The organism is Paracoccus sp. MC1854, assembly GCF_014164635.1.
Lineage (GTDB): Bacteria > Pseudomonadota > Alphaproteobacteria > Rhodobacterales > Rhodobacteraceae > Paracoccus.
In genome coordinates this window covers 224,752-278,876 of the sequence record NZ_JACJFU010000001.1, presented here as the reverse complement: position 1 = coordinate 278,876, position 54,125 = coordinate 224,752, and the positions used below count along the sequence as shown (strand labels likewise).

Here is a 54,125-nt window from a genome sequence, read left to right as displayed (position 1 = left end):
CCACGCCAGCCTGTCCACCCTGCTGCAGACCGGCAGCGACGATTTCGATTTCTGGACCCGGTCGGACAGCGGCGAGCGGCTGCGCCACATCGGTCGCGACGACCTGACCGGCACGGTCGAGATCGACGGCGAGACGCTGGACACCACGCGGTTCAACCTGCGGACATTCGCCGAGTCGGGAGAGCTTCTGATCGAGCGCAACGGCTCGCAATTCGTCAGCCGCGAGTTGGGGCGGTTCTTCGGCGGGGCCGAGACCTCGACCGACTGGACCGGAGAGGCGCAGGAGACGAACGATTCGCCCGTCCGCTTCATCCGGCGGGGCGAGGCGGGCTTCGGGGGAACGACCCCCGACTATGACTGCAACATGCAGATGGTCGGGATGCCCGCGGGGGGCGGGGCATGATCGAGGGGCGGTGCCTGTGTGGGGCGGTGAGGATCACCGCCGCCCGCTTCAACGGCGAGGTCAGCGTCTGCCACTGCGCCATGTGCCGCCGCTGGGGCGGGGGGATCATGGCCGGGTTCGTGGCGCCTGCCGATGCGGTGACGGTGAGCGGAGAGGTGGGGCGTTACGCCTCGTCGGATTTCTCGGAACGCGCCTTCTGCCCGCGCTGCGGATCGAGCCTGTGGATGCGCGACCATGGCGGTGACTACGAACTGTCGCCGGGGCTTTTCGAGGGGGCCGCCGATTTCCCGCTGGTGCGCGAGGTTTATGCGGATCAGGCGCATCGCTTTGCCGGTTTCTCGGGCGACCATCCGCGGATCACGCGGGTCGAATATGAACAAACACATCCCCATGTGGAGGGAGACGCATGACCGACGCTTGGCAAGCCAAGGAAGAAGCCCGCCGCGCGTGGATGGCGGAAAACTCGCTGTATCGGGCCGAGGATGAACATTCCTCCTGCGGGGTCGGGCTGGTGGTTTCCATCGACGGCACCCCTTCGCGCCGCGTGGTGGAACATGGCATCGACGCGCTGAAGGCGGTCTGGCACCGGGGGGCGGTCGATGCCGACGGCAAGACCGGCGACGGCGCGGGCATCCATGTCCAGATCCCGGTCCCCTTCTTCCACGACCAGGTCCGCAGCACCGGGCACGAGCCGGATGCGTCGAAGATGATCGCCGTGGGGCAGGTGTTCCTGCCGCGCACGGATTTCGGGGCGCAGGAACGCTGCCGGACCATCGTGGAAACCGAAGTGTTGCGGATGGGGCATTACATCTACGGCTGGCGGCACGTGCCGGTGAACACGGCGGTGCTGGGGGAAAAGGCCAACGCGACGCGCCCCGAGATCGAGCAGATCCTGATCCGCTGCGAGAAGGACATCGACGAGGAAGCCTTCGAGCGCGAGCTTTACATCATCCGCCGCCGGATCGAGCGCGCGGCGGTCGCCGCCCAGATCGCGGGGATGTATATCTGCACGCTGTCCTGCCGGTCGATCATCTACAAGGGGATGATGCTGGCCGAGCAGGTCGCCGTCTTCTACCCCGACCTGCAGGACGAGCGGTTCGAGAGCGCCTTCGCCATCTATCACCAGCGCTATTCCACCAACACCTTCCCGCAGTGGTGGCTGGCGCAGCCGTTCAGGATGCTCGCGCATAACGGCGAGATCAACACGCTGAAGGGCAACCTCAACTGGCTGAAAAGCCATGAGATCAGGATGGCGTCGAGCACCTTCGGGGACATGGCCGAGGACATCAAGCCGATCGTGCCGGGCGGCTCCAGCGACTCGGCGGCGCTGGATGCGGTGTTCGAGGTGATGGTGCGGTCGGGGCGCAACGCGCCGATGGTCAAGACGATCATGGTGCCCGAGGCCTGGTCGAAGGCCACGACCGACCTGCCGAAGCCCTGGGCGGACATGTATGCCTATTGCAATTCCATCATGGAGCCTTGGGACGGGCCTGCGGCGCTGGCCATGACGGACGGGCGCTGGGTCTGCGGAGGTCTGGACCGCAACGGGCTGCGGCCGATGCGCTATGTGGTGACGGGCGACAACCTGCTGATCGCGGGGTCCGAGGTCGGCATGGTGCCGGTGGACGAGGCATCGGTGCGCGAAAAGGGCGCGCTGGGGCCGGGGCAGATGATCGCCGTCGATATTCAGGAAGGCCGACTTTATCACGATGTCGAGCTGAAGGATAAGCTCGCGGCCAGCCAGCCCTTCGGCGACTGGGTGGAAAAGGTCGTGGCCCCCGGCACGATGCTGGAGAACCTGCCCGAGCCGGTGACCTACACCGGCGAGGAGCTGCGCCGCCGCCAGATCGCCGCGGGCTACACCGTCGAGGAGATCGAGTCGGTGCTGGCCCCCATGGCCGAGGACGGCAAGGAGGCGCTGGCAAGCATGGGCGACGACACGCCGCCTGCGGTGCTTTCGGCGCAATACCGGCCGCTGAGCCATTTCTTCCGGCAGAACTTCAGCCAAGTGACAAACCCGCCGATTGACTCCCTGCGCGAAAGCCGGGTGATGAGCCTCAAGACGCGCTTCGGCAACCTCAAGAACGTGCTGGACGAGTCCTCCAGGCATACCGAGATCACCCTGCTGGAGACGCCCTTCCTTGCGAATGGCGAACTGGCCGAGGTCGTGCGGATGTTCGGCGATGCCGTGACCTGGATCGACTGCACCTTCGCCGATGGCGCGGGACCGAATGCGATGGCCGAGGCGCTGGCACGCATCCGCGCCGAGGCCGAGGATGCCGTGCGCTCGGGCGCAGGCCAGTTGGTGCTGACGGACGAGCATCAGGGCGAGGCGCGGATCGGGCTGCCGATGATCCTCGCGACCTCGGCGGTGCATAGCTGGCTGACGCGCAAGGGGCTGCGGACCTTCTGCTCGCTGAACGTGCGGTCGGCCGAGTGCATCGATCCGCATTACGTCGCGGTGCTGATCGGCTGCGGGGCGACCACGGTGAACCCCTATCTGGCGCAGGACACCATCGCCGAGCGGATCGAGCGGGGCTTGCTCAAGGGCGACCTGATCCAGATCATGCGCAACTACCGCGACGCCATCGACGCGGGCCTGCTGAAGATCATGGCGAAGATGGGAATCTCGGTCCTGTCGTCCTATCGAGGCGGGCTGAACTTCGAGGCCGTGGGGCTGTCGCGCGCGATGGTCGCGGAATACTTCCCCGGGATGCAGAGCCGGATTTCGGGCATCGGCCTGCACGGGCTTCAGGCCAAGCTGGAGGAGATCCACCACAAGGGCTGGCACACGCCCACGGCTGATCTTCTGCCAGTCGGCGGCTTCTACAAGGCGCGGCGCTCGGGCGAGAAGCACGCCTGGGAGGCCAGCACCATGCGGCTGCTGCAACTGGCCTGCGAGAAGGCCTCCTATGAAATCTGGAAGCAGTTTTCCGGCGCGATGCGGGCGAATCCGCCGATCCACCTGCGCGACCTTCTGGACATCAAGCCGCTGGGCAAGCCGGTGCCGATCGAGGAGGTGGAGTCGATCACATCGATCCGCAAGCGTTTCGTGACGCCGGGGATGAGCCTAGGGGCGCTGTCGCCCGAGGCGCATATGACGCTGAACATCGCCATGAACCGGATCGGGGCCAAGTCCGATTCGGGTGAGGGCGGCGAGGACCCGGCCCACAGCGCCCCCCTGCCGAACGGCGACAACCCCTGTGCCAAGATCAAGCAGGTGGCCTCGGGGCGCTTCGGCGTGACCGCCGAATACCTGAATGCCTGCGAGGAGCTGGAGATCAAGGTCGCGCAGGGGGCCAAGCCCGGCGAGGGCGGGCAGTTGCCGGGGATGAAGGTGACGAGCCTGATCGCGCGGCTGCGGCATTCGACGCCGGGGGTGACGCTGATCTCGCCGCCGCCGCACCACGACATCTATTCGATCGAGGACCTGGCGCAGCTGATCTATGATCTCAAGCAGATCAACCCGCGGGCGAAGATCACGGTCAAGCTGGTCGCGGGCGGCGGCGTCGGCACCATCGCGGCGGGCGTCGCCAAGGCCAAGGCCGATGTCATCCTGATCTCGGGCCATAACGGCGGCACCGGGGCCTCGCCGGCCACGTCGATCAAGTTCGCGGGCCTGCCGTGGGAGATGGGGCTGACCGAGGCGCACCAGGTTCTCGCCATGAACCGGCTGCGCGACCGGGTGACGCTGCGGACGGATGGCGGGCTGCGGACGGGGCGCGACGTGGTGATGGCGGCGATGATGGGGGCCGAGGAATACGGCATCGGCACCGCCGCCCTGATCGCCATGGGCTGCATCATGGTGCGTCAGTGCCAGTCGAACACCTGCCCGGTGGGGGTCTGCACGCAGGACGAACGGCTGCGGGCGATGTTCACCGGCTCGGCCGACAAGGTCGTGAACCTCATCACCTTCTACGCGCAGGAGGTGCGGGAGATCCTTGCGTCCATCGGCGCGCGGTCCCTGGACGAGGTGATCGGGCGGGCGGACCTGCTGACGCAGGTGTCGCGCGGCTCGGCCAGCCTCGATGACCTCGACCTGAACCCGCTGCTGATCACCGTCGATGGGTCGGAGAAGATCGTCTATGACCGGTCCAAGCCCCGCAACGCGGTGATGGACACGCTGGACGCCGAGATCGCTCGCGACGCCGCCCGCTTCTTCGAGGATGGCGAGAAGATGCAGCTGTCCTATGCGGTGCGGAACACCCAGCGGACGGTGGGGACGCGGACATCCTCGCTGATCGTGCAGCGGTACGGGATGCGGAACAGCCTGCAGCCGGACCACCTGACGGTGCGGCTGACGGGTTCGGCCGGGCAGTCGCTGGGGGCCTTTGCCGCGCCGGGGCTGAAGATCGAGGTCTCGGGCGATGCCAACGACTATGTCGGCAAAGGGCTGTCCGGGGGGATCATTGTTGTGAAGCCCGCGATGGGCAGCCCGCTGGTCGCCGCCGACAACGTCATCATCGGCAACACCGTGCTGTATGGCGCGACCGACGGCTGGCTGTTCGCCGCCGGGCGGGCAGGGGAGCGGTTCGCGGTGCGGAACTCGGGCGCGAAGGTGGTGATCGAGGGCTGCGGGACCAACGGCTGCGAATACATGACCGGCGGGGTGGCGGTGATCCTTGGCTCCATCGGCGCGAACTTCGGCGCGGGGATGACCGGGGGGATGGCCTATCTGTACGACCCTCGGCGCGTGGCAGAACGCTACATCAACGCCGAGACGCTGGTGACCTGTCCGGTGACGGTGGCGCATTGGGAAGCCGAACTGCGCGGGCTGATCGAGCGCCACGGCGCCGAGACAGGAAGCAGGCGGGCGGCCGACATCCTGGCCGACTGGGAGCGCGAGCGGGCGCACTTCCTGCAACTCTGCCCGCGCGAGATGCTGCCGCATCTCAAGCACCCGCTGGCCGGGACGGGGGAGCTTGCGGCGATTCCCGCCGAATGAGGGGAGGTGCCGGACCGGGGCGCTGCCCCCCGCTCGGGCCTGCCGACCCCAGCCTCGCTGGACAGGTTCCAGCGGACCATCCGGCGGGAAAACAGCCGTTATGGTTGTTTTCTGATACGCCTCCTGTTCCGGGCGCTCGGCAGTCCGGGATATTTGAACGAAGAAGAATGAAGGGGGACGCAGGTCGCCCCCTTTTCCTCATGCGGAGGTGTAGGCCGTGTGAGCCGAGCAGCGTTGCGTAAAAGGCCGTTCTCGCCAATAGTCGCACCCAAAACGGGGACGGTTGCGACATGCTGGTAATGGTTCGGCCGCGGACGATCTGGATGCTGGCCGGGCTGGTCCTGGCGGTCATGCTGGTCGGCCGCCTGGGCAACGTGCTGGCGCCCTTCGTGCTGGGCACGGCGCTGGCCTATTTCCTGGATCCCCTCGCCGACCGGCTGGAGCGGATGGGGTTTTCACGCGGCTGGGCGGTGGCGGTCATCATGCTGGTGAGCCTGTCGGCCATGGTCGCGGCCGCCCTGTGGCTGCTGCCGACGCTGATCGCGCAGGTGCGCCAGGCGGTCGAGGCGCTGCCGCGCGCCGTGCGCTCGGGCTTTGACTTCCTGACCATGCATTTCCCCGAGATGATGGAGGACGGCGGCTTCCTGCGCCAGTTCATCACCGACCTTTCCGACCGCATCCGCCTGACCGCGCTGATGCTGCTGGGCGGCACCGTCAGCACCGTCATCAGCGCCGTCGGCACCATCTTCATCTTCATCGCCACGATGACCGTCTCGATCTACATGCTGTATGACTGGGACCGCATCGTGCAGGGCGTGAACAAGCGCCTGCCGCCGGGACAGGCGCCGCTGATCCGCCGCCTCGCCCGGGACATCGACGGAGTGATGACGGGCTTCGTGCGGGGGCAGGTGATCGTGGGCGGGCTGCTTGCGACCTTCTATTCCACGGTGCTGATGGCGCTGGGCCTGAACTACGGGCTTCTGATCGGGATTGCTTCGGGGCTTTTGAACTTCATCCCCTACCTGGGGTCCTTCTCGGGCTTCATTCTGGCGACGGGGGTGGCGCTGGTGCAGTTCTGGGGCGACTGGTGGCGGGTGGCGCTGGTGGCCTTCATCTTCGTCTTTGGCCAGGTGGTCGAAGGCAACTTCGTCACTCCCCGGATCGTGGGCGATTCGGTCAAGCTGCACCCGGTCTTCCTGCTGCTGTCGTTGGCGGTGGGCGGAACGCTCTTCGGCTTTGCCGGGCTGCTGCTGGCGGTGCCGCTGGCGGCGGGGCTGGGGGTGATCGTGCGCTACTTCGACGCCGAATACCGCGCCAGCATCCGCCGCCGCCGCACCCGCCAGCCGCTGCAACCACGGGTGGATTGAGGCAGCCGCTTGCGCCTTTCTGCAGATGCTGCCAAGAGCCGGGAAGATACCCGTCAAAGTTGATCTGGCCGTGCAGAGTTCGCGACATGAATGATTTCTTTCCCGCGGCGCGGCACCTCCGCGGATGCGTCGTGGTCTGTTCGGATGCCAACTGGGCTTGGCAGAGCGCCTTTCTGCTGATGCGCTCGATGGCGTTCGACGCCGGAAAGGCGCTGGATCACCATCTTTATCTGGCGGGTGACGTCGATCAGCGCGTGCTGGATATCCTTCCTCCCGAAATCACGCTGCACCGGATCGAGGAACTGCCGGAATCATATTCGCTTGCGGCCAAGGGGCATATCCCGGCAGCGTCCCTGCTGCGGCTTGTCGCGCTGGAGGAACTTGGCCGCAGCTATCCACGGATCATCTATCTTGACGGCGACGTGTTCCAAGCCTGGGGTTCTCTGGCCGACTTGCTTGCCGTCGATCTGGAGGGCAAGCTGGTGGCCGCGGTGCGCGACAAGCTTCAGTGGCCCAGCGGCAAGCGGTGGATGGAACGCTACATCAACCAGCTTGCGCGCAGGTGCGGTGTCGATCGGCTGGAGTATTTCAACTCGGGCGTGCTGCTGATCGACGGGACCGCCTATGTCGATGCCAAGATTTCAGCCCGGACATTCGCGTTCATAACCGACAATCGGGATTTCCTTCGGTTCGTGGATCAATGTGCGCTGAACGCGGTGTTGGCTACCCAGTGGTGCGAACTGTCGCCGGGCTGGAACTGGCAGGTGTCGCGCAAGGTGCTGGGCCTGACCGTCGGGCGTCGACCGCGGCTGGTTCATTTCGTGGGCGAGATCAAGCCGTGGGTGGATCAGCTGCGCGTGCTGCCGCCGGAAGCCTTCCACGCAATGCTCGACTTTCTGAAGCATCATCGGCTGACGGATCTTCTGTCGCCGAAAGCCCCCTGCCACTTCGATTTCCGCAGCATGGAGCGCACGCGCGTCCGCTTCATCACCGATTGGGCCGGCGACACCTTTGCCAAGCGCGAGGCGGTGAAATCCTATCTCGACCGCACGGATTTCGCCGATTACGCGGCAGGCCTGCGGTCCTTCGGCTGAGAAGGGGGCTTCCGCGCCGCAGGCCGCTTTCAGCGCGTGCTGGTGTCCAGCGGATAGCCCGGCGTTGCCTTCAGCCGTTCCAGCACGAACAGGGACGAGCACGACTTGACGGTCACCATCGTGGTCAGGCGCTTGTAGAACGCGTCAAAGGCCGGGACGTCGCGGGCCACGATCTGCAGCAGGTAGTCGTAGACGCCGGCCATGCGATAGACCTCGCGCACTTCGGGCATCGCGGCCAGCGCCGATTCGAAGCCCGCGCGCCATTCGGGCGAGTGGTCGGGCGCCTCGACGCCTGCGAAGACGGTCAGGCCGAGCCCCAGCTTGGCGGGGTCTGCCAGCGCCACGCGGCCGGTCAGGACGCCCGTGGCTTCCAGCTTCTGGATGCGTTTCCAGCAGGGTGTCTGGGACAGGCCCACCTGGTCGGCGATCCGGCCGATGGGCTGCGTCGCGTCGCGCATCAGGGCTGCGACGATCTTGCGGTCGATGAGATCGAGCGTGGTCATGGCGTCCTCTTGTCGCGTCCCGCATGGCTGGCATTCTGGCGCAGGAATGTCTATTATCCAAGTCGTCTTTTATTCTTCCCCTCGCGGTGCTTGCGGCGACGCCGGTGCCTGCCTACGGCTTGCTGATGATCACGCAGAAGATGAAATACGCGCTCAAGGCGCTGCTGGTCCTGGCCGACGAGGCGGCCTCGGACACACCGCAGCCCTTGCCGATCGAGCAGGTCGCCAGGCGGTCCGGCACGCCAAAGCGGTTCCTGGAACATATCCTGCTGGAGATCCGGGACAGCGGGGTGATCGCCTCGCGGCGCGGGCGGACGGGGGGATATGTGCTGGTCAAGCGCCCGGCAGAGGTGAAGCTGTCGGAACTGCTGCGGCTGATCGACGGGCCGCTGGCGCCCTTGCCCTGCCTGTCGCGCAGCGCCTATCAGCGCTGCGCCGACTGCACCGACGAGGAAACCTGCCGCATCCGCAAGACCTTCGCGGATGTGTTCTGGACCTATCTGCTGATCATCGATTCGCTGACGCTGGCCGACCTGATGCGATCGGACGACATCGCCAGCCGGGTCATGGCCGAGCCCTGACAAGCCCTGTGCGGGTTCTGCCCGGTCCGTCCCGCCACGCAGGCCGGGGGCGTTTTCGCGCACGCCTCATGCCCGGCCAGGCGGGAGCAGGCGAGAGAATGGTATTCTCAAATCACGATAAAATACGCCGTGATTTTTTTCTTGCCATAGACGACTTTCTGACTCGATATTTATCCCATGGCGACGGCCCCTGGCGGCCGCGCGATCATGAGGAACAACCAGATGACCCGGCAGACCCTTGGTTCCATCGCCCCTCGCCCCCGGCCCCTGACCCTTGCCGAGATCATGACGCCCCTGCGGCGGGTGCGCCCGCTGCTGACAGGGGGCGCGATCCTAGCCGCGCTGGCGCTGGGCATCGGCGGCGCCCGCGCCGAATCGCTGCTGAACGTCAGCTACGATCCGACGCGGGAGCTTTACCGCGACGTGAACGCCGCCTTCACCGAATACTGGACCGCGCAGGGCAACCCCGCGCCGCAGATCGAAACCAGCCACGGCGGGTCCGGCGCGCAGGCGCGCTCGGTGGTCGAGGGGTTGAACGCGCAGGTGGTGACGCTGGCGCTGGCGTCCGACATCGACCGCATCGCCGAGGCCGGCAAGCTGCCCGCCGACTGGCAGGGGCGGCTGCCGCACAACTCGTCGCCCTATACCTCGACGGTCGTGTTCCTGGTGCGTGAGGGCAACCCCGAGGGCATCCGCGACTGGGGCGATCTGGTGAAGGAAGGGGTCGAGGTCATCACCCCGAACCCCAAGACCTCGGGCGGGGCGCGCTGGAACTATCTGGCGGCCTGGGCTTGGGCGGAACGCAACGGGCAGAACCCGCAGGACTTCGTGGGGGCGCTGTTCCGCAACGTGCCGGTGCTGGATTCGGGCGCCCGCGGGGCGACCACGACCTTCGCCCAGCGCGGCATCGGCGACGTGCTGCTGGCCTGGGAAAACGAGGCCTATCTGGCGCTGAAGGAACTGGGCGAGGATCAGTTCGACATCGTGGTGCCCTCGGTTTCGGTTTTGGCCGAGCCGCCGGTCGCGGTGGTGGAGGCCAACATCGCCAATGACGAGCAGCGGGCGCTGGCCGAGGGCTACCTGAACTTCCTGTATTCGCCGCAGGGGCAGGCGCTGGCCTTCAAGCACTATTACCGCGCCTGGGATGCCTCGGCTGCGGCCCCCGAGGATGTGGCCCGCTTTCCCAAGCTCGATCTGGTGGACATCGCCCATTTCGGCGGCTGGGCCAAAGTGCAGCCCGAACACTTCGGCGACGGCGGCATCTTCGACCAGATCTACGTGCCGAAATGAGCGGCCGCCCCTTCGTGCAGCGGTCCCCCATCCCGGGCTTCGGCCTGGCGATGGGGGTGACCATGGCGATGCTGTCGGTGGTCGTGCTGCTGCCCATCGGCGCCCTGCTTCTCAAGGGCGCCGATTTCGGCCTGTCAAATATCTGGGCCACCGTGAACCGCGAGCGCGTCTGGAAGGCGCTGTGGCTGTCCTTCCGGCTGTCCTTCCTGGCCGCGATGTTCAACCTTGTCTTCGGGGTGATGCTGGCCTGGGTGCTGGCGCGCTATCGCTTCCCCGGCCGCCGCCTGCTGGATGCGGCGGTGGACCTGCCCTTCGCGCTGCCCACCGCCGTTGCCGGGATCGCGCTGACCGCGCTTTACGCGCCGAACGGGGCCTTCGGCTCGGTGCTGGCGGACTGGGGGATCAAGATCGCCTATACGCAATGGGGTATCCTGATCGCGCTGATCTTCGTGGGCCTGCCCTTTGTCACCCGCACCGTCCAGCCGGTCATCGAGGAGATCGAGCGCGAGGTCGAGGAGGCCTCGGCCACGCTGGGGGCGTCACGGCTTTACACGTTGCACCATGTGATCCTGCCGATGCTGGCGCCCGCCGCACTGACGGGCTTCGCGCTGGCGCTGGCCCGCGCCGTGGGGGAATACGGCTCGGTCATCTTCATCGCCGGGAACATCCCGCTGGTGACGGAAATCGCGCCCCTGCTGATCGTGATCCAGCTTGAGGAATTCAACTATGACGCCGCCGCGGCGATCGGCATCGCCATGCTGCTGATCTCCTTCGCGATGCTGCTGGCGATCAACCTCATCCAGATCTGGAGCCGTCGGAGGATCGGATATGTCTGACATCTCCCTTGGCCCCGTCCGCCGCTTCCGCGCGCCCACGGCTGAAGCCCCGGCCCTGCGGATCGCGCTGATCCTGCTGGCCGTCACCGGCATCGGCCTGCTGGTGCTGGCCCCGCTGGTCACCGTCTTCGCCGAGGCGCTGTCGCGCGGGATCGGCGCGGCGGTGGCCAGCCTGTCGGACCCGCAGGCCTGGTCGGCGATCCGGCTGACGCTGCTGGTCGCGGCCATCGCCGTGCCGCTGAACGCGGTCTTCGGGCTGGCCGCCGCCTGGGCGATCACCAAGTTCGACTTTCGCGGCAAGGCCTTTCTCATCACGCTGATCGACCTGCCGTTTTCCATCAGCCCGGTGGTGGCGGGGCTTTGCATCGTGCTGACCTTCGGAGCGAACTCGATGATCGGGGGATGGCTGGTGGCGCATGGCTTTCCCATCGTCTTCGCCCTGCCGGGCATCGTGATCGCCACCATGTTCGTGACCTTCCCCTTCGTCGCCCGCGAGCTGATCCCGGTGATGATCGAGCAGGGCCGCGCCGAGGAGGAAGCCGCCCTGACCCTCGGCGCCTCCGGCTGGCGTGTCTTCTGGACCGTGACCCTGCCCAACATCCGCTGGGCGCTGCTGTATGGCGTGCTGCTGTGCAACGCCCGGGCGATGGGCGAGTTCGGGGCGGTCGCGGTCGTCTCGGGCAAGATCCGCGGGCAGACGGCGACCATGCCGATCACCATCGAGATGCTTTACAACGAATATCTTTCCGTGGCGGCCTTTACGATGGCGGCGCTGCTGGCGCTGCTGGGGCTGGTCACGCTGCTGGTCAAGACCTCGCTGGAAATCCGCCATGCCGATGCGTTGGCAGCCCAGAGGCGGCACTGAAAGGACATGGTCATGGTGATCCAGATCGACGAAATCTCGAAGCTGTTCGGCACGACCGCGGCGCTGCATCCGGTGTCGCTGTCCATTCCTGGCGGCGCGCTGGTCGCGCTGCTGGGACCCTCGGGGTCGGGCAAGACGACGCTCTTGCGCATTCTCGGGGGGCTGGAATACCCGACCTCGGGGCGGGTGCTGTTCGACGGGCATGACGCGACCGGCATGACTGTGCAGGAACGCCGCGCGGGCTTTGTCTTCCAGTCCTACGCGCTGTTTCGGCACATGACGGTCTTTGACAACATCGCCTATGGCCTGAACGCCCGGCCCCGCGCGAGCCGCCCGCCAAAGGCGGAAATCGCCCGGCGGGTGACGAAGCTTCTGGACCTGATCCAGCTTCCCCAGATCGCCGACCGCTATCCCAGCCAGTTGTCCGGCGGCCAGCGCCAGCGGGTGGCGCTGGCCCGTGCGCTGGCTATCGAGCCGCGGATGCTGCTGCTGGACGAGCCTTTTGGGGCCTTGGACGCCAAGGTGCGCAAGGAACTGCGGCAGGGGCTGCGCGAAATCCATGACGAGACGGGGCTGACGACCGTATTCGTCACCCATGACCAGGACGAGGCGATGGAACTGGCCGACCTTGTGGTCGTCATGTCGATGGGCCGGATCGAGCAGATCGGCAAGCCTGCCGATATCCGCGCCCGTCCTGCCACCGCCTTCGTGCGGGACTTCATCGGCGCGTGAAGGGACGGGCGGCGATGCCGCCCGCCGGTCTCAGGCGAGGGTGATCTCGCGCTCGGCCTCGGTCACGGTGCCGGTTGCGTCGAACCACGCCATGCGCAGGGTGCCGGGCTGGCGGGCGGCAAAGGTGAACTCGAGATAGGGGTTCTGCGAGATCGCCGTTTCCGGCAGCCATTCCATCAGCAGCGTATCGCCCAGGGTCGCGGTGAAGCCGGTCAGGATGTCGGCGGGGATCGGATCGCCATTGGCATCGAGGCGGAAGCCGCTTTCCATGACATGGACGATCTGGGCGCGAACGCGGACGATCTCGTCCTTGGCTGGGGTTTCGTTGCTGATCCAGATGCGGGGGGGACGGGACATGGCAGGCTCCTTACAATCCGCAGCCGCCGGCGGCGACGGTGATTTCCTGCCGCGCGACCAGCACCCGGCCGTCGTTCATCCGCGCCAGCGCCCGCACCGGCATGGTCCCGATCAGCCGCAGCCGCACCGCCACGTCGGCCGAGCCGGTGGCGGGGGTGAAGCGGAAGCGGCAGGCGAAGGGCAGGGGGTTCAGTTCGGCGATGACGATGATCTCCTCGCACCACGAGTCCTCAGTGATCGGTTCGGTCACATGGACGCGCACCGGCACGGCGGCGGGGTTGTCGCCCAGCGCGGGCAGGTCCAGCGCCAGCCCTTCGGTCAGGGGCGTGGCGCCGCCTGCGAACTCGGCCGCGAGGTCTTCGGCCAGGGCCGAGTCGAGCTGCGGCATCGCCAGCGAGCTTTGCGCCAGCGCCGGGCGCAGGCCCAGCGCCGCCATGCCGGCAAGCGCCGCGCCGCCCATCAGCAACCCGCGCCGGTCAAGGTCAGACACGAACGAAGTCATCGAACATCCCGTTGATCCAGACAAGGTCTTCCTCCATCAGGTCGGGGGTGCGGACGTCGATATCAATCTGCGTCTGCTGCACAAGCCCGTCAGCCCCGACCTCATACAGGAACTCGACCGAGATCGCCTCGCGCGGGTCGCCGTTGACCAGCATGTAGCAGAGGTTGTCGGGCAGCCGCGCCACGACCTCCTCGCCGCGCACGCGCTCGCTGATGTTCTTCGCCACCAGCTTGCCGATGTAATTCGCGACATGGGCGCTTTTCGGGTAATGCCCGAACTGGGGCGAGATCGGGCCCATGCTGTCGCCGACGATATAGACGTCCTCGTCCGCATTGGCGTGGTAAAGGCGCGGGTGCATGTCGGCCCAGCCGGTGGATCTGCCCTCGGCGTCCTTGCCGATCAGGTCGGCGTGGAACACCATCTCGGCCGCCTGATGCGGCGGCATGAAGATGGCGTCGTCGAAGTCGAAATCGCCTGCCTCGGTCATGATCCGCTTGTTGAAGGGATCGACCTCCTTCACCCGCGCATTCGGGACATGGGTGATGATGTCGGGGTAAAGCTCGGCGAAGGCCGCGCGATAGCCCGCGCCGATGGGGGCGACCTGCGGCTTGGGATCGAGGATCACGATCTTCGCCGGGATGTTGTTGGTCTTGAAATGCCATGCCATCAGGCAGGCGCGTTCATAGGGCGAGGGCGGGCAGCGGTGGGGCGGCGGCGGCAGGGTCATCACGATGGTGCCGCCCTGGAAGCTGCGGACCTTGTCCTTCAGCCCCAGCATCTGTCCCTGCGGGATATAGGCGGAGGCGTAATGCGCGCGGGTATGGTCGATCGCCGCCTGGTCGTCCCCGAACCAGACGTCCCAGGCGTCGCGGATGCCGCCCGACAGGATCAGGAAGTCATAGTCCACGTTCCCCTTGGAGGTGCGGACGATCTTCTTGTCACGCTCGATCCCCGTGACGTCGCACTGGATCAGGGTGTAGCCGTATCTGTTCGCGGGCCGCTGCATGTCGTGGACGAGGAAGCCCGTGTCCACCACGTCGATCAGCCACTTGTTCGAGAAGGGGGCGGACCAGAAGAAGGGGTTGCGTTCCAGCAGGATCACCTCGGCGTCGGGCAGTTCCTGCTTGACGTAGCGCGCGGCGGTCAGCCCGCCCCAGCCGCCGCCCGCGATGACGATGCGGGGGGCGCTGCCCGAGCGGGGCTTGAGAACGGTTTTCCCTGTCAGGGCGGCGGGGGCGGCCAGCGCCGGGGTAAGGTTCATCAGCCCTGCGCCCAGCGCGAGGGCCGGCGCGGCAGTCAGAAGCGTGCGGCGGCGGATCATGTTCATGTCCTTTCAGGAAAAGCAGGAAGGATCGTCAGGCCCAGCATCGTGCCGGCGAGGATGCCGGCAAAGGCGATGAGGCTGGCGACCGAGAGGGTGGAAAGGCCCGATAGCCCTTGTCCGATGGAGCAGCCAAGCGCCAACACGCCGCCGAAGCCCATCAGCGCGCCGCCGAGGGCCGAGGCGACGGTCTGCCGGGGCGAGCCGAAGCTTTCGGCCCGCAGGCTGCGGGTGAGAAGGGCGGTGGCGAAGGCGCCGATCAGGGTGCCGCCGATGATGGCGACGCCGAAAGCCGCCTGCCGCCCGGTCGATAGCATCAGCCACAGCACGCTTTCCCCCATCGGGCCGATGTAGCTGAGCGAGGTCAGCGGCTTCGGGTCAAAGGGGTCGTCGGTGGCGAAGGTGATCCACCAGCCGCCGACGACCGTTGCGCCGATGATGGCGGCCATCGCCGCCTCAAGCGGGCGGCGGCTTATCAGCGGCCAGGCGAAGGCTGCCAGCGCCAGCGCGGGCAGGATCGTGGCAATTGCCAGGGCGGCCTGCGCCGGGATGCCGGCGCTCGCGATGAGTTGCGGCAGCGACAGCCCGGCAAGGCTCGCCTGCCCGAGTTGCTGGACCGCCGCGCGGGCCGGGGCCAGAACGCCGGTCAGCGTGGCCTGCGCCGCCAGCCCGAGGCAGAGCAGCACCACCAGCGACCGCAGGTTGCCCCCCGCCAGCAGCACCAGCGCCCGCGCCCCGCAGGAATTGGCCAGCACCATGCCGAGGCCGAAGATCGCCCCGCCGATCAGCATGGAAAGCCACGGGCTGCCCGCCCGCAGCGGCAGGGCGGCGGACAGGTCGGTGCCGCCCATAAGGTTCAGCGCCTGCGACCCGGCCAGCGCCACGGCGAGGGCCAGCGCAAAGGCCCGCAACGCCGAAAGATCGCGCGCAGCCTTCCCCGGCACCAGCCCCTTGATCCCCCACAGCAGGCAGAAGCGGCCTGCGCGGGCGGCGGCGCCGAAGACAGCGCCGAGGAGCAGGCCGAGGGCGACGACGCTCACGCCTGCGTGCCCCAGATGTCGGCGCAGATTGCGGCATACCAGCCGGCGCCGTAATCGGCCTCGGCCTGGCGGAAATCCGCGCCGGCGTCCAATGGGCTGACGCCGCCCGAGCCTTCGATCTCGACGACCCTCCCGTTTTCGCCGCGATAGACGCCGGCGACCGAGATGCCGTAGTCGGGGCCGATCAGGCTGTAGCAGGTGTTGGCGTAGCTTGCCCGTGGGGCCTCGCGCCCGGCGAGTTCCGCGGCGATCACGGCGGCCGCGACCTTGCCTTGCGTGTTCGCGGCAAAGCCCGACTTGGGCATGGGCGCCGCGATGGTCGCGTCGCCGAGGACGAAGATGCCGGGCACCCGCGCGGATTCGAAGCGGTCGCCATCGACCGGCACCCAGCCGGTGTCGTCCGTGACGCCCGCGCGTTCGGCGATCAGCCCGGCCTTCTGCGGCGGGATCACGTTCAGCACGTCGGCCTTGTGGACGTTGCCGAAGCCGGTCACGGCCTCGCGGGCGCTCGCGTCCACCTGTTCCACCAGCCCGTCGTCGGACAGGCTGACCCATTCGATCATGCCGGGATAAAGCGCGTCCCACCCCTGCTGGAACAGCGCCTGTTTCGAGAACTTGTCCTGCGAATCGAGGATCAGGATCTTCGACTTCGGCTTGTTGGTCTTGAGGTAATGCGCGACCATGCTGGCCCGTTCATAGGGACCGGGCGGGCAGCGGAAGGCACCCTGCGGGACAACCATGGCGAACAGCCCGCCGTTCTCCATGGCTTCCAGTTGGGCGCGCAGAAGCTGCGTCTGCGGACCGGCCTTCCAGGCATGGGGGGCAAGCTCGGTGGCGGCTTCGTCATAGCCCTCGATCCCGTTCCAGCGGAAGTCGATGCCGGGCGACAGCACCAGCCGGTCCCAGTCCAGGCGCGCGCCGTCCGACAGGGTGAGGGTGCGGGCAGTGGCGTCCACATCCTCGGCGCGGGCGTGGATCACCTCGATCCCCTGGGCGCGAAGGTCGTCGAAGCCGTGGCCGAGGCTGTCCCAGTCGCGCAGGCCCGCGAGGTAGAGGTTCGAGAAGGGGCAGGTGACGAAGCGGTCGTTCGGCTCGACCAGCGTGATCCGCACCGCGGGGTCCAGCCGGCGCAGGTAGCGGGCGGCGGTGGCGCCGCCGAAGCCGCCGCCGACCACGACCACATGAGCTGCCCCTTGGCCGCGAACCAGCGAGGGCAGGGCGAACGCCCCGATCCCCGCGCCGATGCCCTGAAGGATGCTGCGGCGCGCGATCATGGGTCCACCCTTTCGAACCATTCGGCGAGGGCGCGGATCTGCGCCTCGTCATAGCCCTTCATCAGCCGCGGCATGACCGTGGCGGCGGGGTCCTGTCCGTCGCGGAAGGCCAGCATCTTCGCGGCGGTCTCCTCGGCCGGCAGCCCGGCGATCGAGGGGATGGCGCCGGGCGAGTGCCCGTCAGGGCCGTGGCAGTTGGCGCAGGAACCCGCCAGCACCTGCAAGGCAGCGCGGTCCGGTTCCTCGGCCGCAAGGGGCAGGGCCAGGGCGAGAAGGGGGGCAAGCAGGCGGATCATCCGGGCATCTGTTCGATATAAAGCTCGTCAAAGCCTGAAAGCGGGCAGGGCCGGCGGGAAAAGCGCAGGTCGGGCAGCAGCAGCGCCACGATCTCGGCGGTGGTGAAGACCTGCGAGCCGGGCAGCAGGTGGCCGCCGAAGGCCCGCCCCTCGCCGTTGGCGATGGACAGATGCAGGTGCTGGTGGGCGGGGTCGATGGTGCCGGTCAGCGACAGGATCTCGAAATGCCCTTGGTAGAGGGTCGCTTCGGTGCGGTTCGCATGGCGCAGCCGGACTTCGCGCAGGCTACCGACGCAGCTTGTGACCGCCATGGCCCCGGCCCCCGTCCGGCTCTGAAGCCGGCGCAGGCCGTCGATCAGGTCGCAACCGGGCTGCAGCCGGGTCGCGGCAAAGCCCCCCGGCGAGGTCGCAACAGCCGTATCCGCCCCGTCCGGAGCGGCAATGGAAAGAGAGGGGAAGGGCAAGCCGTTCTCCGCTGGATGACCGAACCTGGGCAGCCCCGCCGGGGCATCACGAAACCAAGGCGCATCCGCGACCTTCTGCCAGAGATACGACCCGCGGCAGGGTCATGTCAATCCGGCGGCCAGAGGGGACGGCTGCATCTTCCGGTTTCGCCCGTGATGCCCCTGCTGGATGATCTGTCACATGCTTGCGGGATGCCCCTGATCCTGACCGTTCTGACCGGAAGGCCCGTTCCCCCCGGAAGGACCGATGTCCCGGAGCGAGCGGGTGTTGGGAAACAGCCCCGCGCCCCGGCGCCAGGACAAGCTGCAGCCGAGGATGATCGCCGCTTGCGTCAGCCTGCTCGCTGGGGCGTTGGCCGACCGCAGGCCAAGGCGCAGGGCCTTCGGGATCGCCGCCGCATCATTCCCGGCCGTCACCTTCCGCCGCAGCGGCATGGTGCTGGAAAACGCCGCGCCCATGCTGCCAGAGCGCGCTTGACGCGGGCGGGCGGCTCGGCTCTCGATGCGCCCGCAACCAAGGAGCGCGCCGTGACCCAGACGATCTTCCCCGCCCCCATTCTGCCGACTGTTCCGGTGACCGGGCAGAACGCCGCCTTTCCGGTCCGCCGCATCTTCTGCGTCGGCCGCAACTATGCCGCCCATGCCGCCGAGATGGGGGCCGAGGTGGACCGCGAGGCGCCCTTTTATTTCACCAAGTCGGCCTTTTCGCTGACCACGGGCGGCACGCTGCCCTATCCGCCGGGCACCGAAGACTATCACCACGAAGTCGAACTGGTCGTGGCGCTGGGCCGCCCCGCCTTCGGCATTTCCCCTGCCGACGCGATGGGCTGCGTTTTCGGCCATGCGGTCGGTCTCGACATGACGCGGCGCGACCTGCAGGCGGTGGCGAAATCGAAACAGCGCCCGTGGGATCTGGGCAAGGATGTCGAGAACTCGGCCGTGATCGGCCCGATCACCCCGGCCGAGGGCTTCCAGCCGTCCGGGCAGCGCATCACCCTGCAGGTGAACGGCACGCTGCGGCAGGATGCGCCGCTGTCGGACATGGTCTGGTCGATCCCCGAACTGATCGCGGACCTGTCGCGCTATTACCACCTTGAGCCGGGCGACCTGATCTATACGGGCACACCTGCGGGTGTCGGCGCCGTGCAGCCGGGCGACCACCTGCAGGCGCGGGTCGAGGGGCTGGAGCCGCTGGATGCGGCGATCGGCCCCGCCGAATGATCAGTCGCGCAGAAGCTCGTTGATCGAGGTCTTCGAGCGGGTCCTGGCATCGACCCGCTTGACGATCACCGCGCAGTAAAGGTGGACGCCGTTCTTGGACGGCATCGAACCCGCGACGACGACGGACCCCGCAGGCACCTCGCCATACATGACCTCGCCGGTTTCCCGGTCCAGGATCTTGGTGGACTGGCCGATGAAGACGCCCATGCCGAGGACCGAACCTTCGCGCACGATCACGCCCTCGACCACCTCGGAGCGGGCGCCGATGAAGCAGTCGTCCTCGATGATCGTCGGGCCAGCCTGCATCGGTTCCAGCACACCGCCGATGCCGACGCCGCCCGACAGGTGGACACGCTTGCCGATCTGCGCGCAGGAACCGACCGTGGCCCAGGTATCGACCATCGTGCCCTCATCGACGTAAGCCCCGAGGTTCACGAAGGAGGGCATCAGCACCACACCCTTGGCGATAAAGGCGGAACGGCGGACGACGCAGGTCGGGACGGCGCGGAAGCCCGCCTCGCGCCAGCGGGCCTCGTCCCAGTCCTTGAACTTGCCGTCCACCTTGTCCCACCAGGTCCCGCCCTGCGGGCCGCCCGGATGCAGTTCCATGTCCTGAAGGCGGAAGCCCAGCAGCACGGCCTTTTTCGCCCATTGGTTCACGTGCCAGTCGGCCCCGCGCTTTTCGGCCACGCGCAGCTCGCCCCGGTCGAGTGCCTCCAGCGTCGCCTCGATGGCGTCGCGGGTTTCGCCCTTCGTCGCGGGGGTGAGGGAGTCGCGGGCGTCCCAGGCGGCCTCGATGGCGGTTTCAAGCGCAGCGTTCGACATGGTGGCCCTTTCCGGCGGTTGGGTGGAAATCTTTACCATTGGGCTATAAGCGGGGGGTCAGGACCGTGCAACGCCGGTGGCCACTTTGAGGTTTGGATGACGCCCCCCGACGACGAACGCAGCCATAACCTGCGCCACAGCGAACAGGACGTGATCGCAGTCGCGCAGGAACCGGACACGCCGCAGACCCGCGCGCCGTCCTATCGCCTCGCCTTCACCGACACGGAATTCCTGCTGCGCGAGGAACTGCGGCCTGTCCGGCTGCAGCTTGAACTGCTGAAGCCCGAGATGATCATGGACGAACGCGGGGTCGCCTCGACCGTGGTGATGTTCGGGGGCGCGCGGATTCCGGCGCCGGAACACGCGGGACAGGCGCGCACCCCCACGCTGGCGCGGCTGTCGGCCTATTACACCGAGGCCGAGCGGTTCGCTTGGCTCGTCACCCAGCGGTCGATCGCCAGTCACGGGCGCGAATGGGTGATCTGCACCGGCGGCGGGCCGGGGGTGATGGAGGCCGGGAACAAGGGCGCATTCGAGGCGGGCGGCCAGTCCATCGGCCTGGGCATCGTGCTGCCGCACGAGCAGGCGCCGAACCTTTACGTGACGCCGGAGCTGGCATTCAACTTCCATTATTTTGCCATCCGCAAGATGCATTTCCTGATGCGGGCGCGGGCGATCACGATCTTCCCCGGCGGCTTCGGCACGCTGGACGAGATGTTCGAGGCGCTGACCCTGATCCAGACCGGCCGGATGAAGCCGATCCCGTTCCTGCTGTTCGGGACCGAGTTCTGGAACCGCATCATCGACTGGCAGGCGCTGGCCGAGGCCGGCACCATCAGCCCCGAGGACCTCGGCCTGTTCACCTTCGTCGAGACCGCCGAGGAAGCGATCGCCGCCATTGACGCCTTCGACCTCGGCTGAGGCCCGGCCCGCCGTCAGGACGGCACCGCACGGGCAGGGGCCGTCCGTCAAAGCGGGGCGATCACGCCCGGTGATAGGGCGATCCGGCAAGAATCGTCGCGGCGCGATAAAGCTGTTCGGAAAGCATCACGCGGGCCAGCATGTGCGGCCAGACCATCGCGCCGAAGGACAGAGTCACGTCGGCACGGTCGCGCAAGGAAGGGTCCAGCCCGTCCGCGCCGCCGATCAGGAACACGGCGTCGGACCGGCCGTCGTCGCGGAAGCGGGCAAGATGCATGGCGAAGTCGGGAGAGGTGAGCAGCCGCCCGCGTTCGTCCAGCGCGATCACCGCCGCGCCGTCGGGAATCTGGCGAGAGAGAAGGGCGGCCTCGGCGGATCTGCCGCCGCCCTTGCGATCCTCGACCTCGGCCACTTCGGCGGGACCAAGGCCGAGCGCGCGGCCAGTCTGGGCGAACCGGCCGAGATAATCCTGGATCAGCGCCGCCTCGGGGGCACGCGCGGCCAGCCTCCCGACCGCGGCGATACGGACCCGCAGCATGGCCGGCCTTACTGGGCCAGCGGCTGTGCGGCGTTGAGGGCCGTGCCGCTGCGCAGGCTGGCGACTGCGTCGGCGGGCATCCACATCTTCTCGAGCTGGTAGAACTCGCGCACTTCGGGGCGGAAGACATGGACGATGACGTCGTCGGCGTCGATCAGCACCCAGTCGCCGGTGTCCTTGCCCTCGATCCGGGCTTGGCGCCCGGCCTCGTGCTTGAGACGGTCAACCAGCTTTTCGGCAATGGAGGCCACCTGGCGCGCGTTGCGGCCCGAGGCGATGACCATGTGGTCGGCCATGGCGGAACGTCCGCGCAGGTCGATGGTGACGACATCCTCGGCCTTGTCGTCATCGAGCGAGGCGAGGATGCGGGCAAGCAACTGGTCGCTGCTTTCCGCGGTGGTCGCGGTCGGCACGTCGGCCGACGGGACGGTGGTGGACAGGGGACTTCCTCCGGTCAGCGCGCCGATCTTCCCCGGCGCAGGGATGAATCGAAAGATAGCACGCGAAGGCCCATTCTCAACCGCCGCAAGTTCACTTTCCGCAGCCACAGCACCGGAAAACGGCCATGCGCGCCGCTCAGACCCGCCAACCCCTTGCAGGACGTGGCGTCAAGGGCCTATCTTTACGGCCATGATCCGGTTTTTCGACATCCATGATCGCGCTCGTCTGCCCGGCCGATTCTACGGCGTGACCCGGACGGTGACCGCGCGACTGTGAGGCGGGCCTGCTTTCGCGCCTGCCTTTCCCCCAATCGCCATCCCTTCCGAAAGAGACAGCCATGACCGGCACCCCGACCCCCAGCGGCCCCCGCACGCTTTACGACAAGATCTTCGACGCCCATGTCGTCGACCGCCAGCCCGACGGCACCTGCCTGCTGTATATCGACCGCCACCTCGTCCACGAGGTGACCAGCCCCCAGGCATTCGAGGGGCTGCGGATGTCGGGCCGCACCGTGCGCCGCCCCGACCAGACCATCGCCGTGCCGGACCACAACGTCCCCACGACGCCTGACCGCGTGGCGGGCATCCAGAACCCGGAAGGCCGCATCCAGGTCGCGGAACTGGACAAGAACGCCCGCGACTTCGGCGTGAACTATTACCCGATGAACGACATCCGCCAAGGGATCGTCCATATCGTCGGCCCCGAACAGGGCTGGACCCTGCCTGGCATGACCGTCGTTTGCGGCGACAGCCACACCGCGACGCATGGGGCCTTCGGCGCGCTGGCGCACGGGATCGGCACGTCGGAGGTCGAGCACGTGCTGGCCACCCAGACGCTGATCCAGAAGAAATCCAAGAACATGAAGGTCGAGATCACCGGGCGTCTGCGCCCCGGCGTGACGGCCAAGGACATCACCCTGTCGATCATCGGCCACACCGGCACGGCGGGCGGCACTGGTTATGTCATCGAATACTGCGGCGAGGCGATCCGCGAGTTGTCGATGGAAGGCCGAATGACCGTCTGCAACATGGCGATCGAGGGCGGCGCCCGCGCGGGCATGATCGCGCCGGACGAGAAGACTTTTGACTACGTCAAGGGCCGTCCCCATGCGCCGAAGGGCGCGGCGTGGGAGGCTGCGCTTTCCTGGTGGAAGACGCTGTTCTCGGACGAGGACGCGCATTGGGACAAGGTCGTGACCATCCGCGGCGAGGACATCGAGCCGGTCGTGACCTGGGGCACCAGCCCCGAAGACGTGCTGCCCATCGGCGCGACCGTCCCCGCGCCCGAGGATTTTGAGGGCGGCAAGGTCGAGGCGGCGCGGCGTAGCCTCGACTACATGGGCCTCAAGCCCGGCATGAAGCTGACCGACATCAAGGTGGACGCGGTCTTCATCGGCTCCTGCACCAACGGCCGGATCGAGGATCTGCGCGCCGCAGCCGAGGTGCTGCGCGGCAAGCATCTCGCGCCGGGCGTGCGGGGGATGGTGGTTCCCGGCTCGGGCCTCGTCAGGATGCAGGCCGAGGAGGAGGGGCTGGACAAGGTATTCCTCGACGCGGGCTTTGAATGGCGACTTGCGGGCTGTTCCATGTGTCTGGGCATGAACCCCGACCAGCTTGCGCCGGGCGAACGCTGCGCCGCGACCTCGAACCGCAACTTCGAGGGTCGGATGGGCCGGGGCGGGCGCACCCACCTGATGTCGCCGGTGATGGCGGCGGCCGCGGCCGCCGTGACCGGCCACCTGACCGACGTGCGCGAGCTGATGGCCGCGCCGGTGGATGCCTGAGGGGAGACGAGCACAACATGGACAAGTTCACCACCCTGACCGGCATCGCGGCGCCCATGCCGCTGGTCAACATCGACACCGACATGATCATCCCCAAGCAGTTCCTGAAGACGATCCATCGTTCGGGACTGGGGAAGAACCTGTTCGACGAGATGCGTTATTTCCCCGACGGGACCGAGAACCCGGACTTCGTGCTGAACAAGCCGGCCTGGCGGGACGCGCAGATCATCGTGGCGGGCGACAACTTCGGCTGCGGCTCCTCGCGCGAGCACGCCCCCTGGGCGCTGCTGGACTATGGCATCCGCTGCGTGATCTCGACCAGCTTCGCGGACATCTTCTACAACAACTGCTTCAAGAACGGCATCCTGCCCATCGTCCTTCCGCAGGACGCCGTGGACGCGCTGATGAAGGATGCCGAGAACGGAGCCAACGCCCGGCTGACCGTCGATCTTGAGTCGCAGGTGGTGACGGGCGCGGACGGCACCGCCTATCCCTTCGAGATGGACCCGCACCGCAAGCACTGCCTGCTGAACGGATTGGACGACATCGGCCTGACGATGGAGAAGGCCCTGTCCATCGAGGCCTATGAGACCCGGATCGCCCAGTCTCAGCCTTGGGTCTGAGGCGGCTTGCCCTCGCGCTGGCGCTGGCCTCGGGGCCGGCGCTGGCGGATACCATCCGCATTGCCAGCTACAGCCCCGACCTGTCGCGCGACGGGCCGGGGCTTCTGCTGCGCGACATCCTGTCGGGCAAGGACGAACAGGTCGCGGCCGCCGTGCAGGTGATCGCGGCTGCGGATGCCGATGTGCTGCTGCTGACCGGCTTCGACTGGGATCATGACGGTGCGGCGCTGTCGGCCTTTGCCGATCTGCTGGAGGCGGCAGGCGCGGGCTACCCCCACCGCCATGCGAGCCGCCCGAACAGCGGGATGGCGACCGGCCTTGATCTCGACGGCGACGGACGGACGGGGACGGGGGACGACGCGCAGGGCTTCGGGCTGTTCTCGGGGCAGGGGGGCATGGCGCTGCTGTCGCGGCTGCCGCTTGGCGAGATCATGGACCACTCCGGGCTGCTGTGGCGCGACCTGCCGGGGAACCTGATGCTCGCGGTGCCGGCTGAGGTGGCCGAGGTCCAGCGCCTCTCGTCCACCGCGCATTGGGACGTGCAGGTGCTGGTCGGCGGAGCGGTCTTGCACCTTCTAGCCTTCTCGGCCACCCCGCCGGTGTTCGATGACCCTGAAACCGACCGCAACGGCCGCCGAAACCATGACGAGATCGCCTTCTGGACGCATCACCTGCCCGCCGCGCCCTTCGTGATCCTCGGCGACTTCAACCTTGATCCCGTGGACGGAGACGGGCGGCGCGAGGTCTTCGACCTGCTCTGGCCTCATGTGCAGGAAACCGAAGCCGCAAGCCGGGGCGGATTCCTGGCCCCGCAGGACGGAGCCAATGCCGTGCAGAAGGGCGACCCGGCGCGTGACACGGCGCAATGGTCGGCGGCGGATGGGCCGGGCAGTCTGCGGGTGGACTTCGTGCTGCCCGCAAAGGGCCTGACGATGGTGGACGCGGGCGTGCTGTGGCCCGCGCCGGGCGAGCCTTTGGTAGATACCGTCGCCACGGCCTCGCGGCACCGGCTGGTCTGGGTGGACCTCGACTTCGGCGCTATTGCGAATGCGACAGCGGCGTCGTCGCCCCGCCCATCGCCTTGAGCCGGGCGATCAGCGGCTGCGCCCTCGGCCCGATCCGGTCGCAGGCCTCGGGGTCGTCCAGCAGCTTGAACGCGGGGCCGTAGAACTGCTTGTCATATGCAGAAGCGTCCAATCCAAGCTGCGCCGCCAGCTTGTCGCCCGTCCCCGCGATCAGCGTCCATTCCGCGTCTGATACCGGATAGGCCGGGCAGTTCGAGGTGATGACATTGACCTGCGCCAGTTCCGCGATCAGCGTCCGCGCCTGATCGGGCGACAACCCCGAGGTATCGGGCAGGGGCACCGTCATCCCTCCCTCTGCCCAGGCAGCACCTGAGACAATCACCAGCAAGGCGGCGGCAAGCATGGGTTTCATCATTCGTCTCCCGTCGATGGGCTTGCCCTTACCGACAGGACATGGAGGGCAGGGGCAAGCCAAATGGCCGTGAACTTGACCCTTGCGCGGGGCGGGGCTAGGCGGGACGCGACCCGCATCCCGAACACACAAAGGCGCAAGATGAGCGACAGCTATTCCCTTCTGATCCTGCCGGGCGACGGCATCGGCCCCGAAGTCATGGCCGAGGTGCGCAAGGTCATCGACTGGTTCCAGGCGAACCGCGGGATGCGCTTCGACGTCAGCGAGGACCTGGTCGGCGGCGCGGCCTACGATGCCCATGGCAAGCCGATTTCGGATGAGACGATGGCCAAGGCGCAGGCCGTCGATGCGGTGCTGCTGGGCGCCGTCGGCGGCCCGGCCTATGACAACCTCGACTTCAGCGTGAAGCCGGAACGCGGGTTGCTGCGGCTGCGCAAGGAGATGGACCTTTACGCCAACCTGCGTCCAGCGCAGTGCTTTGACGCGCTGGCGGATTTCTCGTCGCTCAAGCGCGATGTCGTCGCGGGGCTGGACATCCTGATCGTGCGGGAACTGACCTCGGGCGTATATTTCGGCGAGCCGCGCGGCATTTCCGCCGACGAGCGGCCGGAGAACGAGGGCGGCCGCGTGGGGGTGAACACCCAGCGCTATACCAGCGGAGAGATCCGGCGGGTCGCGCGTTCCGCCTTTGAACTGGCGCGGAAGCGCAACAATCGCGTCTGTTCCATGGAAAAGGCCAACGTCATGGAATCGGGCATCCTCTGGCGCGAGGAGGTCCAGTGGGTCCATGACAACGAATACCCCGATGTCGAGCTGACCCACATGTATGCCGACAACGGCGCCATGCAGCTTGTCCGCCGTCCCTCGCAGTTCGACGTGATCGTGACCGACAACCTGTTCGGGGACATCCTGTCGGACGCGGCGGCGATGCTGACCGGCAGCCTCGGGATGCTGCCTTCCGCGAGCCTGGGCGCGCCGATGGCGAACGGCCGACCAAAAGCGATGTATGAGCCGGTGCATGGCTCGGCCCCCGACATCGCGGGGCAGGGCAAGGCCAACCCCATCGCCTGCATCCTCAGCTTCGCCATGGCGCTGCGCTATTCCTATGACGAGGGCGCTGCCGCCGACGCGCTGGAAGCGGCGGTTCAGAAGGTGCTGGCGGACGGCGCCCGCACCGCAGACCTGATGGGTCCGGAAGGCGGCACGCCCATCAGCACCGCCGAGATGGGCGACCGGATCGTCGCGGCGCTGGCGGCGGGCTGATCGCCCATGCGCGGCAACCTTGCGGGCGCCGCGCTGGGCCTTTGCGCGATGGGCGCCTATGCGAGTCATGACGCCATCATCAAGCTGCTGGGGGCGAGCTATTCGCCCCTGCAGATCGCCTTCTTCGTGGCGCTGATGTCCCTGCCGGCGCTGGCGGTGGTGGCCGCACGCCGGTCTTCGGTCAGCCTGTGGCCGCGGCATCCCGGCTGGGTCGGGTTGCGGTCGGCCTGCCTGACGGTCAACGTGCTCTGCGCCATGGCGGCCTTTGCCGCGCTGCCGCTGACGCAGGTCTATGCGATCCTGTTCACCATGCCCCTGCTGATCACGCTGCTGTCCGTGCCGCTTCTGGGCGAGCGCATCGGCCCGCACCGCCTTGGGGCGGTGCTGCTGGGCCTTGCGGGGGTGCTGATCGTGCTGCGGCCGGGACAGGCGCAGCTTGGCCCCGGTCATCTCGCCGCCGCGCTGTCGGCGCTCTGCGGCTCGCTGTCGGCGGTGATCGCCCGCCGCCTGGGCGGGTCCGAGCGCACGCTGGTCCTCGTCCTCTGGCCGGTGCTGCTGAACCTGACCGTATGCACCCTGGCGCTGCCCTTCGTCTACCGTCCGATGCCGGGGGGCGACCTCGGCCTCGCCGGGCTGGTGGCGCTCTTCGGCCTGGTGGGCGCGGTGCTGACCGTCCGCGCCTATCGCACCGCCGAGGCGGCCGTAGTCGCCCCCATGCAATACAGCCAGATCCTGTGGGCCACGATCTACGGCTGGCTGCTGTTTTCCGAACTGCCCGACGGCGCCACCCTGCTGGGGATCACGGTCATCGTGGCCTCGGGCCTTTATATCCTGTGGCGCGAGACACGGGCGCCCGCCACCCGGCGGCCGGTGACGGCGGCCGAGGCGCTGCCCTCGCCCAGCCTCGGCGGCTTCCGACGCCTGCTGCGTCGCTGATTTCCCCTTGCAATCGTCCCCCACGCGGGATACCTGCCCCGTCATGGTCGGAGCGTAGCGCAGCCTGGTAGCGCACCTGCTTCGGGAGCAGGGGGTCGGAGGTTCGAATCCTCTCGCTCCGACCAATAAGAAAAATCCCGAAATGTCAGTGCGTTATTTTTAGAGTGCGATCTCTTCCGAAACACCCTTCCGGCGCAGAGAACCGGATCAGCGAAGCTGGCTCCTCTCCGGTGCTCGACCAGTTTGTCTGCGCTAGCCGAATCGACAGGCGCATCTAGCTGCCACAGGAAAGCGGCCCTCAACTCCACTCACGTATGGAGCAGGAGGAATGGCCAAGTCGCGCTGAGTCCCCAGACATGCGGCCAGTTCGGCAGACAGCCTACTCCAGAGTTGGGTGAGCTTCCCACGCTTGACGGTATGGAAGCCGCCTTTCCCGTGTTCAGGAGAACCAGGTTCGTTCACAGCTCGGCACTGTCCGCACCCTCGACCACAAGGTTCCACATGCGTGCCAAAGGCAGTTCAGCCCGAATGTCCTCAGGTAGCTGCTCGTAAACGCCAAGAAGATTGTCCATCAGTTCATCCCGGCCCCAGAGCCGAACGCGGAAGTACAGTTCGTTGATCCGACATTTGAAAGGTCCGGTGAACCCGGCCCAGCGTAAGCGGTGCTCCGATCACACCTTTGCAGCGTAGTTCCACGGCAGGAGATCGTGGATCTGGCTCTGCTTATGTCCAGTGACGATGGCGGTGAGCGTTGCCGCCAACCAGGCGTGGGGATCAACGCTGTTGAGTTTGCAGGTCTCGATCAGCGAGGCGATGAGGGCCCAGTTTTCGGCTCCGGCGTCGTGCCCGGCAAAGAGAGCATTCTTCCGGTTCAGGGCGATCGGACGGATGGTGCGTTCGACGGCGTTGGAGTCCATCTCGACGCGACCGTTGGTCAGAAAGCGCCTGAGACCGTCGCGGTATCTGGCAATATAGGCGAGCGCCTCGCCCAGTGGCGACTTTGCGGACGCGCGGGCGCGATGATGGCGCAGCCAGTCGTCAATGCGGGCGAGGATCGGGGCTGAACGGTCCTGCCGTGCGATCAGGCGGGCGGTGGTGGGGTCGCTGCCGCGAATGTCAGCCTCGATACGATAGAGATCGCGGATGAGGTCGACGCCCTCCTCGGCGATCGGTGCGGGTCCGGTGCGGGTGATCTCGATGAGCTTTCGCGCGCGCGCAGCGATGGCCCGGACCCGCCGCCAGTCCAGCCCGGCAAACAGCGCCTCGAACTGGGCATGGCTCAGCGTCATCAGGCCGTCCTTCACCGCGGGCCAGCTGAAGCTGTGCTCCTCCAGCCGCTTGCAGGCCATCACCAGCCCGGTGCCGTCCCAGTAGAGCAGCTTCAGCCGATCGGCCTTGCGGGCCCGGAACACGAACACCGTCCCGGTGAACGGGTCCTTGCGCAATTCGTTCTTCACCAGCGCCGCCAGGCTGTCGTGGCCCTTGCGGAGCAAGCCATCAAGGCGCCATCGGTCCGAGCCCGATGGCGAGCGATGGGCTTTGTCGCCACCATGATCCGCACCCGGTGCGACGGGAAGATCATGCCGGGGCCGTCAGCGCGCGCACGAGGGCCGCAAGCCGTTCGGCCGAGACGCCGGCCTCGAGGCGGATCGTCACCGCGCCGACCCTGATCTCCAGGCCGACGGCTTCGGAACAGCGCGGGCCTTCGTCGGAGGGCGCCACGATCATGGCCGCGAACCCGACCGAACCCTCCGGCGCGGGCAGCACCAGCTGCCCCGCCCGGGCGCGCGAGCGCCACAACGACAGATGGTTGGCCTGCAGCCCGTGCCGTGCCGCGACCTCGTTCACCGTCACACCCGGGCGCAGCGTCTCCGCCACGATCCACGCCTTCACCTCATCCGGCCAGGTCCGCCGATGGCGACCGCCGCCATCGAGCGGGAGAACCTCCAGTGTAGCCGCCATGGAGAAACTCCCTCCCGCCCATCACAGGACATCCCGATCCCAGATCAGAACAGGCCAGAGAAGGTGGGAGCAGAACAGCGCTTACGGCCCAGCTTACGATCAGGCCATGATCTGCCTGGGTGTCCTAATGCTCCCGATGAGAGCCTGTAGACTCGGCTGATCGACGATCATGGTGCCCGACTTGACCTGGACAACAAGGCGCGGACTTTCGAGGCCGAGGGGACCGCTACCGGCCACGATGTCGACACCGTTGTCAGCTCCTGGCGGGGTGACGCGGGCGACATAGCCTTGGGCATTCAGGATGGCCCCGACGAGCCGCGTGAAATCGTGCCCCGTAAAGACCGATGCCACCCGCCGCTCGATCTGGTCCCGCGCGATCCGCTCAAGATCTACGAGTTGGTCGGATGCCTCTGCACTCTCGGGGACGCTGGAAGACACCACAGGTGTGGACGGGCCGGTAGTGAGCGTAACCCCATCCCCGTGGTCCTGGCCGGTGTCTATGACGCTCTCGATGCGCTTGAGGGCATTGTTTCTACTCACCTCGCATACTGTCATGAATGCACCGAAGCTGTAAAGCAGATCCTGCTTGAATGTATCCCGTGGCAGGTCGGTCTTCAGCCACTCAACCTTTCTGGTGATCTGCCCTTCCGGTCCGGGCGCGTAGTCCCCGACCAAGCGACCGATCCAGATCGTCGAGCTCGTCTTCATCGGGGACACGACGAAGTCGCCGGCGCGCGCGACGTTGATGAGCTGATTGACCTGTGCCGCGTAGTTTCGCAGCGTAGCAGCCTTCTCGTCGGGGTGGATGCGCGAGATGACGGCCAGCACTGCCCCTCGGTCCTTGCATGCGCGTAGATCTTCACGGACACCGAAGTCGATCGAGAGAAGGCACTGTTCTTGTGCCTGCTTCTCGCCCTCGCCATGGCGACCGAGACGGACCAACCAAAGACGTTCCATTGCATCTCCAAGCTTAGCCTTGGGAGAGTAGCTTGGAGGTGGCGAAGCGCAACGACGTGGGACGGGCGACCCTTATGAGGAATGGCGCGACCTCCGTGGATCCCGGGGGTCACGAGGAGACGGTTGATCGCTGCGTCCTCTTGCCCCTGTCAGTTGCGCATCCGGTCCAGCGTCTGCCGGAGTGCCGCGGTGCTCTCGAGGTCGACAGCCGGGTCCGAGCCAGCCGAGATCACCCGGATCATCTCGATCCAGCCTCGTTCATTCGGGGTGAGAACGTCTCAGCCGGAAAGGCGCGCGGGATCCGCCGGTGCAGCGAACATGGTGATCACTTCCCGAAGATGGCGCGGATCGCGGCGCGACCCTTTGCGGTGGGTCGGGGATCGGCGTTGTCGGAGGCATCCCGCAGTTCCTGGAGCCAAAGCACCTCTTTTGCCGTGACCGGGGTGCCGAAAATCTCGAGAACTGCCCGGGACGCGGTTTCGCCGATGGACTGGGCAAGGGCGAGCCGCATCAGATGTGCGGGATCGACGTCGAGCGCCCGCGCCAGATCGGGCACCCGGTCGAGGGCGATCTTGTTTGCGCCTGACTTCAGCATCGCCAGGAAACTTGCGTTCGGGAAGCCGGCTTCCTGCGCGATCTGGGCCTGGGTCTTGCGGCCCTTCAGGTCGATGATGCGCGAGCGAATGAGCTGTGCTGCGGGCGTGTCTTTGAAAGGTCTGGTCATGATGGTCGCTTTGCTGTTGATGACAGCACCTTGCCAACCGTCTGCACCGCAACGCGCGGGTGGGGCCTTGCACGGGGAGCGAAGTCCTGGAGAAATCCCATGACTGCATGGGGATGGACTCCGGGTCGGCAGCCTTGGGGAAGGCTAAGTCCTCCCACTGATCCCCTCTTCTATAGAGCTTGCCACGTTGCGCCGGTTTTCGGGCGGCACTCAATAAACTGGCGCCCCGCTGGTTCCTGAGCGTGCTAAAGCGCCGAGAGGTTCGTTTACAGGTTCTGACTATAGGACCGATCTCCGCGCCCTGCTCGGGCTAATGGAGGTCCTGCTCTGAGGCCAGTCGCACGTGACAAGTGCAGGAGTTTCCACCAAGTGCTACATTCGCGCGCACAGCAGGCGAGCCACGGTGATGAAGCTCCCCCAGACGCGCGATGCCCGGAGCGGCGACCTGCGGATCGCCTATCAGGTCGTGGGCCAGGGACCGATCAACCTTGTCTTCGTGCCCGGCTTCCTTTCCAACCTCGACGTCCATTGGGAAGATCCGGGCTATGCTCATCTGCTGCGCCGGCTGTCAGGCTTCACCCGGCTGATCCAGTTCGAGAAGCGCGGCACCGGCCTGTCGGACCGGGTCGATCCCGCCCATCTTCCCGACCTCGAAACCCGCATGGACGACGTGCGCGCCGTGATGGATGCCGCCGGAAGCGGGCGGGCTGCGCTTCTGGGCGCATCGGAAGGCGCGCCCATGTCGCTGCTCTTTGCCGCCACTCATCCCGAGCGGGTGCGGGCCCTTGTGCTTTATGGCGGCTATGCGTGCTTTCACCGCTGGGTGCAGGATGCCGAGGCAGTCGAGCAGTTCGTGGCGCAGGCCGATACAAGTTGGGGTCAGGGGAGAACACTGCGAGCCTTTGCTCCCGGCCGAGCCGGGGACCCGGAATTCAGGGGATGGTGGGCCCGGTTCGAGCGACTTTCCTGCAGTCCCAACGCAGGGATCGCGCTGGCGCGCATGAACTCGGCCATTGACCTTAGGGCCATTCTGCCCGGCATTCGGGTGCCCACCCTGATCCTGCACCGCCGCCACGATGCGCGCGTGAGCCCCGAGGCCGCATCATACCTGGCGCGCCATATCCCGGGCGCTGAACTGCGGTGGCTTGAGGGGCGCGACCACCCGATCTGGACCGGAGACACGGACGCCGCGGTCGATGCAATCGAGGAGTTCCTGACCGGGGCCACCCCCTCGACTCAGCCCGAGCGGAGCCTTGCGGCACTTCTTGCGCTGCGGATAACGGGCGCGTCCCGAAGGGCGCTTCTTGACGGAGAGCTCGCAGAGCGCGCCGGCACGTTCGACGCGCGCCTTTCCGACGAGGCACGATGCTTCGGCGGCTCCGTCGTGACCTCCGGGCCCGAAGGGCGGCTGCTGCGCCTCGACGGTCCGTCGCGGGCGCTGGGTTGTGCCCGGAACCTGTCCGCTCTCGCGCGGTCGCTGGGGATCGGGCTTGGCCAGGGTGTCCATGTCGGCGAGGTCCTGCCCGGCGAGGGCGCCGCCTCCGGCGTCACGGCGCGGATTGCCCTTGCCCTGGCGGGAGAGGCGACGCCGGGCGTCGTGCTGGTCTCGATGGTCGCGGCCGAGGTCGCCTTCGGGACGGGACAGCATTTCGTCTCGTGGGGAGAGGTTCGGATCGACGGCGCGTGCCTTTCGGTCGAGCGCCTTGTGCCCGAGCAACATCTCGAGCCCGCAGGCGGGATTCGGGGTCATAACCCCGATCTCACCCATCTCACCCTGCGTGAGCGCGAGGTGCCCGGGCTGGTGGCTGAGGGCCTCAGCAACCACGAGATCGCCGAACGGCTGGAGCTTTCCGCACATACCGTCAAGCGGCATGTCGCGAACATCCTTCTCAAGCTGGACCTCCCCTCGCGCGCTGCCGCTGCCGCGCTGCTGGCCCGCAGCGAAGCCTCCTGACGCTGGCCCGATCGGGCCATGTGCGACGTCGGTCCACCGGCGGAAGCCGGATCTTGTCCCTTCATTGGAAGCTGTTCCCATCGCCGCCGGCACCGATTCCTCCCGCGCGGCGCCATGAAGGAGAAAGCCATGAAACATCTTCTTGCCGCCGCCATTCTTGGCCTCGTGCTCGGCACAGGCGCCGTGGCCCAGGACCAGGCCACCGATACGCGCGGCCAGATCGAAGCCGCACTGGGGATGGTGCCCTCGATGTTCGACGTCCTCCCCGAAGCCGGGCTTGCCGGCACATGGGGCGAGTTCTCGGCCCTCCAGCTCAGCAAGGATGCCGCGCTCGACAACAAGACCAAGGAGCTGATGGGATTGGCAGTGGCATCGCAGATCCCCTGCAGCTACTGCATCTATTTTCACACCGCCGCCGCCCGCGCCCATGGCGCCACGGACGAGGAGATCGCCGAAGCCGTGGCCATGGCTGCCATCGTCCGGCACTGGAGCACGGTGCTGAACGGGATGCAGGTCGACCAGGCTCGGTTCCGGTCCGAGGTCGACACGCTCATGTCCGCGGCCGCCGAGGCCTCCGCGTCGGCCAGTGCGACGTCGAACTAGGAGAGAACACCATGGAAAGCACAACGACCGAAAGGGTCAGCGCCAGCGGTCTCAAGCAGGCGATCGAGAGCCGCGATGGCCGCCGGCTCGCCGGCTTCTACGCCGATGACGCCGAGGTCCGGGTGATCGATCGCAATAACCCGCCGAGTCGCCCTCGGCTGGTGCGTGGCCGCGCCGCCATCACGACCTACTGGGACGACATCTGCTCGCGCGCCATGACCCATGCTGTGGATTTCGCCGTGGCCGAGGGCGACCGGCTCGCCTTCACCCAGTCCTGCGCCTATCCCGACGGCACTAGGGTCTTCTGCATCGCGACGATGGACGTCGAGGGCGGGAAGATCGCGCGGCAGACGCTCCTGCAGGCATGGGATGAGTGAGCCACATGGTATCCGAGCGTTCAGGAATACGGTGAGCCGATCTGTGACTGCCCGCCGCGCCTTTGGCGGGTCCTTCCACTGCGGCCGATGATCGCGCGTTCCTGGCGCCGGCTCTTGCCGCGGCATGTCGTTCCCAGGCTTCCGTGTTGTGAAAGCACCGGAACTAACGGCGGTTCACTCCGAGCGCCCTCAGTCCAGCGTCCGCCTGAACCGCGTGAGCGCGAGAACTGCGAGCACGACCACCATCGCGCCGAGCGTGAGGAACTGCGCCCGGACATCGGCAAGCCCTGCGCCCTTCAGCATCACTGCCCGGACCAGCCGCAAGAAGTGGGTAACCGGCAGCACCTCGCCGATCATCCGCGCCCATCCCGGCATGCCGCGGAAGGGGAACATGAAGCCCGACAGCAGGATCGAGGGCAGGAAGACGAAGATCGACAGTTGCATCGCCTGCATCTGCGTTCGCGACACGGTCGAGATCAGGTAGCCCAGGAGCACTAAGGCAAGCACGAACAGGAACACTCCGGCAAGCAGCAGTCCGGGCGCGCCCTCGAACGGAACGGCGAAGATCGCCCGTGCCGCGGTCAGGATCACCGTTACCTGCACGCCCCCCACGGCGAGGAAGGGGGTGATCTTGCCAATCATGATCTCGCTCGGCGTCGCAGGCATCGCCAGCAGGTTCTCCATGGTGCCGCGCTCGATCTCGCGCGTCAGCGCCATCGCGGTCATCATCACCATCGTCATCTGCAGGATGATGCCCAGAAGACCGGGGACGATGTTCAGCCGGATCGACCCTTCGGGGTTGTAGCGGCGGTGAATGAGGATCTCGAGGCCGCCGGCAGGCAAGGCCGCGCCGAGTTCGCGGGTCAGCGCTTGCGCAGCAACGGTGTCGAGGGTCGATATCGCACCCGAAGCGGCAGCCGGATCGGTCGCATCGGCTTCGACGAGAACCTGCGCCCGGTCGCCCCGCAGCAGGTCGGCGCCGAAATCGGGCGCCATGGTGACGACGAAGGACACGCTTCCGTTCGTCAGCATCCGTTCTGCCTCGGCCGCCGTGATGCCGGGCGCGACGAAGCGGTAGTAGCCGGTGTTCTCCAGCGCCGTGACCATGGCGCGGGCAAAGCGGTCGTCGGCCGGCCCGACCAGCGCGGCGGGCAAGAGCTTGGGATCGTTGTTGATCGCAAAGCCGAACAGGAGCAGCTGGATGATCGGTATGCCCAGCATCATCGCGAAGGTGATCCGGTCCCGCCGCATCTGGATGAATTCCTTGCGCAGGATCGCAAGCACTCGGTGCGGCGACAGGATCATCGCATCTTGTCCTCCGCCTGCTCCATCAGCCGGATGAAGACGTCCTCGAGGCTGGTCTCGACCGGCGTTCCCTTGGCGCCCGCGGCTGCGATGGCGGCATCCAGCGCCGCGGCGTCCAGGCCGGTGACATGCAGCAAAGCCCCGAAGGGCTCGACCTGCGCCACGCCGGGCGCTCGGCGAAGTTCCTGCGCCAGCGCGGCCGGATGGTTGGTTTCGACGCTGCGGGTGACAAGGCCCGCTGCGGCAATCACCTCGTCGACCGTCCCGTTGGTGACCAGGCGGCCATGGGCGATGTAGTGGATGCGGTTGCAGCGTTCTGCCTCGTCCATGTAGTGGGTCGAGACGAGCACCGTCATGCCGCGGCCCGCCCGGTCGTGGATCTCGTCCCAGAAGGCGCGGCGGGCCTTGGGATCGACGCCCGCCGTTGGCTCGTCCAGCAGCAGCAGCTTCGGGCGGTGCATGAGGCAGGCGGCCAGCGCAAGCCGCTGCTTCCATCCGCCCGACAGCGAGCCCGCAAGCTGGTGGCGGCGGGAGGACAGGCCGAGGTCCTCCAGCGTGTCGGCCACCGCCTGCCGCGGCAGGTGATAGAGCCCGGCCACAAAGGCAAGGTTCTGCCGGATCGACAGATCCTCGTAGAGCGAGAACCTCTGGGTCATGTAGCCGACCTGCAACCGGATCGCGCGCTGCCCGCGCATGAGGTCCAGCCCCAGGACGGTCCCACGGCCCGCATCGGGCGTCAGCAACCCGCATATCATGCGGATGCAGGTGGTCTTGCCCGATCCGTTCGGCCCCAGGAACCCCGCGATCTCGCCCGCCCCGACGGTCAGGCCGACGCCGTCCACGACCCGGCGGCGGCCAAAGGACTTCGTCAGCCCTTCGACGGCGATGACCGGGGTGTCGGGAGCCTGCGGTTTCATGGCGCCAGCCGCACCTCGACGATCTGGCCGGGCTTCAGGGCGTCGGCCGGCTCGGGCAGGGCCTCGACCATGTAGACGAGCTTTTGCCGCATCTCGCGGGAATAGATGACAGGCGGGGTGAACTCGGCCTGTTCCGCGATCCACGTGACGCGGGCGGTCAGCGGCGCACAGCCGTCACACTCGACCGTCAGCCGCGTGCCGACCGTGATGGAGGACAGCGCGGATTCCGGCAGGAACACCCGCAGCGTGACGGCGCCGTCGGGCAGATAGGAAAGGACCGGCGCAGAGGGGCCGGCAATCTCGCCCGCGTTGCGGATGATGTCCGAGACTACGCCTGCGCCCTCGGCCCGCAGGCTGCGCTGGTCAAGTTGCCAAAGGCTGGTGTCACGCGCGGCGCGGGCCTCGGCGACCGCCCCGCTGGCGGCCTCGATGCGATCGGCACGGGCAGGCAGGCGCGCGGCCTCCAGCCGGGCCCCGGCCTCGGCGACGCCCGCCCGGGCGACATCGGCGGCAGCGCGCAGGGCCGCGCTCTGCGAGGCGGAGGACACGCCGCGCGCCTGCAGTCGATCCTCGCGCTCGGCATCCTGGGCGGCGCGGGCGGCAGTCGCCTGCGCCGCCGCGAGCGCGGCCTCCAACGCGGCAAGCTCCTCGGGCCGGCTGCCGTGGGTCAGGTCGGCAAGCTCGGATTCCGCCTGCTTCAACCGCGCCTCGGCCGCATCGACGGCGGCGCTCGCATCCGCCGTCTCGGCCTGCGCCAGAAGCTGTCCGGCAGCGACTCGGTCGCCACGGCGGACGACGACCTCGCTGACCCGGGCCGTCACCAGCGGCGCGACCTGGATATATTCCCCCTCGACATGGCCCGTGGCGAGCGGCGGCGGAGGGGCGCAGCGGAGCAGCAAGGCCGAAAGCAGCGGCAGTGCGCAGAGGAAGTCAGCCATCGGCGGCGTCCAGGATCGCGTCGAGATTGGCGAGAAGCCGCCGCTGGATCGCCCGCGCCTCGCGCCGGGAATAGCCCGGCCAGCCCATCCGCCGCTGCACCAGCGGCGCGGCCAGCCGAAAATAGGCGGCCTGCCCGACCAGCGAAAATACGGCAAGGCGCGTGTCCTCGCTGTCCGGGTCGCTGCCGGTGGCCGCGCCCCAGAGCAGGCACAGCGCGCGGTGGCGCGGCTCGATCAGCCTGGCGCAAAGCCGATCGAGCACCGGGCTATCGGGGATTGCAAGTTCCCGCAGCAGGAAGCCGACGACATCCGCGGCGGCAGGGGTCATCAGGAAGGTCACGATCCGGCGCATCAGCCGCCGCAGGCTGCGGCGTGCCTGGTCGCGACCGATTGCGCCCGGTTCCGCCGGGATCGCCTGCGCCACCTGACCGATGGACGCCGCCACGGCATCGGCGCAGGCGAGCCGCAAGCCCTCCTTGCCGCCAAAATGATAGGCGATGGAGGAGATGTTCGTGCCCGCCTTCGCGGCAATGGCCCGTGTCGAGGTCGCCTCGAAGCCGTCGCGCCCGAACAGATGCACTCCGGCCGCGACGAGTTGGGTGATGGTCGGATGCACGGGTTGGCTCATCACTCATGATTGGATCAATCGATTGATCCAATCAAGTGGAAAACTCCTTGTGCTGATTTCGGCGATGCTCGTTTGGAAAAGCTGCCACTCATGCGGTCTTGTGCTACCCTCAGGCGCGCAGGCAGACCTCGACGCGCAACAGGGCGAGATCATTGCCCTGAGGGAGAAGTTCGCCTGATACGATGTCGAGTTCTCCCATGAGGAAGGCCCTGTCACCCGGTCTGCTCCTTGCTCCCTCAGGCGGATTGAGGCTTTTTGGCACGAAGGCCTGGATGGTTGTTCCTTCGAGGGCCTTGTCAGTGCTTCGGAGCCTGACATTGACAAGGCTGCCGGCACGGGTCGTGGAAACGGCTGTGACGGTGCCGTAAGCATTCTCGTAGAGCGACATGGTTGTCTCCCGGGCTGAGTTCTCCGTTGACGTTCCGCCACGCTCAACGCATGCGTGTATGTGCGGTTCGGCAAGATTTCGCAGGCCAGCGAGTTCTCGCCGTCAGAAGAGCCGTGCCCGCGGTATGTCACGCCTGGCATCGGGGATACGCGGTTCGCCAGCGTGTCGATCAGCCCCGCGCGGTCGGGCGCGGGCGCCTCCAGCGGGCTCGCCGCCTGCCGAGGCGCCAGGGGCTCGGCAAGCGTCGCCATCAGCACCATGATCTCGATGCCGAACCCCGGCTCGATGGCCTCGATCCGGGCGCAGAGGAGCGGGGTGAGCGGCTGCGGGTCCTGCACCGGACACGCGAGCCCAACCCGCACCGTCTGAAGGTCGTTATTGATGCGGTGGCAGAGGAGATCGAGCCGGCGGGCGCCGAGGCCGCGCTCTTTCAGTTGCTCGCACAGCGCGACGACCAGCTTGCGAATGTAACAGGCGATGATCTCGGCCGCGGCGATAGGCTCGGCAAAGACCCGGCGCACCGCGACAAGTCCTTCGGGGCGGACGGGCTCGAACTCCACTGCCACTGCGCCCAGCGCCTGGTCGAGCCTGCGGCAGAGGTCCGGGCCGAAGCGGCGGGTGAGCGGGGCGCGGGGCTGGTCCCAGAGATCGCCGTGCGGGTGAAGCCCAAGGTGCGCAACCCGGCGATCGTGGCGAGGGGCAGACGCAGGGCCTGGATGGGCAGCGGCGCCAACACGCGCTCTGCGGTGCCGGGGGCAAGGAAGACTGGATCCGCCATGTGTCGGGCGAGGGCATGCGCCGCGCCCCAGCTATCCGCAACCGCCGCACGGGCAGTGACGCCGGACATCACCAGCCGTCCAACCAGCGCCTCCAGCATGGTGGCCTCGCCGCCCTGCAGGTGGTCGGCGCCCGTCGTGTCCAGGACGATGTCGCCGGGCGGATCGGGGGCTACGATAAGCGAGACCCGCTGCATGACCCAGACCGCCAGCCGCCCAAAGCTTTCTGCATCCGCTTTGGGATCGGCTTGCACCATGACCAGCCCCGGCACCAGCGCCTGTGCCGTGCTCACCGGCATGCCCGCTGAGAGACCCAAGGCTTGCGCCGCCGCATCCGCGGCTGTCACCACCCGGCGGTTGCCGACGCGCCCGGCCACTACCAGCGGCACGTCATCCTGTGGCGCGGCGTTGCCAGCCTTCTGCCGCAGCCGATCCGTCCGCCACATGGGCAACCAGACCGAGGCGACCCGCCCCATCGCATGCCTCTAGTTCAAGTTCGAAGCATTCGCCGGCGCGGGCGCGGACCAACTCGACCAGCCGGCGCGGCCGTCCCATGCCCGGCACCGGCAGTGGCGCTGAGAGCAGCGCCGAGATCCGCCAGCGCGTCATCGCCGCCGTGGGCTGGCCGAAGTCCGAAGCGTCTGCCTGAGGCCGGCCGCACCGGAGCGCGAGGCCCATGGTCCCCGCTCTCCCGGGCCGCCAAGTGCAGCCGCCGCGATGCGGTCATCGGGAGACGCGGGGCTTCCGCGACAACGACCGCAAGCCCGCCATGCCGAAGCCCTTCCTCCATTCAGGCGAGCACGGGTGTCTCGTCCCCCGTCTCGACATGGATCACCCGGTCCGGCGAGAACTCCGCCTGCGCCAGCCCCGGGGCAAAGATATCTGCCGCGATCACGCACCAGAGCACCGTGCCGGACAGCCGTGCCGCGATCCCGGCCGCAAAGCAGGCCGCCGCCGCGCCGTCCACCGCGCCGTTTCCGCCCCCCGCCACCTCGTGCAGGCGGCCCAGCGCCAGACCCCCACCCGGCAGCCTGCAGTCGAGCGCGGGAAGGTCGAAGGGGAGAACGCCGGATGCCCGATCGCCTTCGCCCCCGATCCGGACAATCTGCTTTCGGAGGTGAGCAAGGCTGGGAGCAGGAGAGGTCATGGGTGGAAGGCTCCGGCAGGACAATGGAACAACATCAATGTTCTGTTTTTGTTCCGAATAGTGGACCATGTCAATCCGAGCCACAGAGAGCATGAGCCGGAGATGCGGAACTGTCGCTGCCCCGCTACACTATGCCGACCAGGCCGGAGGCAAGCGGATGTGCAACCTGTATAACCTGACCACAAACCAGCAGGCGATCCGGGACTTGGCGCGGGTCGTCCAAGACAGCACCGGCAATCTCGAACCCGAACTCGACCTTTATCCCGACCGTCCGGCGCCTGTGGTGCGCAACACCGCGAGCGGGCGCGAACTCGCCCGGCTGACCTGGGGCATGCCGACGCCGCTGCAGTTCCTCAAGGCGCCGGACGCGCCCGATACGGGCGTCACCAACATCCGCAACGTCGCAAGCCCGCACTGGCGGCGGTGGCTGGGGGTGGAGCATCGCTGCATCGTGCCCGCCACGGCCTTCTCGGAATACGGCCAACGCCCCGATCCGGTCACCAAGCGCAAGCCGATCGTCTGGTTCGCGCTCGACGAGATACAGCCGCTGTTCTTCTTCGCGGGGATCTGGACGCCCTGGCACGGCACGCGGGGATCTAACCGGACGCCGCGACCGGGCCGACATGAGCTTTTCGCCTTTCTCACGACCGAGCCCAATGCTGTGGTCAAGCCGGTTCATCCCAAGGCGATGCCTGTGATCCTGACGACACAGGACGAGATCGAGGCGTGGCTCACGGCGGACTGGACGGACGCAAGGGCACTGCAGCGACCGCTGCCGAATGACGCGCTTTCAATTGTTTCCGCACCTGCTCGGCAGGCCTAGACCCGTGCTGGAAGGAGCAATTTCACTGTGTCGGACTCCTGCACTGCGAATCCACGCTGCTATCAAGGGAGTAGCGGTGGTGGACACCAGCGGTCGATCCGCGCCCTTATGTCTAGGTTAAAGGCTTCAAGACTGGTCCCAGACAGTCAGTCTGGATCAGGACATGTTGTCGGCCACCGCCAAATAACCCCCAGAATGCCGAAAACGAGACGGTGCGGGGAGTCATCCAGCCGACAGGCTGCAGGTTAGATCGCGAGGGTTCGCACCCCGTCAGGGAATGACGGACGCCCCAAGCGGTTGCTTCCCGGGAACTCCGAATAGCATCAAAAAAGATGGCAGTTCTGTCCTGTCCCGCAAGGGGGGTGTGACAACTGCCGGATATGGTCGCGGTTGAAGGTAAGCCGTCCATGTCGCGCAGTCGCGAGACTGCAACCGCTTTGACCCGAGAGGGTCAGGATGCGCTGAATATCGCCGGGACTTCGGAAGCCGCCCGGCTTGTCTGACACACAAGTTTCAGTTCACCACATCGACGAAGGGAAACGTCGAGCATCCCCCTGCCATTCCAGAGCCGCGCCGGAGTTTTTCCCCAGCGCTTCCTATTCGTTCTAGTGGCAGGGGGAATAGTCACCTCCGAAGGGACATCAACAGAAGATCACAGGAGTTGCGTCACGCTGAACAGGCTCCGGTGAAAAGGCTCAAGCTACTCGCGCGAAGCGCGAGCAAGACGCGCCGCAGGCGCGACGCGCAGGGAGCGAGCGAGTAGGGGCACCTGCAGATCGGAGGTAGCTCCCACAGGTAAGTGGAGGAAGCTGGTTCTGTCCATCGAGTCCCGGGCAAGCTCTCGCTTTCCGAACGTAAGGCAGTGAACCGCGCCGGGTTTGCCGGAGGCAGACTCGGTTAGTTACGAGGCTATGGGCCCGGTTTCCAGAGTTGCATAGAAGTTGGCCTCCGCTCCGGCCAGCGCCAGGCCAAACGGGTCATCGGGGGTGGAAGGGCGACCGTCAGGACGGCCCGATCCGGACCGCGCCGAAGCTCGGCCACCCGGTCCATCGTGACCGCCTTGGCGATCAGCCAGTTGTCGCCGATGCGCTAGGCGGCGACGCAGTTCGTCCCGCTTTTCAGGCGCAGGTAGTCCAGCCGCAAAGGCCCGCAGCCAAGAGTATCCGCCAGCCTTAGCGGGTCCAGCATCAGGGGCAGTCCCGGCAAGCCGTGCTCTCGGGCGATCAGGTCGGCGTTGGCGCGCATCAGGTCCTCCGTCTTGCCGGAACCGCCTGCGCGGTCAGGCGCGCGAACAGCCCGTCCCGGGACTCGGAAGCTCGGCCGGGCTGCCGTTTGCGGCCAGATCGCCGCCGTCGAGGCAGAGGATGCGGTCGCAGTGCCCGGCAAGGGTCAGGTCATGGGTGATGATCAGGGTGGTAACGGCCGCGGGCCATCTCCATGATCGTCTCGATCACTGCCTGCTCGTTCTCGGCGTCAAGGTCCACGGTCGGCTCGTCCAGCACGAAGATCGGCACGCGGCGCAGGCCCGCGTGGGCGATGACGATGCGCTGGCCTGCTGACAGCGAGCCGCCGCGTTCCGCAAGCTGCGTATGTAACCCTAGGGCAGCGCCGCGATGAAGTCATGCGCGCGGGCGCGGCTCGCGGCCTGCTGCATCTTGGCATCGCGGATCTCTCGTCCCACGCCCAGCGTCAGGTTCTCGCGCAGGGTCTGGGAAAACAGCAGCGCCTCTTGCGGGACGAAGCTGATGCGGCTGCGCGGCTTTTCAGGGGGAAGCCGTGGATGTCGGTGCCGTCGATCTCGATCCGGCCCGATTGCGGGTCGTGAAGCCGCATCAGCAGGCTGACGAAGGTGGACTTGCCCGCGCCCGACGGCCGGAGATGGCGACAGTCTGTCCTGCCGGGATGTCCACGCTGACGCCACGCAGTTGCGGGCGGTCGGAATCGTAGCTGAAATGCACGTCGCGGAAGGTAATGCGGCTGTGCCGGAAGTCGGCCTCGCGCGCCCCCTCGCGGTCCACGGTTGCGGGCAGGTCCAGAAGGCCCACCACCCGCTCGCCCGCCGCCGTGGCCTTGGCGAGACGCGCGGAATATTTCGCGTAATCGCGGACGGGGCGAAGGTGTTCTTCAGGTAGGTGATGAAGACCAGCAGGTCCCCCGACGAAAGCCTTCCCGCCAGCACCATCCGCGCCCCAATGAACATAATCAGCGCCGTCGCCACCGCGACCAGCAGATTGACCGAGCGTTCCAGCCCCGCCGACAGCCGCTGCGATTTCACGCTGCCCTTCAGGCTTTTCAGGTTGTTCTCGATGAAGCCGCGGGCGACCTGATCCTCGACTCTCAGCGCCTTGATCGTGCGGATGCCGGCGAGGCTTTCGGCGGCGGTCGCGGCCATCGTCCCCTTGATCCTGCGCTGCTTGCGGCTGACGGTCTGGATGCGCTTGCCGCAGCTGATGGACAGCGCCCATAGCAGCGGCGCCAGCGCGATCATCGCAAGCTGCCAGTTCATCCACAGCATGACCCCGGCCATGCCGAACAGGATCAGCGCGTTTACCGCCAGCGGCAGTACCGCCGTGACCGCCGTTTCCTTGAGCATCCCCACGTCGGAAATCAGCCGCATGGTCAGGTCGCCGGTGCGGCTGCGCGAATGGAAGGACAGCGGCAACTGCTGCAGGTGGCGGAACAGGTCGCCGCGCACCTGCGTCAGCACCCGGCTGCCTGCCTTGGCGAAGCAGATCGTTGCCGTGTATTCGAAAAGCGCGCGAAAGCCGATGATGACGACAAGGCCGATGGCGCAGGCCAGCAGCAGTTCCTGCGTGGTCAGGCCGTCCAAGGCGGCAAACCCGGTGGTGCGGGCGGTGTCGGGGCCGACATCCACCACGTTGTCGATGACGAACTTCAGCGGCCATGGCTCGGCCAGCTTGGTCAGGACCGAGGCGATCAGTGCCGCGCTGCCCCCGGCTACCAGCCCCCGGTGCGGTCGCAGATAGGGCTGCATCCGGGCCATCATCCGGCGCAGGCCGGGCATCGCCTCGACAAGGTCACCTTTGCGGCTGCTTGGCCTGGCGGTCATGGCCCGATCCCGGCGCGCGCCAGCAGGTCGCGGGCGATGCTGCCCCAACTGTGATACCGCAGCACATGGTCCCGCGTGGCCTCCCCTATCGCTACGCGGCGGGCAGGATCGGTAGCAAGCCCGGCCAGTGCGGCGGCAAGGGCACGGGGATCTTCCGGCGGGGCATCCGGCCTGAAACGGGCCGGCGCCGGTCAGATCCTTCAGCTCCCCCGGTCCACAAGACGACGGCAGGCAGGCCCGCCGCCATGTATTCGTTAAGCTTCAGCGGCGAGAAATAGAAGAGCTGGTCTTGCCCATGGCAGGCGATGCCCACCGACATCCGCGCCAGTTCCGCCGCCACCCGGTCGGCGGGGACCGCGCCGGTGAACTGCGCCCTGATCTCCTGTCCTGTCCTGCAGGTCAATGGATGTGGGGCGGCTTCGCGGCAAAGGCCTGCGCGGCGAAGAGGGTCACGTTTTTAAGCCCTTCATGTTGATCGGGCAGGGGAAGTTCGACTGTCTGCGCGGACGATCCATCCAGGCCGTCAGGCGGTTTGGCCGAGATCTCGTCGGGGTGCAGCATGTCGATCAGCCCGAGGCTCGCCAGCCGTTCGGCGCGGATCAGTTGTTCCGCTCGCGGCGTTGCGCGGGGCACGATCAGCCCATCCTTGTTCAGCGACAGAACCTCGCAGGCGGTGTTGTAGCCGCCCATGCCGATGAGCCTGTCCGCCCCGTCGATCAGGGCGATGGTTTCGGACAGGAAGTCGATCACGTCAGCTGGTGATTGTCCCGTGCGATGTCCGCCACGGTCCGCGCATCCCGCGGCGACATCTGCGAGCCGGTGACGAGGATGCCCTGCCGCCCCTCCTGCAGCCGCGTCTTGCCGAAGGCCTTGCAGAGCGCGAGGCCATCGCGCCCGCCGCCGACCATCGTCATGATGCAGGGCGTGGAATCGCCGTGCAGGACTTTGTCGCGGATCATGTTCGAGGCGGCTTGATCAACCGCGTGGTCACGGTGCAGGCAGCCGGTGAAGCGGGCCTTGTCCCGGACGATCGGACCCATGTCGTATTCGGCGATCAGGTCATGGAAATCCTGCGCGCCGTAGATCCTGACGTCGTCATATCATTCGCTGACCGTGGTGAAGTTGCGCTGCTTCACCCATTGGCCGCGCACCTTGTCGCGTCGGTCGATGACGTCGCGCAGGCCAAGGACCACGCGGGTGCCGCCGGTTTCGCGCAGCATCCTCAGGGTGGCGTCCAGTTCGTGCTGCGCCCCGCGGGGCACGTTGTCCACGATGAACAGGTCGGGGCGGAAGGACAGGACCGCGGCCATGATGATGTTTTCCCGGATCTTCGCCAGCGCCTTGAGGTCAAGGCCGAGGTGCCGCAGCGCATATCTGCCATCCGACTGCTTGGCATTGGCTGGCAGCGTGATGAGGTCGATGCCCGCAGGCAGGTTGAACGACCCGGCCTCGCGCTTCCCGGCCAGCAGCAGAATGTCGGCCTGCGAGGGAAGCTTTCGCAAGCGGCTCGCCAGCATGATGTTGCGGCGCAGATGCCCGAATCCGAGGGTATCATGCGAATACAGCACGATCCGCAGGCGGGGTTCTTCGGCGATACAGTCTTCAGCATTGCGTTGACGCTTTCTTGGTCCAGTGACCCCGAAGCGCTGCGGGATGCGGCAGCCTGCCGGACCTTCCATCGTCTTACGCTGTTACTTTCAGAAGATGTCTGCACGTAATATCAAAAGTGCTTAGCACTTGAACATCTGCAGCCAGGTGCTGTCGCGAACGTGGTGGAGTTTCAGGGCTGGCGTAGTCTCCGGGCATTGACCCAACCTTGGACGGCGGTTGCCGCCGCCGTGGAGACCACGCCATGGATGAGACTACGACGACACCGACGTCGTCGCCACTTCTCGGTGTGGGGTGGAGCGATCCGCTGGAAGACGAGGTGCGCGGCCGGGTTCGTGCCTTCATCGAGGAGATCCTCGAGGAGGAGCTGTCGGCCGCGCTCGGGCGGGGCCGCTATGAGCGCGCCGAGGAGCACATACTCGGTTGGCGCAATAGCCACCGCGACCGGCAGGTGATCGGCACGTTCGGCGCCGAGACGGTGCGCGTGCCGCGGGCACAGCTCGTGTGCGAGGATGGCGGGACGGCGGAATGGCGCTCGAAGGCACTGCGCCGCTATCAGCGGCTGACGAAGCGGGCAGAGGCGCTGATCGCCGGTGCCTATCTCGCCGGAACGAACACCCGGAGAGTGCGCCGTGCCCTGGCGGCGCTGTTCGACGGCGCCGTGGGCAAGGATGTGGTCAGCAGCACCTGGCGCAAGGTTCGGACCGACTGGGAGGGCTGGAACGGCCGCGGCCTCCACGACGAGGACATCGTCCGGCTGATCCTAGACGGCACGGTGATCCGAACGAAGATCGACCGCAAGGCCACCATCATCTCCCTGCTGGTGGCCTTGCGGTCGGGATGCGCCGAGACGGCCAGAAGGTGCTGCTGGCGCTCAGGAGCATGGGCGGCGAGAGCACCGCCGCTTGGGCCACCTTCCTCGCGGACATGACCCGGCGCGGCCTGAACGCGCCCGGGTTCGTCATCGTCGACGGCGCGCCCGGGCTCGAAGCGGCCTTGGCGGCGCTCTGGCCCGACGCCCCCGTTCAGCGCTGCACGGTTCACAAGCACCGCAACCTGCTCGCCCACGCGCCGAAGCGGCTGCACGACGAACTGACCAACGACTACCGCGACATGATCTACGCCGAGACTGCCGCCGACGTGGAGGCCCGTCGGAAGGCGTTGTCTCGCGCAAGTGGCGGCTGAAGTGTCGAGCCGTCGCCGACGGCCTCGAAGAAGCCGGCGACCGGCTCTTCACCTTCACGCGCCTGCCGCCCGGCCAATGGAAATCGGCCCGCACCACCAATGCCATCGAGCGTCTGCACGAGGAGTTCCGCCGCCGCATCAAGACCCAGACCGTCCTGCCGGAGGCCGAGACCGCGCCGATGCTGTTCTGGGCGCTGCTCGCCTCCGGGCAGATCGTCATGCGCAAGGTCGACGGCTGGGAGACGCTCGCCGCCAGCTCCATTGATCTCGCCGCATGATCACGTAACCTTCGCCGCACCGGAGATCGCCGACCGCGAATTTCCACCACACCCCGGATAGCACCTGCAGCAATCTTGAGCGACCTGGCCGCAGATGATCTCGTGCGGATGGTGATTGCGCGGATCGTGCTGACCCGATAGGGGCGCCACACTACACTGCTACATTCGCAACATGGGGCAAGCGAACTCGCCCCATGTCAACTGAGTTATCCCATCGTTGGCATGACAAACTCGGCCTCGGCGCGCATGCCAGTCGGCCAGCGGGTCGTAAGGGTCTTTAGGCAAGTGTAGAACCGAACGTCCTCGGGTCCATGCATGTGGTGGTCGCCAAAGAGTGAATCCTTCCATCCCCCAAAGGAATGGAACGCCATTGGCACCGGGATCGGGACGTTGATGCCAACCATGCCGACCTCGACCTCGTGGCCGAAGGCGCGTGACGCGTCACCATCACGGGTGAAGATGGCGACACCATTGCCGTATTCATGTTGGGCGACCAGGTCCACCGCTTCCTGGTAGTTCGCGGCACGCGCGATGGAGAGGACCGGGCCGAAGATCTCTTCCTTCCAGATCGTCATGTCCGGCGTCACGTTGTCGAACAGGGTGCCGCCGATAAAGTAACCGTTCTCGTAGCCTTGAGGCGCTGTGAAGTCGCGGCCATCCACAACGAGCTTTGCCCCCTCTCGCTCGCCCTGGTCGATGTAACCTCGGACCTTGGCGAGATGCTGCGCGGTGACGAGCGGGCCCAATTCCGAGGTCCGATCGGCGGCAGGGCCGATCTTCAGCGCCTCGATCTTCGGGATGAGCTTTTCGATCAGCCTGTTCGCGGTCTCTTCGCCGACCGGCACGGCCACCGAAATCGCCATGCAGCGCTCACCGGCCGAGCCGTAGGCCGCGCCCGTCAGCGCGCCGACGGCCATGTCGATGTCCGCATCCGGCATGATAATCGCGTGGTTCTTGGCGCCGCCGAGCGCCTGGACGCGCTTTCCATGCGCGGTGCCGGTCGTATAGATGTCGCGTGCGACCGGCGTCGAGCCGACAAAGCTGATTGCCTTCACATCGGGGTGGGCGAGCAGCGCGTCAACAGCCTCCTTGTCGCCGTTGACCACGTTGAACACGCCCGCCGGCAGGCCCGCCTGAGTCAGCAGCTCGGCGAGGAACAGTGGCGCGGAGGGATCCCGCTCAGATGGCTTCAGGATGAAGCAGTTGCCGCAGGCAAGCGCGACGGGAAACATCCACATCGGGACCATGCAGGGGAAGTTGAACGGCGTGATCCCGGCCACGACACCCAGGGGCTGGCGCAGGGAATGACTGTCGACGCCGGTGCCGACATTCTCCGTCACCTCTCCTTTCAGCAGTTGGGGAATGCCCACCGCGAACTCGACGACCTCAAGCCCTCGCGTCACCTCTCCCAAGGCGTCATCATGGGTCTTTCCATGTTCGACGGAGATGAGTTCGGCAAGCTTGTCGGCATTCTCCATCAGCAGGAACTTGAACCTGTCGAGGATGCGCGCGCGCCGCAGCGGGGGCGTCTTTGCCAGGCAGGCCATGCCGCCTTGGCCACCGCCACGGCTTCGCCGATCTCTTCGGCGGTGGCCAGCGCCACTCGTTTCTCAATGCTGCCGGTCGCCGGGTTGAACACGTCGGCGAAGCGGCCGGATCTGCCCGGGACACTCTCGCCAGAGATGTAGTGGAATAGATCGGTCATGGGTGTGGTCCTTTTGGATTTTGTTTGGCTGGCTTTCTGCCGCCCTCAGGCGCCGGAGAGGGTCGCGACAAGTTCGATCTCAACCGCGGCGCCCCGGGGCAGAGCCGCGACCTGCACGGTCGAGCGCGCCGGCTTGTGGGCGCCAAAGCGCTTTTCGTAGATCGCATTGAGCTTGGCGAAGTCCCCGAGATCGGTGACGAAGACGGTCGCCTTCACCACCCGATCAAGGCTGCTATTGGCTTCAGCGAGCACTGCTTCGAGGTTGTCGAAGACTTGCTCGGTCTGCGCCTCGATGCCGGCGGGCATTGCACCCGAAAGATCGAGCGGAATCTGCCCCGAGGTGAAGACGAACTCGCCGAAGGCGACGGTGTGGCAATAGGGTCCGATAGCGGCAGGCGCGCCGGTGGCGTTGATCGGGATCATGCGGGAAGCTCCTTGCGGCGGATGGATCGGAGAGGCGTGGCGGTATAGCGTTCGATACTGAGTTCGCTCGCGTCGATCTCGGGGGCGCGGCCAGAGACGAGGTCGGCCAGCACCCGGCCCGAACCGCAGGCCCTGGTCCAGCCGAGTGTGCCATGGCCGGTGTTGAAGCCAAAGATTCGGATACTTCGCCCGGCCGATTACCGGCGGTCCGTCCGGGGTCATCGGCCGGTGGCCGGCCCAGAAGCTGCCCGCCTTTGCGTCGCCGCCGGCCGGATAAAGGTCAGACACCACATGCTCAAGCGTCGCACGGCGGTTCGGGTGCAGGTCGGTTGAGTAGCCGTCGAGCTCGGCCATGCCCCCCACACGGATGCGGTCGCCGAGGCGGGTGATCGCCACCTTGTGCTTCTCGTCCATCACCGTCGATTCCGGCGCGCCGGCAGGGTCGGTGATCGGTACGGTCAGCGAATAGCCCTTGACCGGATAGATCGGCAGATCGATGCCGTGGGGCTTCAGCATGAGCGGCGAGTAGCTGCCAAGTGCCAGCACATAAGCGTCGCCGGTGACGGTGCCCTGATCGGTGGAGACACCGGTTATCCGACCACCATCGGCGATCAGATGCTTGATCGTGACGGCGTAGCGGAAGTCGACGCCCCGAGCGGCGGCGAGGTCCCGCAAGGCGTTGGTAAACTTGAAGCAGTCGCCGGTCTCGTCGTTGGGCAGGCGAAGGCCGCCGACGAACTTGCCCCGGGCTTTGGCGAGCGCCGGCTCGACGGCGATGCAACCATCGGGGTCGAGGAGCTCATTCGGAACGCCGAGCGCATCGAGGACCCTCATGTCCTTGGGCGCGCCGGCCATCAGCTTCTCGGTGCGGAAGAGCTGGAGCGTGCCCTGCATGCGCTCGTCGTAGGCGATCCCGGTCTCGACGCGGAGGGCCTTGAGCATGTCGCGGCTGTACTCGGCGATCGGCACCATGCGGCTCTTGTTCACCTCATAGCGCTCGGCGGTGCAGTTGCGGAGCATGGCAAGGCCGAAGCGCCAGAAAGCCCGTTCGAGGTGCGGGTGGATGAGGAGCGGGCTGTGCCGCATCATCATCCACTTGATGGCCTTCAAGGGGACGCCAGGTCCTGCCCAAGGCGTGGCGTAGCCGGGCGAGATTTCGCCCGCGTTTGCGAAGCTCGTCTCAAGTGCGGGCCCCTGCTGTCGGTCCAGAACTACGACCTCATAGCCGGCCTGCGCGAGATACCAAGCAGACGTCACGCCGATAACGCCGCTGCCAAGAATGACGATCTTCATGCCGTCTGCCTTTCCGTGCAGAGAGCGTCGGCATAGGCACGCGCATAGCGGCTGCCGAGCGAGGTGAGAACTTCATAGCCGATGGTGCTGGCCGCAGTGGCAACCGCATCAACCGGATTGTGAGGACCGATCAGGTCGACGAAACCGCCTGGAACGGCCGCTGGCGCACCGGTGACATCGAGCGTGATACTGTCCATCGAGACGACGCCGACGAGCGGCACCGGCATCTCGCCTACATGTGCGACAGCACGGTGGCTGAGGCTGCGGAGATAGCCATCGGCATAGCCAACCGAGACAGTGGCAATCCGACCCGGCCGCTCCGCAGTCCAGCTGGCACCGTAACCAACCTGCGCCCCGGCCGGGATGTCCCGGATCTGCACAATGCGGCCGCGCAAGCGGACCACCGGCCGCATCGGGTTTGGCGCATTCGCGACTGGCGCAATCCCATAGAGCGCCGCACCGGGGCGGGCCAGATCGAAGTGGAAATCCGAGCCGAGGAAAATCCCGGAGGAGTTGGCAAAACTGCCGGGAGCAGCGGGCAGGCGCCGCCGTGCCGCCTCGAAGCCGGCAAGCTGGGTGCGGTTCATTGCGTGATCCTGCCGCTCGGCGCAGGCGAGATGACTCATGACGAGGCGCAGTGTGATGCCCTCAAGCCGTTCGGGGGTGGCCGTGACCGCCTCGAGTTCGTCCTCGGGAAGTCCCATGCGGGACATGCCGCTGTCGACCTGCACCACAGCCAGGAGGGGGCGGCCCTGCAGGCGAGCGAGGCCGGCCCAGGCGTCAATCTGGGCCGCACTGTTCAGCACCGGAATGAGGCCTGAAGCCGCGCAATCCGCCTCAGCACCCGGCGGGAGGCCGTTCAGGATGAAGACCTCGGCTCCCGCCGGCAGCGCTGGCCGAAGAGCAAGCGCCTCGTCCAGATGCGCGACGAAGAACTGACGCGCGCCCTCGGCGTAAAGGACTTGGGCGACCGCCGCTGCCCCGAGCCCGTAAGCGTCGGCTTTCACTACGGCGGCACAGGTGCCGCCTACCATGGCGCGGAGGGTTCGGTAGTTGTGCCGGATAGCCGAGAGGTCGATCTCGAGCACGGCGCCGGCGTGCCGAAAGTCGGTATCACGCATCGGCCCCCCTCCCGGCTCCCTTCGCTCAGGCGGCGCGCGCGAGGGCGTCGCCAAGGACGCTGACCATCTCGTCGATCTGGCCCTCCTCGACGATCAACGGCGGCGACAGGGCGATGATGTCGCCGGTGACGCGGATCAGCAGCCCTTTCGCCAGGCAGTCGACGAAGACATCATAGGCGCGCGTCCCGACCGCGCCTTCGCGCGGAGCAAGCTCGATCCCGGCGATCAGGCCGATGGTGCGGATGTCGATGACGTTCTTCGCGCTCTTCAGCGCATGGATCGCATCATTCCATTTCGCCTGCAGCCCTGCCGCGCGGGTGAAGAGACCCTCGCCTTCGTAGATATCGAGCGTGGCCAAGCCTGCAGCGCAGGCAGCGGGGTGGCCGGAGTAGGTGTATCCGTGGAACAGCTCGATGACGTTCTCGGGTCCGGTCATCAGGGCATCATGGACAGCGCGCGAGGCGAAGACCGCACCCATCGGGATCACGCCATTGGTCAGACCCTTGGCGGTCGTCACCAGATCCGGGGTCACGCCGAAGAAGTCGCTGGCGAAAGGTGCGCCGAGGCGGCCAAAGCCGGTGATGACCTCGTCGAAGATCAAAAGGATGCCATGCTTCGTCGCAATCTCGCGCAGGCGCTCGAGGTAGCCCTTGGGCGGCACGAGGACGCCGGTCGAGCCGGCGACCGGCTCGACGATGCAGGCGGCGATGGTTTCGGCGCCGTGCAGCTGGACCAGGCGCTCGAGATCCTCGGCCAGGTCGGCGCCATGCTCGGGCTGCCCCTTCACAAAGGCGTTCTTCGCGAGGTCATGGGTATGTCGGAGATGGTCAGCCGGAATTTGCGGGAAGACGCGGCGGTTGTTGACCAGACCACCAACCGAGATGCCGCCGAAGCCGACCCCGTGGTAGCCTCGTTCGCGGCCGATGACACGGGTACGGGTGCCCTGTCCAACGGCGCGCTGGTAGGCGATGGCGATCTTCAGCGCGGTGTCGACCGACTCCGATCCCGAGCCGGTGAAAAAGACCCGGTCGAGCCTTCCGCCCTCAGGCCCCGGCGCGATGGCGGCGAGCCGCTCGGCAAAATCGAAGGCGATGGGATGGCCCATGTTGAAGGAGGGCGCATAATCGAGCGTGGCGAGCTGGCGGCTCACGGCCTCGGTGATCTGGCTGCGTCCATGACCGGCGTTGCAGCACCAGAGGCCGGCAGTGCCGTCAAGCACCTGGTGACCATCGGCGGAGGTGTAATGCATGCCCTCGGCCGCGACGAGCAGCCGCGGGGCCGCCGCACTACAGCAGGATGCTTTGTACATCGCAGAGACAATTGGTCTGCAAGCAAGAAGCACCCCGGAGGATGCGTCTTGAACAGTTGATCTTGAAACTGAAATCTGGAGCGGGCGATGAGATTCGAACTCACGACCCTAACCTTGGCAAGGTTATGCTCTACCCCTGAGCTACGCCCGCGCTCCGTCTCCGGTGGCGTCCGCCGCCGGTGGAGGGGGATTTAGCCAAGCCCGCGGATGGCTGCAAGAGGAAAAATGCACCGGACCCTTTCGGCAGTCGTGATTGTTCGGCTCGAGTCTCCGGCAGGGATGTTCCGGGACGGAAAACCGGGCCTGCCGGCGCTTGACCCCGCGCCGCCGATCCTGGCCAATGCAGACTGGAGAACGGGGGCAGGCATGTCGCGCAGCGATGATCTGGGCGATTTTGTGCGGCAAGGGCTGACCGCGGGGCGCAGCCGGGACGACCTGGCCGCCGCCCTGGCAGAGGCGGGGTGGAGCGCGCGGGAGGCCGCCGAGGCGCTGGACGGCTGGGCCGTCGCGCCGGGCCTGCCGCCGGTGCCGCGGCCGCGCCCCCATGTCTCGGCGCGCGAGGCGCTGGTCTACGGGCTGCTGTTCCTGCTGCTGATCTTCATCTGCTGGCATGTGGTGATGCTGGGCTTCCAGGTGATCGATTCGGTCCTGCCGGGCCTTGCGGACCGCTATCCGCCGTCGCCCTCGGCGCTGCGCTGGAACATGGCGGCGCTGATTTCTGCGGTGCCCCTGTTCCTGTGGCTGAACCGCAGGGTGGCGCGGAACACGGCGCAGGA

At 67.0% G+C, this 54,125-nt stretch carries 56 protein-coding genes, 2 tRNA genes and 6 pseudogenes (2 of these 64 only partly in view); 26 read left to right on the top strand and 38 right to left on the bottom strand.

Going from position 1 to position 54,125, the window contains the following annotated elements:
• From H5395_RS01340 to H5395_RS01320, 5 genes are all read left to right on the top strand, one after another.
• Positions 1-403 carry the 3' portion of a hypothetical protein gene (locus H5395_RS01340; protein ID WP_255440442.1) on the top strand. It extends 329 nt beyond the left edge of the window, so only the last 403 of its 732 coding nucleotides appear in the window; the start codon falls outside the window, past its left edge; it ends in the stop codon at positions 401-403.
• Complete coding sequence (locus H5395_RS01335; RefSeq protein WP_182790704.1) at positions 400-813, top strand: GFA family protein; 414 nt, start codon at positions 400-402, stop codon at positions 811-813. Before H5395_RS01340 ends, H5395_RS01335 begins: the two co-directional genes overlap by 4 nt.
• Positions 810-5,348: a glutamate synthase large subunit gene (gene gltB, locus H5395_RS01330; protein ID WP_182790703.1), complete on the top strand. Its 4,539-nt coding sequence runs from the start codon at positions 810-812 to the stop codon at positions 5,346-5,348. Before H5395_RS01335 ends, gltB begins: the two co-directional genes overlap by 4 nt.
• Positions 5,349-5,638: 290 nt before the next feature.
• Positions 5,639-6,715, top strand: coding sequence for an AI-2E family transporter (locus tag H5395_RS01325; RefSeq protein ID WP_182790702.1), 1,077 nt, complete (start codon positions 5,639-5,641; stop codon positions 6,713-6,715).
• Between the two features lie 131 nt (positions 6,716-6,846).
• Complete coding sequence (locus tag H5395_RS01320) at positions 6,847-7,809, top strand: glycosyltransferase (protein WP_182790701.1); 963 nt, start codon at positions 6,847-6,849, stop codon at positions 7,807-7,809.
• A gap of 29 nt (positions 7,810-7,838) precedes the next feature.
• Here the strand turns inward: H5395_RS01320 and H5395_RS01315 are convergent, their stop codons facing one another.
• Positions 7,839-8,312 (bottom strand): Lrp/AsnC family transcriptional regulator, encoded by a 474-nt coding sequence (locus tag H5395_RS01315; RefSeq protein WP_182790700.1) that lies wholly within the window; start codon positions 8,310-8,312, stop codon positions 7,839-7,841.
• A gap of 125 nt (positions 8,313-8,437) precedes the next feature.
• On the opposite strand from H5395_RS01315, the gene H5395_RS01310 reads away from it, so the two are divergent.
• From H5395_RS01310 to H5395_RS01290, 5 genes are all read left to right on the top strand, one after another.
• Positions 8,438-8,893, top strand: a complete 456-nt coding sequence (locus tag H5395_RS01310) for an Rrf2 family transcriptional regulator (protein ID WP_182790699.1) — start codon at positions 8,438-8,440, stop codon at positions 8,891-8,893.
• 285 nt (positions 8,894-9,178) lie between these two features.
• The gene (locus H5395_RS01305) at positions 9,179-10,183 is read left to right on the top strand and encodes a sulfate ABC transporter substrate-binding protein (protein ID WP_182790852.1); all 1,005 of its coding nucleotides are present in this window, start codon (positions 9,179-9,181) and stop codon (positions 10,181-10,183) included.
• Positions 10,180-11,019 carry a sulfate ABC transporter permease subunit CysT gene (gene cysT, locus H5395_RS01300; RefSeq protein ID WP_182790698.1) on the top strand — a complete coding sequence of 280 codons (840 nt, stop codon included), beginning with the start codon at positions 10,180-10,182 and terminating at the stop codon, positions 11,017-11,019. The genes H5395_RS01305 and cysT overlap by 4 nt, the downstream gene beginning before the upstream one ends.
• Positions 11,012-11,884: a sulfate ABC transporter permease subunit CysW gene (gene cysW / locus H5395_RS01295; protein WP_182790697.1), complete on the top strand. Its 873-nt coding sequence runs from the start codon at positions 11,012-11,014 to the stop codon at positions 11,882-11,884. Before cysT ends, cysW begins: the two co-directional genes overlap by 8 nt.
• 12 nt (positions 11,885-11,896) lie before the next feature.
• Positions 11,897-12,616 carry a sulfate/molybdate ABC transporter ATP-binding protein gene (locus H5395_RS01290; protein ID WP_182790696.1) on the top strand — a complete coding sequence of 240 codons (720 nt, stop codon included), beginning with the start codon at positions 11,897-11,899 and terminating at the stop codon, positions 12,614-12,616.
• A 30-nt stretch (positions 12,617-12,646) separates the two neighbouring features.
• Here H5395_RS01290 and soxZ read toward each other — a convergent pair whose 3' ends face one another.
• From soxZ to H5395_RS01255, 7 genes are read right to left on the bottom strand one after another with little or no spacing between them, the layout of a single operon-like run.
• Positions 12,647-12,973, bottom strand: a complete 327-nt coding sequence (gene soxZ / locus H5395_RS01285) for a thiosulfate oxidation carrier complex protein SoxZ (protein ID WP_182790695.1) — start codon at positions 12,971-12,973, stop codon at positions 12,647-12,649.
• A gap of 10 nt (positions 12,974-12,983) precedes the next feature.
• Positions 12,984-13,463 (bottom strand): thiosulfate oxidation carrier protein SoxY, encoded by a 480-nt coding sequence (locus tag H5395_RS01280; RefSeq protein WP_200559286.1) that lies wholly within the window; start codon positions 13,461-13,463, stop codon positions 12,984-12,986.
• On the bottom strand, positions 13,456-14,796 hold the full coding sequence (locus tag H5395_RS01275; protein WP_200559285.1) for an FAD-dependent oxidoreductase: 1,341 nt from the start codon (positions 14,794-14,796) through the stop codon (positions 13,456-13,458). Before H5395_RS01275 ends, H5395_RS01280 begins: the two co-directional genes overlap by 8 nt.
• A gap of 2 nt (positions 14,797-14,798) precedes the next feature.
• Entirely contained in the window at positions 14,799-15,836 is a 1,038-nt protein-coding gene (locus H5395_RS01270; protein ID WP_220494739.1) for a YeeE/YedE family protein, read from the bottom strand.
• The gene (locus H5395_RS01265; RefSeq protein ID WP_182790694.1) at positions 15,833-17,110 is read right to left on the bottom strand and encodes an NAD(P)/FAD-dependent oxidoreductase; all 1,278 of its coding nucleotides are present in this window, start codon (positions 17,108-17,110) and stop codon (positions 15,833-15,835) included. Before H5395_RS01265 ends, H5395_RS01270 begins: the two co-directional genes overlap by 4 nt.
• Positions 17,107-17,406, bottom strand: coding sequence for a c-type cytochrome (locus H5395_RS01260; RefSeq protein ID WP_182790693.1), 300 nt, complete (start codon positions 17,404-17,406; stop codon positions 17,107-17,109). The genes H5395_RS01265 and H5395_RS01260 overlap by 4 nt, the downstream gene beginning before the upstream one ends.
• Complete coding sequence (locus tag H5395_RS01255) at positions 17,403-17,870, bottom strand: PPC domain-containing DNA-binding protein (protein WP_182790692.1); 468 nt, start codon at positions 17,868-17,870, stop codon at positions 17,403-17,405. The genes H5395_RS01260 and H5395_RS01255 overlap by 4 nt, the downstream gene beginning before the upstream one ends.
• 247 nt (positions 17,871-18,117) lie before the next feature.
• Between H5395_RS01255 and H5395_RS18715 the strand changes: the two genes are divergently transcribed.
• Together H5395_RS18715 and H5395_RS18710 are read left to right on the top strand one after the other, a co-directional pair.
• The gene (locus H5395_RS18715; protein WP_234450710.1) at positions 18,118-18,348 is read left to right on the top strand and encodes a hypothetical protein; all 231 of its coding nucleotides are present in this window, start codon (positions 18,118-18,120) and stop codon (positions 18,346-18,348) included.
• 50 nt (positions 18,349-18,398) lie between these two features.
• Entirely contained in the window at positions 18,399-19,091 is a 693-nt protein-coding gene (locus H5395_RS18710; protein ID WP_234450709.1) for a fumarylacetoacetate hydrolase family protein, read from the top strand.
• Here the strand turns inward: H5395_RS18710 and dapD are convergent, their stop codons facing one another.
• Positions 19,092-19,916, bottom strand: coding sequence for a 2,3,4,5-tetrahydropyridine-2,6-dicarboxylate N-succinyltransferase (dapD, locus tag H5395_RS01245; RefSeq protein ID WP_182790690.1), 825 nt, complete (start codon positions 19,914-19,916; stop codon positions 19,092-19,094).
• Between the two features lie 96 nt (positions 19,917-20,012).
• Between dapD and H5395_RS01240 the strand changes: the two genes are divergently transcribed.
• A complete protein-coding gene (locus H5395_RS01240) occupies positions 20,013-20,837 on the top strand; it encodes an LOG family protein (RefSeq protein WP_182790689.1) in 825 nt (274 codons plus the stop codon).
• A 61-nt stretch (positions 20,838-20,898) separates the two neighbouring features.
• On the opposite strand, the gene rlmH is transcribed toward H5395_RS01240, so the two are convergent.
• Positions 20,899-21,375, bottom strand: coding sequence for a 23S rRNA (pseudouridine(1915)-N(3))-methyltransferase RlmH (rlmH, locus tag H5395_RS01235; protein WP_370576331.1), 477 nt, complete (start codon positions 21,373-21,375; stop codon positions 20,899-20,901).
• An 8-nt stretch (positions 21,376-21,383) separates the two neighbouring features.
• Positions 21,384-21,788, bottom strand: coding sequence for a ribosome silencing factor (rsfS, locus tag H5395_RS01230; protein ID WP_182790688.1), 405 nt, complete (start codon positions 21,786-21,788; stop codon positions 21,384-21,386).
• 365 nt (positions 21,789-22,153) lie between these two features.
• Between rsfS and leuC the strand changes: the two genes are divergently transcribed.
• The 3 genes from leuC to H5395_RS01215 are packed head-to-tail and all read left to right on the top strand — an operon-like array spanning position 22,154 to position 25,307.
• Positions 22,154-23,599 (top strand): 3-isopropylmalate dehydratase large subunit, encoded by a 1,446-nt coding sequence (gene leuC / locus H5395_RS01225; protein WP_182790687.1) that lies wholly within the window; start codon positions 22,154-22,156, stop codon positions 23,597-23,599.
• A 17-nt stretch (positions 23,600-23,616) separates the two neighbouring features.
• Positions 23,617-24,222, top strand: a complete 606-nt coding sequence (gene leuD, locus H5395_RS01220; protein ID WP_182790686.1) for a 3-isopropylmalate dehydratase small subunit — start codon at positions 23,617-23,619, stop codon at positions 24,220-24,222.
• Positions 24,213-25,307, top strand: a complete 1,095-nt coding sequence (locus H5395_RS01215) for an endonuclease/exonuclease/phosphatase family protein (protein WP_370576330.1) — start codon at positions 24,213-24,215, stop codon at positions 25,305-25,307. Before leuD ends, H5395_RS01215 begins: the two co-directional genes overlap by 10 nt.
• Here the strand turns inward: H5395_RS01215 and H5395_RS01210 are convergent.
• Positions 25,261-25,662 (bottom strand): hypothetical protein, encoded by a 402-nt coding sequence (locus H5395_RS01210; RefSeq protein WP_182790685.1) that lies wholly within the window; start codon positions 25,660-25,662, stop codon positions 25,261-25,263. The two genes, H5395_RS01215 and H5395_RS01210, sit on opposite strands and share 47 nt — an antisense overlap.
• 138 nt (positions 25,663-25,800) lie before the next feature.
• On the opposite strand from H5395_RS01210, the gene leuB reads away from it, so the two are divergent.
• The 3 genes from leuB (at position 25,801) to H5395_RS01195 (ending at position 27,983) form a co-directional block, all read left to right on the top strand.
• Positions 25,801-26,922: a 3-isopropylmalate dehydrogenase gene (leuB, locus tag H5395_RS01205; protein WP_182790684.1), complete on the top strand. Its 1,122-nt coding sequence runs from the start codon at positions 25,801-25,803 to the stop codon at positions 26,920-26,922.
• A gap of 6 nt (positions 26,923-26,928) precedes the next feature.
• The gene (locus tag H5395_RS01200) at positions 26,929-27,858 is read left to right on the top strand and encodes a DMT family transporter (RefSeq protein WP_182790683.1); all 930 of its coding nucleotides are present in this window, start codon (positions 26,929-26,931) and stop codon (positions 27,856-27,858) included.
• Positions 27,859-27,906: 48 nt separating this feature from the next.
• Positions 27,907-27,983, top strand: a tRNA-Pro gene (locus H5395_RS01195).
• Positions 27,984-28,529: 546 nt separating this feature from the next.
• On the opposite strand, the gene tnpB is transcribed toward H5395_RS01195, so the two are convergent.
• From tnpB to H5395_RS01175, 4 genes are all read right to left on the bottom strand, one after another.
• Positions 28,530-29,351, bottom strand: a complete 822-nt coding sequence (gene tnpB / locus H5395_RS01190) for an IS66 family insertion sequence element accessory protein TnpB (RefSeq protein ID WP_182790682.1) — start codon at positions 29,349-29,351, stop codon at positions 28,530-28,532.
• Positions 29,352-29,436: 85 nt separating this feature from the next.
• Positions 29,437-29,820, bottom strand: a complete 384-nt coding sequence (locus H5395_RS01185) for a transposase (protein ID WP_182790681.1) — start codon at positions 29,818-29,820, stop codon at positions 29,437-29,439.
• 99 nt (positions 29,821-29,919) lie between these two features.
• Complete coding sequence (locus tag H5395_RS01180; protein WP_182790680.1) at positions 29,920-30,777, bottom strand: restriction endonuclease; 858 nt, start codon at positions 30,775-30,777, stop codon at positions 29,920-29,922.
• Between the two features lie 325 nt (positions 30,778-31,102).
• Positions 31,103-31,501, bottom strand: coding sequence for an XRE family transcriptional regulator (locus tag H5395_RS01175; RefSeq protein ID WP_220494737.1), 399 nt, complete (start codon positions 31,499-31,501; stop codon positions 31,103-31,105).
• A 406-nt stretch (positions 31,502-31,907) separates the two neighbouring features.
• On the opposite strand from H5395_RS01175, the gene H5395_RS01170 reads away from it, so the two are divergent.
• The 3 genes from H5395_RS01170 to H5395_RS01160 all read left to right on the top strand — a co-directional run bounded on the left by H5395_RS01170 (position 31,908) and on the right by H5395_RS01160 (position 34,435).
• The gene (locus tag H5395_RS01170) at positions 31,908-33,455 is read left to right on the top strand and encodes an alpha/beta fold hydrolase (protein WP_182790845.1); all 1,548 of its coding nucleotides are present in this window, start codon (positions 31,908-31,910) and stop codon (positions 33,453-33,455) included.
• Between the two features lie 129 nt (positions 33,456-33,584).
• A complete protein-coding gene (locus H5395_RS01165) occupies positions 33,585-34,058 on the top strand; it encodes a carboxymuconolactone decarboxylase family protein (RefSeq protein WP_220494734.1) in 474 nt (157 codons plus the stop codon).
• Positions 34,059-34,069: 11 nt separating this feature from the next.
• Positions 34,070-34,435, top strand: a complete 366-nt coding sequence (locus H5395_RS01160) for a nuclear transport factor 2 family protein (RefSeq protein WP_182790678.1) — start codon at positions 34,070-34,072, stop codon at positions 34,433-34,435.
• Between the two features lie 189 nt (positions 34,436-34,624).
• Here H5395_RS01160 and H5395_RS01155 read toward each other — a convergent pair whose 3' ends face one another.
• From H5395_RS01155 to H5395_RS18700, 5 genes are all read right to left on the bottom strand, one after another.
• Entirely contained in the window at positions 34,625-35,740 is a 1,116-nt protein-coding gene (locus H5395_RS01155; protein WP_182790677.1) for an ABC transporter permease, read from the bottom strand.
• Positions 35,737-36,657: an ABC transporter ATP-binding protein gene (locus H5395_RS01150; RefSeq protein ID WP_182790676.1), complete on the bottom strand. Its 921-nt coding sequence runs from the start codon at positions 36,655-36,657 to the stop codon at positions 35,737-35,739. The genes H5395_RS01155 and H5395_RS01150 overlap by 4 nt, the downstream gene beginning before the upstream one ends.
• The gene (locus tag H5395_RS01145; protein ID WP_182790675.1) at positions 36,654-37,595 is read right to left on the bottom strand and encodes an HlyD family secretion protein; all 942 of its coding nucleotides are present in this window, start codon (positions 37,593-37,595) and stop codon (positions 36,654-36,656) included. The genes H5395_RS01150 and H5395_RS01145 overlap by 4 nt, the downstream gene beginning before the upstream one ends.
• Entirely contained in the window at positions 37,588-38,223 is a 636-nt protein-coding gene (locus tag H5395_RS01140; RefSeq protein ID WP_182790674.1) for a CerR family C-terminal domain-containing protein, read from the bottom strand. Before H5395_RS01140 ends, H5395_RS01145 begins: the two co-directional genes overlap by 8 nt.
• A gap of 109 nt (positions 38,224-38,332) precedes the next feature.
• On the bottom strand, positions 38,333-38,611 hold the full coding sequence (locus tag H5395_RS18700) for a hypothetical protein (RefSeq protein WP_234450708.1): 279 nt from the start codon (positions 38,609-38,611) through the stop codon (positions 38,333-38,335).
• A gap of 162 nt (positions 38,612-38,773) precedes the next feature.
• On the opposite strand from H5395_RS18700, the gene H5395_RS18695 reads away from it, so the two are divergent.
• Positions 38,774-38,980: a hypothetical protein gene (locus H5395_RS18695; RefSeq protein WP_255440440.1), complete on the top strand. Its 207-nt coding sequence runs from the start codon at positions 38,774-38,776 to the stop codon at positions 38,978-38,980.
• On the opposite strand, the pseudogene H5395_RS19385 reads toward H5395_RS18695, so the two are convergent.
• From H5395_RS19385 to H5395_RS18685, 3 genes and pseudogenes are all read right to left on the bottom strand, one after another.
• Positions 38,935-39,132 (bottom strand): annotated as a pseudogene (locus H5395_RS19385) (DNA polymerase Y family protein); the annotation flags it as partial. The gene H5395_RS18695 and the pseudogene H5395_RS19385 sit on opposite strands and share 46 nt — an antisense overlap.
• Complete coding sequence (locus H5395_RS18690) at positions 39,042-39,863, bottom strand: DNA polymerase Y family protein (RefSeq protein WP_234450707.1); 822 nt, start codon at positions 39,861-39,863, stop codon at positions 39,042-39,044. The gene H5395_RS18690 and the pseudogene H5395_RS19385, both read right to left, overlap by 91 nt.
• 314 nt (positions 39,864-40,177) lie before the next feature.
• Entirely contained in the window at positions 40,178-40,534 is a 357-nt protein-coding gene (locus tag H5395_RS18685; RefSeq protein WP_234450706.1) for a hypothetical protein, read from the bottom strand.
• A gap of 157 nt (positions 40,535-40,691) precedes the next feature.
• Between H5395_RS18685 and H5395_RS01125 the strand changes: the two genes are divergently transcribed.
• Complete coding sequence (locus H5395_RS01125) at positions 40,692-41,357, top strand: SOS response-associated peptidase (protein ID WP_182790673.1); 666 nt, start codon at positions 40,692-40,694, stop codon at positions 41,355-41,357.
• Between the two features lie 1,089 nt (positions 41,358-42,446).
• Here the strand turns inward: H5395_RS01125 and H5395_RS01120 are convergent.
• From H5395_RS01120 to H5395_RS01095, 8 genes and pseudogenes are all read right to left on the bottom strand, one after another.
• On the bottom strand, positions 42,447-42,602 hold the full coding sequence (locus tag H5395_RS01120) for a hypothetical protein (RefSeq protein ID WP_182790672.1): 156 nt from the start codon (positions 42,600-42,602) through the stop codon (positions 42,447-42,449).
• Between the two features lie 444 nt (positions 42,603-43,046).
• Positions 43,047-43,190 (bottom strand): hypothetical protein, encoded by a 144-nt coding sequence (locus H5395_RS19380; RefSeq protein WP_370576344.1) that lies wholly within the window; start codon positions 43,188-43,190, stop codon positions 43,047-43,049.
• Between the two features lie 301 nt (positions 43,191-43,491).
• A pseudogene (locus H5395_RS19375) lies at positions 43,492-44,352 on the bottom strand (ABC transporter ATP-binding protein); the annotation flags it as partial.
• Positions 44,353-44,423: 71 nt separating this feature from the next.
• Positions 44,424-44,555 carry a glycosyltransferase gene (locus H5395_RS19370; protein WP_370576343.1) on the bottom strand — a complete coding sequence of 44 codons (132 nt, stop codon included), beginning with the start codon at positions 44,553-44,555 and terminating at the stop codon, positions 44,424-44,426.
• A complete protein-coding gene (locus tag H5395_RS01110) occupies positions 44,519-44,830 on the bottom strand; it encodes a hypothetical protein (RefSeq protein WP_182790670.1) in 312 nt (103 codons plus the stop codon). The genes H5395_RS19370 and H5395_RS01110 overlap by 37 nt, the downstream gene beginning before the upstream one ends.
• The gene (locus tag H5395_RS01105) at positions 44,827-45,177 is read right to left on the bottom strand and encodes a hypothetical protein (RefSeq protein WP_182790669.1); all 351 of its coding nucleotides are present in this window, start codon (positions 45,175-45,177) and stop codon (positions 44,827-44,829) included. The genes H5395_RS01110 and H5395_RS01105 overlap by 4 nt, the downstream gene beginning before the upstream one ends.
• Positions 45,174-45,467: a hypothetical protein gene (locus H5395_RS01100; protein WP_182790668.1), complete on the bottom strand. Its 294-nt coding sequence runs from the start codon at positions 45,465-45,467 to the stop codon at positions 45,174-45,176. The genes H5395_RS01105 and H5395_RS01100 overlap by 4 nt, the downstream gene beginning before the upstream one ends.
• 60 nt (positions 45,468-45,527) lie before the next feature.
• Positions 45,528-45,995 carry a hypothetical protein gene (locus tag H5395_RS01095; protein WP_182790667.1) on the bottom strand — a complete coding sequence of 156 codons (468 nt, stop codon included), beginning with the start codon at positions 45,993-45,995 and terminating at the stop codon, positions 45,528-45,530.
• Positions 45,996-46,279: 284 nt separating this feature from the next.
• Here H5395_RS01095 and H5395_RS01090 point away from each other — a divergent pair.
• Positions 46,280-47,498, top strand: a pseudogene (locus H5395_RS01090) (IS256 family transposase).
• Between the two features lie 206 nt (positions 47,499-47,704).
• On the opposite strand, the pseudogene H5395_RS01085 reads toward H5395_RS01090, so the two are convergent.
• The 6 genes and pseudogenes from H5395_RS01085 to H5395_RS01060 all read right to left on the bottom strand — a co-directional run bounded on the left by H5395_RS01085 (position 47,705) and on the right by H5395_RS01060 (position 53,500).
• Positions 47,705-49,203 (bottom strand): annotated as a pseudogene (locus tag H5395_RS01085) (CoA-acylating methylmalonate-semialdehyde dehydrogenase).
• Positions 49,204-49,248: 45 nt separating this feature from the next.
• Positions 49,249-49,608, bottom strand: a pseudogene (locus H5395_RS01080) (Rid family detoxifying hydrolase); the annotation flags it as partial.
• 14 nt (positions 49,609-49,622) lie between these two features.
• Positions 49,623-50,919 (bottom strand): annotated as a pseudogene (locus H5395_RS01075) (D-amino acid dehydrogenase).
• Positions 50,916-52,040: an alanine racemase gene (gene alr / locus H5395_RS01070; RefSeq protein ID WP_182790665.1), complete on the bottom strand. Its 1,125-nt coding sequence runs from the start codon at positions 52,038-52,040 to the stop codon at positions 50,916-50,918. Before alr ends, H5395_RS01075 begins: the two are co-directional and overlap by 4 nt.
• Positions 52,041-52,065: 25 nt before the next feature.
• Positions 52,066-53,349 (bottom strand): aspartate aminotransferase family protein, encoded by a 1,284-nt coding sequence (locus H5395_RS01065; protein WP_182790664.1) that lies wholly within the window; start codon positions 53,347-53,349, stop codon positions 52,066-52,068.
• Positions 53,350-53,425: 76 nt separating this feature from the next.
• Positions 53,426-53,500 (bottom strand) — tRNA-Gly (locus H5395_RS01060).
• Between the two features lie 215 nt (positions 53,501-53,715).
• On the opposite strand from H5395_RS01060, the gene H5395_RS01055 reads away from it, so the two are divergent.
• A protein-coding gene (locus tag H5395_RS01055; protein WP_182790663.1) for a DUF5671 domain-containing protein crosses the window boundary here: on the top strand, positions 53,716-54,125 show its 5' portion. It continues 211 nt past the right edge of the window; 410 of the gene's 621 nt are visible here — the first part of the coding sequence; the start codon lies at positions 53,716-53,718; the stop codon falls past the right edge of the window.

Excerpts from the sequence above, each read along its gene's own strand:
- H5395_RS19380 (WP_370576344.1), bottom strand. The coding sequence starts at position 43,190 with ATGCGGCTTCACGACCCGCAATCGGGCCGGATCGAGATCGACGGCACC.
- H5395_RS01310 (WP_182790699.1), top strand. The coding sequence starts at position 8,438 with ATGATCACGCAGAAGATGAAATACGCGCTCAAGGCGCTGCTGGTCCTG.
- H5395_RS01165 (WP_220494734.1), top strand. The coding sequence starts at position 33,585 with ATGAAACATCTTCTTGCCGCCGCCATTCTTGGCCTCGTGCTCGGCACA.
- H5395_RS01325 (WP_182790702.1), top strand. The coding sequence starts at position 5,639 with ATGCTGGTAATGGTTCGGCCGCGGACGATCTGGATGCTGGCCGGGCTG.
- H5395_RS01210 (WP_182790685.1), bottom strand. The coding sequence starts at position 25,662 with ATGATGAAACCCATGCTTGCCGCCGCCTTGCTGGTGATTGTCTCAGGT.
- H5395_RS01265 (WP_182790694.1), bottom strand. The coding sequence starts at position 17,110 with ATGATCGCGCGCCGCAGCATCCTTCAGGGCATCGGCGCGGGGATCGGG.
- H5395_RS01150 (WP_182790676.1), bottom strand. The coding sequence starts at position 36,657 with ATGAAACCGCAGGCTCCCGACACCCCGGTCATCGCCGTCGAAGGGCTG.
- H5395_RS18690 (WP_234450707.1), bottom strand. The coding sequence starts at position 39,863 with ATGGGGCGGGTCGCCTCGGTCTGGTTGCCCATGTGGCGGACGGATCGG.
- H5395_RS01065 (WP_182790664.1), bottom strand. The coding sequence starts at position 53,349 with ATGTACAAAGCATCCTGCTGTAGTGCGGCGGCCCCGCGGCTGCTCGTC.
- leuB (WP_182790684.1), top strand. The coding sequence starts at position 25,801 with ATGAGCGACAGCTATTCCCTTCTGATCCTGCCGGGCGACGGCATCGGC.
- H5395_RS01145 (WP_182790675.1), bottom strand. The coding sequence starts at position 37,595 with ATGGCTGACTTCCTCTGCGCACTGCCGCTGCTTTCGGCCTTGCTGCTC.
- leuC (WP_182790687.1), top strand. The coding sequence starts at position 22,154 with ATGACCGGCACCCCGACCCCCAGCGGCCCCCGCACGCTTTACGACAAG.
- H5395_RS01260 (WP_182790693.1), bottom strand. The coding sequence starts at position 17,406 with ATGATCCGCCTGCTTGCCCCCCTTCTCGCCCTGGCCCTGCCCCTTGCG.
- H5395_RS01200 (WP_182790683.1), top strand. The coding sequence starts at position 26,929 with ATGCGCGGCAACCTTGCGGGCGCCGCGCTGGGCCTTTGCGCGATGGGC.
- H5395_RS01180 (WP_182790680.1), bottom strand. The coding sequence starts at position 30,777 with ATGGAACGTCTTTGGTTGGTCCGTCTCGGTCGCCATGGCGAGGGCGAG.
- H5395_RS18685 (WP_234450706.1), bottom strand. The coding sequence starts at position 40,534 with ATGACCTCTCCTGCTCCCAGCCTTGCTCACCTCCGAAAGCAGATTGTC.
- gltB (WP_182790703.1), top strand. The coding sequence starts at position 810 with ATGACCGACGCTTGGCAAGCCAAGGAAGAAGCCCGCCGCGCGTGGATG.
- H5395_RS01305 (WP_182790852.1), top strand. The coding sequence starts at position 9,179 with ATGACGCCCCTGCGGCGGGTGCGCCCGCTGCTGACAGGGGGCGCGATC.
- H5395_RS01175 (WP_220494737.1), bottom strand. The coding sequence starts at position 31,501 with ATGACCAGACCTTTCAAAGACACGCCCGCAGCACAGCTCATTCGCTCG.
- soxZ (WP_182790695.1), bottom strand. The coding sequence starts at position 12,973 with ATGTCCCGTCCCCCCCGCATCTGGATCAGCAACGAAACCCCAGCCAAG.
- H5395_RS01120 (WP_182790672.1), bottom strand. The coding sequence starts at position 42,602 with ATGCGCGCCAACGCCGACCTGATCGCCCGAGAGCACGGCTTGCCGGGA.
- H5395_RS01290 (WP_182790696.1), top strand. The coding sequence starts at position 11,897 with ATGGTGATCCAGATCGACGAAATCTCGAAGCTGTTCGGCACGACCGCG.
- leuD (WP_182790686.1), top strand. The coding sequence starts at position 23,617 with ATGGACAAGTTCACCACCCTGACCGGCATCGCGGCGCCCATGCCGCTG.
- H5395_RS01125 (WP_182790673.1), top strand. The coding sequence starts at position 40,692 with ATGTGCAACCTGTATAACCTGACCACAAACCAGCAGGCGATCCGGGAC.
- H5395_RS01240 (WP_182790689.1), top strand. The coding sequence starts at position 20,013 with ATGACGCCCCCCGACGACGAACGCAGCCATAACCTGCGCCACAGCGAA.
- H5395_RS01275 (WP_200559285.1), bottom strand. The coding sequence starts at position 14,796 with ATGATCCGCCGCCGCACGCTTCTGACTGCCGCGCCGGCCCTCGCGCTG.
- rlmH (WP_370576331.1), bottom strand. The coding sequence starts at position 21,375 with ATGCTGCGGGTCCGTATCGCCGCGGTCGGGAGGCTGGCCGCGCGTGCC.
- H5395_RS01170 (WP_182790845.1), top strand. The coding sequence starts at position 31,908 with ATGAAGCTCCCCCAGACGCGCGATGCCCGGAGCGGCGACCTGCGGATC.
- alr (WP_182790665.1), bottom strand. The coding sequence starts at position 52,040 with ATGCGTGATACCGACTTTCGGCACGCCGGCGCCGTGCTCGAGATCGAC.
- H5395_RS01140 (WP_182790674.1), bottom strand. The coding sequence starts at position 38,223 with ATGAGCCAACCCGTGCATCCGACCATCACCCAACTCGTCGCGGCCGGA.
- cysW (WP_182790697.1), top strand. The coding sequence starts at position 11,012 with ATGTCTGACATCTCCCTTGGCCCCGTCCGCCGCTTCCGCGCGCCCACG.
- dapD (WP_182790690.1), bottom strand. The coding sequence starts at position 19,916 with ATGTCGAACGCTGCGCTTGAAACCGCCATCGAGGCCGCCTGGGACGCC.
- H5395_RS01335 (WP_182790704.1), top strand. The coding sequence starts at position 400 with ATGATCGAGGGGCGGTGCCTGTGTGGGGCGGTGAGGATCACCGCCGCC.
- H5395_RS01155 (WP_182790677.1), bottom strand. The coding sequence starts at position 35,740 with ATGATCCTGTCGCCGCACCGAGTGCTTGCGATCCTGCGCAAGGAATTC.
- H5395_RS01315 (WP_182790700.1), bottom strand. The coding sequence starts at position 8,312 with ATGACCACGCTCGATCTCATCGACCGCAAGATCGTCGCAGCCCTGATG.
- cysT (WP_182790698.1), top strand. The coding sequence starts at position 10,180 with ATGAGCGGCCGCCCCTTCGTGCAGCGGTCCCCCATCCCGGGCTTCGGC.
- H5395_RS18700 (WP_234450708.1), bottom strand. The coding sequence starts at position 38,611 with ATGTCGCTCTACGAGAATGCTTACGGCACCGTCACAGCCGTTTCCACG.
- H5395_RS01185 (WP_182790681.1), bottom strand. The coding sequence starts at position 29,820 with ATGGCGGCTACACTGGAGGTTCTCCCGCTCGATGGCGGCGGTCGCCAT.
- H5395_RS01100 (WP_182790668.1), bottom strand. The coding sequence starts at position 45,467 with ATGGGTCCGATCGTCCGGGACAAGGCCCGCTTCACCGGCTGCCTGCAC.
- H5395_RS01160 (WP_182790678.1), top strand. The coding sequence starts at position 34,070 with ATGGAAAGCACAACGACCGAAAGGGTCAGCGCCAGCGGTCTCAAGCAG.
- H5395_RS18715 (WP_234450710.1), top strand. The coding sequence starts at position 18,118 with ATGTCCCGGAGCGAGCGGGTGTTGGGAAACAGCCCCGCGCCCCGGCGC.